Source organism: Lacticaseibacillus yichunensis (genome assembly GCF_003946405.1).
Classification (GTDB): Bacteria; Bacillota; Bacilli; order Lactobacillales; family Lactobacillaceae; genus Lacticaseibacillus; species Lacticaseibacillus yichunensis.
This window is the reverse complement of the sequence record NZ_RHOG01000013.1, coordinates 1-57,212: the sequence shown is the minus strand read 5'-3', so window position 1 is coordinate 57,212 and position 57,212 is coordinate 1. Positions and strand designations below refer to the sequence as shown.

General features: G+C 56.4%; 49 protein-coding genes and 1 riboswitch. Of the genes, 7 read left to right on the top strand and 42 right to left on the bottom strand.

Annotation, left to right across the window (positions count from 1 at the left end; genetic code table 11):
* Positions 1-542: 542 nt before the first annotated feature.
* The 10 genes from EKM95_RS05685 to EKM95_RS05640 all read right to left on the bottom strand — a co-directional run bounded on the left by EKM95_RS05685 (position 543) and on the right by EKM95_RS05640 (position 12,582).
* Positions 543-1,349 carry a DUF2399 domain-containing protein gene (locus EKM95_RS05685; RefSeq protein WP_125696880.1) on the bottom strand — a complete coding sequence of 269 codons (807 nt, stop codon included), beginning with the start codon at positions 1,347-1,349 and terminating at the stop codon, positions 543-545.
* Positions 1,342-4,470 (bottom strand): SbcC/MukB-like Walker B domain-containing protein, encoded by a 3,129-nt coding sequence (locus EKM95_RS11790; protein ID WP_225423188.1) that lies wholly within the window; start codon positions 4,468-4,470, stop codon positions 1,342-1,344. Before EKM95_RS11790 ends, EKM95_RS05685 begins: the two co-directional genes overlap by 8 nt.
* Positions 4,463-5,476 (bottom strand): hypothetical protein, encoded by a 1,014-nt coding sequence (locus tag EKM95_RS05675; protein WP_125696879.1) that lies wholly within the window; start codon positions 5,474-5,476, stop codon positions 4,463-4,465. Before EKM95_RS05675 ends, EKM95_RS11790 begins: the two co-directional genes overlap by 8 nt.
* 4 nt (positions 5,477-5,480) lie before the next feature.
* The gene (locus EKM95_RS05670) at positions 5,481-7,052 is read right to left on the bottom strand and encodes a hypothetical protein (protein ID WP_125696878.1); all 1,572 of its coding nucleotides are present in this window, start codon (positions 7,050-7,052) and stop codon (positions 5,481-5,483) included.
* A gap of 614 nt (positions 7,053-7,666) precedes the next feature.
* The gene (locus EKM95_RS05665) at positions 7,667-9,109 is read right to left on the bottom strand and encodes a S41 family peptidase (RefSeq protein ID WP_125696877.1); all 1,443 of its coding nucleotides are present in this window, start codon (positions 9,107-9,109) and stop codon (positions 7,667-7,669) included.
* A complete protein-coding gene (locus tag EKM95_RS05660) occupies positions 9,109-9,345 on the bottom strand; it encodes a YozE family protein (RefSeq protein WP_125696876.1) in 237 nt (78 codons plus the stop codon). Before EKM95_RS05660 ends, EKM95_RS05665 begins: the two co-directional genes overlap by 1 nt.
* Positions 9,345-9,863 (bottom strand): peptide-methionine (S)-S-oxide reductase MsrA, encoded by a 519-nt coding sequence (gene msrA / locus EKM95_RS05655; RefSeq protein WP_125696875.1) that lies wholly within the window; start codon positions 9,861-9,863, stop codon positions 9,345-9,347. The genes EKM95_RS05660 and msrA overlap by 1 nt, the downstream gene beginning before the upstream one ends.
* A gap of 102 nt (positions 9,864-9,965) precedes the next feature.
* Positions 9,966-10,667 (bottom strand): YpmS family protein, encoded by a 702-nt coding sequence (locus tag EKM95_RS05650; RefSeq protein WP_125696874.1) that lies wholly within the window; start codon positions 10,665-10,667, stop codon positions 9,966-9,968.
* 8 nt (positions 10,668-10,675) lie between these two features.
* A complete protein-coding gene (locus EKM95_RS05645; protein ID WP_225423187.1) occupies positions 10,676-11,524 on the bottom strand; it encodes an SGNH/GDSL hydrolase family protein in 849 nt (282 codons plus the stop codon).
* A 215-nt stretch (positions 11,525-11,739) separates the two neighbouring features.
* Complete coding sequence (locus EKM95_RS05640; RefSeq protein ID WP_125696873.1) at positions 11,740-12,582, bottom strand: DegV family protein; 843 nt, start codon at positions 12,580-12,582, stop codon at positions 11,740-11,742.
* 253 nt (positions 12,583-12,835) lie between these two features.
* On the opposite strand from EKM95_RS05640, the gene trhA reads away from it, so the two are divergent.
* Complete coding sequence (trhA, locus tag EKM95_RS05635) at positions 12,836-13,474, top strand: PAQR family membrane homeostasis protein TrhA (protein WP_125696883.1); 639 nt, start codon at positions 12,836-12,838, stop codon at positions 13,472-13,474.
* Between the two features lie 225 nt (positions 13,475-13,699).
* Here trhA and EKM95_RS05630 read toward each other — a convergent pair whose 3' ends face one another.
* The 5 genes from EKM95_RS05630 to EKM95_RS05610 all read right to left on the bottom strand — a co-directional run bounded on the left by EKM95_RS05630 (position 13,700) and on the right by EKM95_RS05610 (position 19,702).
* Positions 13,700-14,191 (bottom strand): dihydrofolate reductase, encoded by a 492-nt coding sequence (locus tag EKM95_RS05630; protein ID WP_125696872.1) that lies wholly within the window; start codon positions 14,189-14,191, stop codon positions 13,700-13,702.
* Positions 14,192-14,252: 61 nt separating this feature from the next.
* Positions 14,253-15,206 (bottom strand): thymidylate synthase, encoded by a 954-nt coding sequence (locus EKM95_RS05625; protein ID WP_125696871.1) that lies wholly within the window; start codon positions 15,204-15,206, stop codon positions 14,253-14,255.
* A gap of 18 nt (positions 15,207-15,224) precedes the next feature.
* Entirely contained in the window at positions 15,225-17,117 is a 1,893-nt protein-coding gene (locus EKM95_RS05620) for an ABC-F family ATP-binding cassette domain-containing protein (RefSeq protein ID WP_125696870.1), read from the bottom strand.
* Between the two features lie 878 nt (positions 17,118-17,995).
* Entirely contained in the window at positions 17,996-18,457 is a 462-nt protein-coding gene (locus tag EKM95_RS05615) for a hypothetical protein (RefSeq protein WP_125696869.1), read from the bottom strand.
* Positions 18,458-18,523: 66 nt separating this feature from the next.
* Entirely contained in the window at positions 18,524-19,702 is a 1,179-nt protein-coding gene (locus EKM95_RS05610; RefSeq protein WP_125696868.1) for a CCA tRNA nucleotidyltransferase, read from the bottom strand.
* A 99-nt stretch (positions 19,703-19,801) separates the two neighbouring features.
* On the opposite strand from EKM95_RS05610, the gene EKM95_RS05605 reads away from it, so the two are divergent.
* Positions 19,802-20,680 carry a YitT family protein gene (locus EKM95_RS05605; protein WP_125696867.1) on the top strand — a complete coding sequence of 293 codons (879 nt, stop codon included), beginning with the start codon at positions 19,802-19,804 and terminating at the stop codon, positions 20,678-20,680.
* A 221-nt stretch (positions 20,681-20,901) separates the two neighbouring features.
* Here EKM95_RS05605 and EKM95_RS05600 read toward each other — a convergent pair whose 3' ends face one another.
* The 8 genes from EKM95_RS05600 to EKM95_RS05565 form a co-directional block, all read right to left on the bottom strand.
* Positions 20,902-22,170: a tetratricopeptide repeat protein gene (locus EKM95_RS05600; RefSeq protein WP_125696866.1), complete on the bottom strand. Its 1,269-nt coding sequence runs from the start codon at positions 22,168-22,170 to the stop codon at positions 20,902-20,904.
* Positions 22,171-22,688: 518 nt separating this feature from the next.
* A complete protein-coding gene (locus EKM95_RS05595) occupies positions 22,689-22,964 on the bottom strand; it encodes an HU family DNA-binding protein (RefSeq protein WP_125696865.1) in 276 nt (91 codons plus the stop codon).
* Positions 22,965-23,193: 229 nt separating this feature from the next.
* Positions 23,194-24,504: a ribosome biogenesis GTPase Der gene (der, locus tag EKM95_RS05590; protein ID WP_125696864.1), complete on the bottom strand. Its 1,311-nt coding sequence runs from the start codon at positions 24,502-24,504 to the stop codon at positions 23,194-23,196.
* A 170-nt stretch (positions 24,505-24,674) separates the two neighbouring features.
* On the bottom strand, positions 24,675-25,982 hold the full coding sequence (rpsA, locus tag EKM95_RS05585) for a 30S ribosomal protein S1 (RefSeq protein ID WP_125696863.1): 1,308 nt from the start codon (positions 25,980-25,982) through the stop codon (positions 24,675-24,677).
* A 72-nt stretch (positions 25,983-26,054) separates the two neighbouring features.
* Positions 26,055-26,735, bottom strand: a complete 681-nt coding sequence (gene cmk, locus EKM95_RS05580; RefSeq protein ID WP_125696862.1) for a (d)CMP kinase — start codon at positions 26,733-26,735, stop codon at positions 26,055-26,057.
* A gap of 242 nt (positions 26,736-26,977) precedes the next feature.
* Positions 26,978-27,568, bottom strand: a complete 591-nt coding sequence (locus EKM95_RS05575; protein WP_125696861.1) for a LysM peptidoglycan-binding domain-containing protein — start codon at positions 27,566-27,568, stop codon at positions 26,978-26,980.
* A 55-nt stretch (positions 27,569-27,623) separates the two neighbouring features.
* On the bottom strand, positions 27,624-29,042 hold the full coding sequence (locus EKM95_RS05570) for a RecQ family ATP-dependent DNA helicase (protein WP_125696860.1): 1,419 nt from the start codon (positions 29,040-29,042) through the stop codon (positions 27,624-27,626).
* Positions 29,029-30,021 carry a helix-turn-helix domain-containing protein gene (locus EKM95_RS05565; protein WP_125696859.1) on the bottom strand — a complete coding sequence of 331 codons (993 nt, stop codon included), beginning with the start codon at positions 30,019-30,021 and terminating at the stop codon, positions 29,029-29,031. Before EKM95_RS05565 ends, EKM95_RS05570 begins: the two co-directional genes overlap by 14 nt.
* Before the next feature lie 28 nt (positions 30,022-30,049).
* On the opposite strand from EKM95_RS05565, the gene EKM95_RS05560 reads away from it, so the two are divergent.
* Positions 30,050-30,292, top strand: a complete 243-nt coding sequence (locus EKM95_RS05560; protein WP_125696858.1) for a ferredoxin — start codon at positions 30,050-30,052, stop codon at positions 30,290-30,292.
* 96 nt (positions 30,293-30,388) lie between these two features.
* Here EKM95_RS05560 and EKM95_RS05555 read toward each other — a convergent pair whose 3' ends face one another.
* The 11 genes from EKM95_RS05555 to EKM95_RS05505 form a co-directional block, all read right to left on the bottom strand.
* Positions 30,389-30,970, bottom strand: coding sequence for an ECF transporter S component (locus tag EKM95_RS05555; RefSeq protein WP_125696857.1), 582 nt, complete (start codon positions 30,968-30,970; stop codon positions 30,389-30,391).
* A 91-nt stretch (positions 30,971-31,061) separates the two neighbouring features.
* Positions 31,062-31,183, bottom strand: a riboswitch (FMN riboswitch).
* Positions 31,184-31,242: 59 nt separating this feature from the next.
* Positions 31,243-31,974: a pseudouridine synthase gene (locus EKM95_RS05550; protein WP_125696856.1), complete on the bottom strand. Its 732-nt coding sequence runs from the start codon at positions 31,972-31,974 to the stop codon at positions 31,243-31,245.
* Complete coding sequence (scpB, locus tag EKM95_RS05545) at positions 31,964-32,599, bottom strand: SMC-Scp complex subunit ScpB (protein WP_125696855.1); 636 nt, start codon at positions 32,597-32,599, stop codon at positions 31,964-31,966. Before scpB ends, EKM95_RS05550 begins: the two co-directional genes overlap by 11 nt.
* Positions 32,599-33,324: a segregation and condensation protein A gene (locus tag EKM95_RS05540; protein WP_125696854.1), complete on the bottom strand. Its 726-nt coding sequence runs from the start codon at positions 33,322-33,324 to the stop codon at positions 32,599-32,601. The genes scpB and EKM95_RS05540 overlap by 1 nt, the downstream gene beginning before the upstream one ends.
* Positions 33,299-33,691, bottom strand: coding sequence for an N-acetyltransferase (locus EKM95_RS05535; protein WP_125696853.1), 393 nt, complete (start codon positions 33,689-33,691; stop codon positions 33,299-33,301). The genes EKM95_RS05540 and EKM95_RS05535 overlap by 26 nt, the downstream gene beginning before the upstream one ends.
* A 492-nt stretch (positions 33,692-34,183) precedes the next feature.
* Entirely contained in the window at positions 34,184-35,065 is an 882-nt protein-coding gene (xerD, locus tag EKM95_RS05530; RefSeq protein WP_125696852.1) for a site-specific tyrosine recombinase XerD, read from the bottom strand.
* Between the two features lie 13 nt (positions 35,066-35,078).
* Complete coding sequence (locus tag EKM95_RS05525; RefSeq protein WP_125696851.1) at positions 35,079-35,945, bottom strand: CvfB family protein; 867 nt, start codon at positions 35,943-35,945, stop codon at positions 35,079-35,081.
* A gap of 11 nt (positions 35,946-35,956) precedes the next feature.
* Positions 35,957-36,424 carry a DUF441 domain-containing protein gene (locus tag EKM95_RS05520; protein WP_125696850.1) on the bottom strand — a complete coding sequence of 156 codons (468 nt, stop codon included), beginning with the start codon at positions 36,422-36,424 and terminating at the stop codon, positions 35,957-35,959.
* 330 nt (positions 36,425-36,754) lie between these two features.
* Positions 36,755-38,521, bottom strand: coding sequence for a pyruvate kinase (gene pyk / locus EKM95_RS05515; protein ID WP_125696849.1), 1,767 nt, complete (start codon positions 38,519-38,521; stop codon positions 36,755-36,757).
* Between the two features lie 79 nt (positions 38,522-38,600).
* Positions 38,601-39,560, bottom strand: coding sequence for a 6-phosphofructokinase (pfkA, locus tag EKM95_RS05510; protein ID WP_125696882.1), 960 nt, complete (start codon positions 39,558-39,560; stop codon positions 38,601-38,603).
* An 88-nt stretch (positions 39,561-39,648) separates the two neighbouring features.
* A complete protein-coding gene (locus EKM95_RS05505; RefSeq protein ID WP_125696848.1) occupies positions 39,649-42,975 on the bottom strand; it encodes a DNA polymerase III subunit alpha in 3,327 nt (1,108 codons plus the stop codon).
* Between the two features lie 97 nt (positions 42,976-43,072).
* Here EKM95_RS05505 and EKM95_RS05500 point away from each other — a divergent pair, with 97 nt between their 5' ends.
* Positions 43,073-43,270, top strand: coding sequence for a YjzD family protein (locus EKM95_RS05500; RefSeq protein WP_125696847.1), 198 nt, complete (start codon positions 43,073-43,075; stop codon positions 43,268-43,270).
* Positions 43,271-43,425: 155 nt separating this feature from the next.
* Here the strand turns inward: EKM95_RS05500 and EKM95_RS05495 are convergent, their stop codons facing one another.
* The 5 genes from EKM95_RS05495 to clpB form a co-directional block, all read right to left on the bottom strand.
* On the bottom strand, positions 43,426-44,283 hold the full coding sequence (locus EKM95_RS05495) for a hypothetical protein (protein ID WP_125696846.1): 858 nt from the start codon (positions 44,281-44,283) through the stop codon (positions 43,426-43,428).
* A gap of 79 nt (positions 44,284-44,362) precedes the next feature.
* Positions 44,363-45,928 carry a bifunctional metallophosphatase/5'-nucleotidase gene (locus tag EKM95_RS05490; RefSeq protein ID WP_125696845.1) on the bottom strand — a complete coding sequence of 522 codons (1,566 nt, stop codon included), beginning with the start codon at positions 45,926-45,928 and terminating at the stop codon, positions 44,363-44,365.
* 1 nt (position 45,929) lies between these two features.
* Positions 45,930-46,472 carry a DUF1836 domain-containing protein gene (locus EKM95_RS05485; RefSeq protein ID WP_125696844.1) on the bottom strand — a complete coding sequence of 181 codons (543 nt, stop codon included), beginning with the start codon at positions 46,470-46,472 and terminating at the stop codon, positions 45,930-45,932.
* Between the two features lie 555 nt (positions 46,473-47,027).
* Positions 47,028-47,222: a 50S ribosomal protein L32 gene (rpmF, locus tag EKM95_RS05480; RefSeq protein ID WP_125696843.1), complete on the bottom strand. Its 195-nt coding sequence runs from the start codon at positions 47,220-47,222 to the stop codon at positions 47,028-47,030.
* Positions 47,223-47,379: 157 nt separating this feature from the next.
* The gene (gene clpB, locus EKM95_RS05475; RefSeq protein ID WP_125696842.1) at positions 47,380-49,983 is read right to left on the bottom strand and encodes an ATP-dependent chaperone ClpB; all 2,604 of its coding nucleotides are present in this window, start codon (positions 49,981-49,983) and stop codon (positions 47,380-47,382) included.
* A gap of 371 nt (positions 49,984-50,354) precedes the next feature.
* Here clpB and glpK point away from each other — a divergent pair, with 371 nt between their 5' ends.
* Genes glpK through EKM95_RS05460 form a run of 3 tightly spaced genes read left to right on the top strand, consistent with a single transcriptional unit; the run spans position 50,355 to position 54,460 of the window.
* Complete coding sequence (gene glpK, locus EKM95_RS05470) at positions 50,355-51,869, top strand: glycerol kinase GlpK (protein ID WP_125696841.1); 1,515 nt, start codon at positions 50,355-50,357, stop codon at positions 51,867-51,869.
* A gap of 25 nt (positions 51,870-51,894) precedes the next feature.
* Positions 51,895-53,721, top strand: a complete 1,827-nt coding sequence (gene glpO, locus EKM95_RS05465; RefSeq protein ID WP_125696840.1) for a type 1 glycerol-3-phosphate oxidase — start codon at positions 51,895-51,897, stop codon at positions 53,719-53,721.
* A gap of 34 nt (positions 53,722-53,755) precedes the next feature.
* On the top strand, positions 53,756-54,460 hold the full coding sequence (locus EKM95_RS05460) for an MIP/aquaporin family protein (RefSeq protein ID WP_125696881.1): 705 nt from the start codon (positions 53,756-53,758) through the stop codon (positions 54,458-54,460).
* A gap of 138 nt (positions 54,461-54,598) precedes the next feature.
* On the opposite strand, the gene EKM95_RS05455 is transcribed toward EKM95_RS05460, so the two are convergent.
* From EKM95_RS05455 to rnz, 3 genes are read right to left on the bottom strand one after another with little or no spacing between them, the layout of a single operon-like run.
* On the bottom strand, positions 54,599-54,949 hold the full coding sequence (locus tag EKM95_RS05455) for a lipopolysaccharide assembly protein LapA domain-containing protein (protein ID WP_125696839.1): 351 nt from the start codon (positions 54,947-54,949) through the stop codon (positions 54,599-54,601).
* 11 nt (positions 54,950-54,960) lie between these two features.
* Entirely contained in the window at positions 54,961-55,749 is a 789-nt protein-coding gene (locus EKM95_RS05450; RefSeq protein WP_125696838.1) for an SDR family NAD(P)-dependent oxidoreductase, read from the bottom strand.
* The gene (gene rnz / locus EKM95_RS05445; RefSeq protein WP_125696837.1) at positions 55,746-56,690 is read right to left on the bottom strand and encodes a ribonuclease Z; all 945 of its coding nucleotides are present in this window, start codon (positions 56,688-56,690) and stop codon (positions 55,746-55,748) included. Before rnz ends, EKM95_RS05450 begins: the two co-directional genes overlap by 4 nt.
* Positions 56,691-57,212: the final 522 nt, after the last annotated feature.

The window sequence follows — 57,212 nt, the reverse complement described above, 5'->3', positions numbered from 1 at the left end:
GGGAGGTAAAAACCTGAACGAACACCGTCGTTGTGCACTTTAGCAAAACGGCGGTCCAAAAAAATGTCCGCACGCCCATCTCCGAGATTGCGGCTCTTGATGTGATGGGCCGATTTAGACAAGTTTGTGATCTCTGAGATTGCGTTTTCTTGAGGCAGTGAGGACCACGGGACCGCGGATGCTGCCTATCTGGATTAAAAGTGACAAATTTTCGCGCATGAGTCTAAAGAAGAAAACGGTCAGAATTTTGCGATCCCTGAGACTGCCCATTTGCTTCATCCGGGGCAGGTCTTCGATATTTCCGATCTCAGAGACCGCGGCTTCCGGGATTCCGTCTGAACAACCTCCACATCAGTGTGACGCCATCACAATTTCCCGCACGCCCCAACTTGGGCGTGACCCCATCACATTACTTTTCCACGCATTCCATGGGCAATCGACACGCGCATACCCCGGGGACGCCGATTATCATCTTTCAACAAAGAATCTCAATATCCGCATACCGAGAGTACGCAACAATTGAGCTGACTCATCTGCCCCATTCACTCCTTCAGCCAGTCCCCAATCAGTACCTCATACTCACTCAGCAACTGTTCCTGCTCCACAAATTTTCCGCTAAACCGAATCGTCGCCAGCTCCGTTTGCAAAGTCGAATCGCTGATGCGTCGGTCCCCGGTCCGCCCGGCATCTACCCGGCCGCGATCCGTGATCCACTGCAGGACCCGCTGCGGCGTCTGCAGGCTGAGAAAATCGGGCGCCGCATCACGCGGCAACGCGCCCAGCAAGGTGTCGGCGATGCGAATGCCTTCGCTGTCTAAGTCGCCGAGATACGCCAAACGCAAGCCCCGCGCGACCAATTGTTGCATCAGGCCCACATACGCCTTTTGAAAATCATTCCCGCCCTGATCGATCAGCGGCCAGGTGGGGTGCAGCGTGTGCAACAACACAAACACCCCATTATTTTCCACGACCACGGCCTTGGTCGTCGCCAGCGGATAATTCGCCATTGCCGCGATCTGCCAAGGATTGAGCGTCAACGGCTGGGGCAGTTCAGTCTGGAAAATATTCGCTGCCGTGAAAGCCATGCCGATCAGTTTCGCCGACAGTTCGTTGAGTTGGCCATCCGCAAAATAATGCGCGAGCACCCACTGATAATAGTGGAAAACGGCCGGCGCCTCTTTTGCGTCGTTCAGCGAATGCGCAGTCAGGCCGGCATCGACCGCCTGCTGACCCCGCGGCGGAAGCGGCTCGCCGGCACTGATCTTGGCAAAAAGCGCGTCCAACCCGGCTGCTTCGGGCGGGACTGGATGGCCTGTTGCGGCTTCATACGCCGCCCGATAATCAGTCATCCTGACGCCCCTTCCATGTTGCGACCTTCAGCAGTTGATTGGGATGGAACTCGTTTTTGCGCTTATGGGGCGATGACAACACCTCATAGGCCACGTTGGTCACACCGTCTGCGAGAATCTTGTTTTGTCCGCCGGTTGGCATCGTGGCGATGAAGTTGAAACCAAACCGCGCGATCGTTTTCGTGAAAACACGCGCCGTTTCCGGATCCAGCTTGTCGGCGAATTCGTCAAACATCACGAGATGCGGGGCATCAGGTTTGCTGGCGCGGGCCAGGCGAATCTTCGGCACCAAAAGCAGTGGCAAGACCATCGCCTGCGCCTTTTCCGCGCCGGAGCCGCCCGATTGCACGAAGGCATCATCCACGAGCTCCGGCGTGTCGCTGTCTTTGCGGAAGATCTCGACCTGAAACCGCGACCAGTAGCGTGTGTCCAGCAATTCGTTGGCTTTGGCAAAATAGGCCGCCTCATCGCCGCTACCAATCGTCGTGTCGTGCACCAAGTTGTCGATCAGCGTCCGTACGAATTTTCGCAGTTGCGGCAAGTCGGCATTTTCGGCGCCTTGAACTTCCTTGATTGCCTCGCTGGCCGAGCCGAGCTGGGGAACAAGCGAGATCATCAGGCGAATGCCGTCTGCGGTCTGCACTTCCTCCAACATCTGGTTATAAGTTTGAACATCTTCATATTGATGATTGACGCTTGTGATAGCCGCATTCAAATAATTTTCAAAGGCCATTTCATTGCCGGTGGTCAGTTGCGCCAGCGCCTCATCGATGCCGGCCAAGTCGTCCGTCAAAAGCTGAATCGTTTTCACCAGGTCGATCGGCATGGTGATCAGAACGCCCTGGTACACCACGGTCTCTCGATGAAGGCGCGTCGCCAGGTCCTGATACCCGCGCAACTCAAACAGCGTGTCGAGCGCGGTCTCCTCGTCATGGCCTTGCTTATTCGTACCATCGATGGCGGTACGAATTTTCAGCGGCAGGTCCTGACTGCGATTGGTGTCGATGCGCTTCTTGAACCGGTGCGCGACCTCAAGCAAGCCCGGAATATCCGCGATCGCCAGGTCCGCCGGGGAAAAATCGGCCAGCACCTTGATAGCCGCATTGAGCGTTTCGGTCAAGGCCGTCAGCGCGTCTTTGGCCTCGGCCAGCGCTTTTGTCTGAAAATCGAGTTCGCTTTGCGCGCGGGTGCGCCGATTCTGAAAATCAGCTTGTTGGGCCTGCGTCTGATCGAGCGCTTGTTGTGCCGCGGCAAACTGGCCGGGCAAGGTTTCATCCAGGACCAGCGCGGCCAATTCCGCCTCGGCTACCTCAAGTTGAGTCTGGATGTCCTTCTCTGTTTCGGCGGGTGGATTCTTGGTCAACGTTTCCAGGCTGGACTGTTTGGCGGTCAGCTGATTGGCCAGTTGCGTGTCTTGGCGCGTCAGGGCGGCGAGTTGATCCAGCAACGCGTGCAAGTCTTGCGCCTGGGTATCCAACATCGTCAGCCGGTTCGAGTCAGCAAGCATCGCTTTGAGATCGGGATGTTGATCATGCAGCGTCCTTTGCGCCTCGATGATGGTTGCCGCGTCCTGGTTCATTTCGGCCACGCCGCGTTCGTGGATCTCGTTGTTGTCTTGATGCAGCCCGTCCTTGGCGCGACTGGCAAACCCGACGGCGCGCTTGTCGATCGCCAGCCCCATCGCCCCTTGCATCCCCTGGACCAGGCCAACGTCTTTGGTGGTTTGAGAAAGAGTCTGCTCGAGGTGTTGCGCGTCACTCACCGCCAGCCGATAGCGTGCCAGATAGGCGGAAAACGCCGTCGCCAATGCCGCGCGATCTGTTTGCGCCAACGCATCGGTCAGGTCGTGTTGGCCAGCCGAGGCCGCGTGGAGCTTGGCAGTCAATTCGGCAAGCGGACCTGCCTCGATGGTCTGGCGCTGGGTGGCCATTTCGGCGCGTTGGGCCTTCAGCTCGTCAATTGCCTGATTCAGCTCGCTGATCTGCGCCTGCCGTGTTTCCAGTTCGGTCAAAGATTGGCGCAGGCGCGCGATCAATTGCTGTTTTTCGTGACGCGAGCGGGCGATCTGCTTCTGCGCGGCGAGTGCGTCACGCAGGGCCTCCACCTGGGATTTTTGCTGCGCGACTTGCGCGTTGACCAATTCAAGCTGCGTGGTCAACGCCTCGATCTCCGCCTGGGCATGACCCATGGCGCTTGTCGCTTGGTCGCGCTGATTGATGGCCTTCGCATAATTGCTGAGGGTCGGTGACTTGAGCGCGTTCAGGTTGCCCCAAAACAGATCCTCGCGCATTTTCACCAGGCGCTGCTTGGCGTCGGCCATCCGCGCGCGCATCGCATGCATCTGGTTGAGATCGCGATGGCTTTCAGCAAGCGGGCGAATAATCTGGTCAAAATCGATCGGCTCTTGGGCCTCGCGCAACGCATTTGGAATCGGGGCAAACCGGGCATTGCCACCCGTCAAGATCGGCGACGCCAGCAAGCGGTACGCGTTTGCCAGCCGGCCCAGCGCCTCGCCGGACTCAAAGCCATAGACCTCGCGCGCCGAAAAACTGCGGTAGGCCTCCCAGTCCTTGAAGACCTTCAACTCATCGCCAAACGCCATGTTCTCGATTGCAAATGCATCGCGGTCCAGGCCCCGACCGGCTGTATCGGTCGTCACCAGGGTCAGCGGCGCGTTTGGATCATCCTGAATCAAGATGAACCACCACGTCTGACCGCGGCGCCCGTCCGCCTGCCGGTGCGCGCCGATGCCCAGCGTCACCACGCGCTGGCTGGACCGCAGCCGCATGTACGCGTACCCGGTGCGAATCTGCTGGGCGCCTTTGCCCCAGCCCAGCAGCATCGAGTTGAACGTCCGCTTATCGCGCGCCGTACTGTGCGGGGTGTCGCTACGGCCCACGCTGTCAGTGTCTTTCGCCGAATTAAAAGACGGCGTGGCGATCGAGCCATCCACCAGCACGGGGAAAAAGGCGTTCGCAAGTGTCGTCTTCCCGACCGCGTTTTCACCCAGCAGCGTGACGTTACCGGTCTCCGAAGCGGCAAAATCCAGCTTCACGTATTGGCCAAAGTCGCGCAGGTGAAAATCCCAAGGGTGCAAAAAATCAGTTGCCGTTTCAGTCATCGAAGTCCTCCTGCTCGTCTAAGACCAATTTCAACCGGCCGGCTAAAGGGGTCGCCAGCCAAAAATCGTCGCGTTGATAGGCAAACGCGTTCTCCGTTAGTGCCTGGCGCACCAGAATCGCGGCGACCTCAGCATGCGGATACAGCTGCTTGCCGATCGACCGAATCCGCCCATTCAGCGCCGCATCGGGTAGCCCCTGCCCCAGCGTCTGCGCCACCTTCGCCGCAATAAAATAAGGCCGCGAGCGCAATGGCGTCCGGCTCGCGTCTAAGAGCAGCGCGTAATCATCGCCGATCTCCAGGTAAAATCGATCCAGCTGACGCCACTGCGCTTCGATCTGAATTTTATTGGCGAGCAGCGTCTGCCACAACTCGGGCTGAGCGGCAGCCGCCAGATATGTGTGCTTCAGCAAAAACAGATTCACGCGCTGACTCGCCGTGACTGGGGCCGGCTCCTCTTGCGCCTGCAAAAACAGCACCAGGTTTTGGGCCTCGGCCAGAAAGTCGGGCGAGACATCCCAGTATTCCTCGATCTCCGTTTCTGCCTCGCCCGCATCCATTTCCGGGCGATCCGGCACAAACAATGGAAACCGCGTGACAAACAGATCATCGATGCATTTTCTGACCTCGCGCGCCGTGTGTTCGGGCAGCTGGCTCTGCACGGTGGTGACGATGGCAAGACAGTCCACCACGCCATCGCCGGTGACATCCTGCATCTCAAGCGAATTGACCACCGCCTTGAGCGTCGCCAGTAGGACCTGCACCTCAAATTGCGAAAGCCGCCCCGGCCCCGTCAAAAGCAGGAGGTCGTCTTGAAAGTTCAGTGGCGTCGTCCCGATCAGATCGCGCAGAAAATAATTGATGCGCCGCTGGGTCTCGGGGCGCTTGTAGGCCTCGCGCGCATTTTTGGCCGCCGCGGTCTCATGGTCGGCGGGCGTGCTGGTAAACATCTCCTGATCAAAGAGTTGGTTGATGATCGTTTTTTCCGTGTTCCGTAAGCCAGGCATGTGCTCACCCCTTTTCAAATGTGAACTGGAAGCCATGTGGCAACTCGACGGCAAAGGCTTCGCCGGCCACTTGAAGCTGGACCGGGCCGCTTTCGGTAAGTTGCGTCGCCTCGGTCAGCTGGCGGCCATCCACCGCAAACGCGAGCGGGTCCGCATAATTCGTCGCGCTGTATAAAAAGACGGTCTGGTCCCGTGCCCACTTGGTCTGGAAAAACACTGGCCGGTTGACTTCACCGTGCGCATCATCGACCATCACGAGCCGCCGGAATTCCGCCTGGCCCGCTTCGATGCCCGATGCAAGATCTTCATCATCGACCAATTGCGGGTTGTCCGCCTCGGTGTAGGTCTTCACCTCGGCGTCTTGAAGCGCACGCCGAACTGCCGGCATCGCCCCTGCCTCCAGCAGATCCGTGCGCAGGGCCGTCGCCATTTCCGCCGTGGCGGCCGCCTGTTCACTCGGTGGCAAGATCGCGATTGCGTTTTTCTGGTCCTCAGTCAAACGATCCAGCGGCAGATGACGGGGCAGCTGTTCTGGCATCACGAGGTGGGCACTTTTCGCCAGCAGCGCGTCGATCGAAGTGGTCAGGGTCTTGATATCGACGGTCTGACGCTGGACGTGGTCGTATTCGGCCGTCAGCAATTTGATCATTTCCCACAGGGTATTGAACAACAAGTAGATCGAATCCATGCTGCTTTGAATGGCCGTCGTGGTGCCTTCAAAACTCTGGGCCATGCCCTGCAGCTGGCGGCGAATCGCAGATTCCAGCTCACGGCGCGCAACGAGTTTTGCCTCGTCGTCACTGGTCGCGTCGTGCACATCGATGCTGCCAAGGCCTTTTGAACTGATTGCCAAGGCCGCCACCAGCGCCTCGTCGCGCCCCATGCGCACAATTGCTGGGGCCAACTGTTGCAATTTTTGATAAGCCGGCACCGCCTGTTCGTGGAGCATGGCCTGCAGGTGTTTGGCGACGTCGCCCGCATGATTGAAGGACAGGTCCGTCGCGATCTCGCGCAGGTCGATGTCGAGCTTGCGCATCCCGTTCATCACGTCATGATAGGCCTCCATCATGGTGCCAAACCGGGTGTAAAACGCCTCGATGCTGGTCTCCCACTGCACGCGATCGCGCATCAAATGCACATCAGCCACGAACTCGTCGATGCGCTTGGTCGACGCAACGACGGTGGTTTCCGCATCGATGACTCGCTGCATCGCGGTCAAAAAGGCGATGCCGGCGCTGGTGATGCGGTAGACCGCGGTTTGACTGATACGAAACCGCCCATTGGCCAGCCGTTTGCGAATCATCCGCGAGGTCGATTCCACCAGCTGGACCTCATCGATCAAGACGGTCAGAATGCCGCGCAAGCCGTCAAGCGAGATCACTTCTTCGTCTGGCTGGCGATACTCGTTGTTGTAGGTGCGCAGCAAATACCGCAACGTGATGGCTTCCTCTGCGCTGGCGCCGTCGTGATACAGAATCGCCAAGACCTGCCAGCCGGCCAGCGGATGTTTGGAGCTGCGGCCAAGCGCCATGGCGTTGACCAGGGCGTAGAGTTGATCTGAAAGTGCATGCGCCAATGTGGATTCCTCCTGTTTGTTTCTATGTAGTATCATACGCAATCTGCGCGGAGATTGCAGGATGAACGGCAAATTGTTTGCGACTATTCGGGCTCAAAAAGGTTTGCGGAAGATGGCGGGCTGTCCCCGACCAGAAATTAGCTGGAACGCTCCCAAGCAACTTTGAGCCCGCTTAGACCGCGGTCTCAAAGCTTGCTTTCGGTGTAAGCGGCACGCCGCTAACACCGACGAGGGGGCTTGCTCTTGGCGTTAGGCATTTATGCCTTACGCCAAGACAGGCGAAGCGAGCCATTTCTGGTCGGGGCCAGCCCTCAGTTTGATTCTTTGATGAGATAATCGATCATTTGGCTACCCAACGCCTCAATTCCTGTTTGCCGATATACACCTGCACTTTCCATACTATCTCAAAGATGTCTCCAGATTATGGCATAACAATCGCTGCGGTCCTCTTCCAACACAATCAAATCAATTATCCGCGCACCCAGCGTAGCGCCCGGCCTTTCGCTTCCCAACAAAAAAGATCCGGCCGCAGCCAGATCTTCTTGAGAACAATTTTTAAATTTAGCTTCCAGTCAAATCGCATTGCCGAACGTCCGACTTTTTGCAACCTTCCGCTATTCTTTTCCTGCCATTTCGACGGCGGCCTTCATCATAGGGTCGTCGGTTTGGAATTTGGCGGAGAGGCGGCCCATCAGTTGGGTGATGGTCTTTTGATCCGCGAGGCCGGTCTGGGTCAGGCCTTCCGCTTTCTGGAAGGCTTTGACCACTGATTCGGTGGTTGGGCCGTAGAAGCCGTTAGTGGTGCCTTTGAAGTAGCCGAGCGCGGTGAGGATCTGCTGCATGTTGCGCACGTCCGAGCTTTCGTCTTCTGGTTTCAGCGAGGTCGCGCTGATCGCGTTGATGGTGGCGTAGGCCGGGTACGCCACTTTCTTGGTCGGGGTCAGGCCTTTTTTGTTGATCCAGTTGCCATCCGGCGTCAGCCATTTGGCAATGGTCAACTTGATCTCAGCGGATTTGCTGAGTGAGGCGACATTTTGCACGAGGCCCTTGCCGTAGCTTTGCTGGCCGATCAGCGGGACGCCGGCGGATTCGTTGAGGGCCGCCGACAGAATCTCGGAGGCCGAGGCGGAGTTGCCATCGATCAAAACAGCGAGTGGTTCGGTGACTTTGAAGCCGCCATCCAGTTTTTCACTGGCCTTATCGATCTCTGGGTCCCCTTCGCGCTGCTGAATCTGGACGATGGTCTTGCCGTCCTTCAGGCACATCGAGGCAATCGACAGGGCCGCCGTCAGTTCACCGCCCGGATTGCCGCGCAGGTCGATGACAAAGGATGTCGCGCCTTCCTTGCGCAGCTTCTTCACGGCCTCCTCAAATTGGTTGGCGGTCGGTTCGGAGAAGGTGGCGATGGTGATGACGCCGACTTTTTTGTTCTCGGGACTGAGCGCAGAGGCCACGGTGTCGGTGGTGATCTTCGCACGCGTCATTTCGATGGTCATGAGCTTGTTGTGGCGCTTAATGGTCACCTTGACTTTGGTGCCGACCTTGCCGCGAATTTTCGCCACGGCTTCGCTGGACGACTTGCCCACGACCGAAGTGCCATCGACAGCCATCAGCTGGTCACCGACTTGCAGATCCGCTTTCTTCGCGGGGGTGTCCGGCATGATGCTTTCGATCAAAAGCTGCTTGCCGGTGTCCTGAATCGTCGCACCGATGCCGCCAAAGGTTGCGGACAGGGTCGAATCGAGGTCGGCCTTGTCGTCTGTGACTAGCAGCTCGGACCATGGATCATTGAGACTGCTGAGCATGCCGGAGATCGCGCCATTTGCCAGGGTCGAGCCTTTGACATTTTTATAATAGCTGGCCTGAATGGTCGCGTAGGTGGTGACGACCGACTGGAGCTCTTTTGGCACGCCGGTCACGACAGTCGCGGCCTGCTGCTGGGTGACTGGGGCAACGGCGTACCCGATGACGCCACCGGCTGCGAGGCCACCTGCCAGGCCGACGCCAAGGAGCCACGCCGGAATCTGGATACTACGATGTTTTTTCTTATCAGCCATCAGCGGCCTCCTAATTCATGTTCGTCTGAGAGATAGTCGTGCCAAACGGAGTCAAAAATATCCATGCTCGGCAGGTAATTGCCGTTGTACTCCAAATATGAGGAAAGCTCCTCGAAATCCGTCGCCTGCTTGGGAAAGGCCTGGTCCAAAAAGGCGTTCTGGGCAAAATTCGCGACTTCCCCATGGTCATTGGGATTGCGTTTGGTCATCAGGTATTGATAAAAAGTCTGGCGCATTAGTTCTCCTTCCAGTTCGCATCGATGAACGACTGGCGCTGGGCATGCTCTGCCGCATAGCGCCGCGGATTGTGACGGTAGAATTCCTGGTGATAGTCCTCAGCCGGATAAAATGGTTTGGCGTCCTCGATCGTGGTGACGATCGGGTCGGTGAAACGGCCACTTGCGACCAAGGCTTCTTTGGACGCCTCGGCAATGGCACGCTGAGCCGAATTTTGCACAAAGATCACCGGGCGATAGTTGTCGCCGCGGTCTTGGAACTGGCCCATCGCATCGGTGGGGTCAGTTTGCTCCCAGTAGACTTCGACCAGTTGCGCGTAGCTGATAACGGCCGGGTCAAAGGTGATCTTGACCGCTTCGGTGTGGCCGGTGGTGTGACTTTTCACTTGTTCATAGGTCGGATCGGCCACATGCCCGCCTGTGTATCCGGACAACACATTGAGGATGCCTGGCTGGCTCTCGAAGGGCTCGACCATGCACCAGAAGCAACCACCGGCAAAAATCGCAGTTTCAGACATTTTTCTCTCTCCTCAGTATGGACATGTGGGGGCGCGTGACGACCGGGCTTGGGCCTCATCGGTGACCGGCCACATTGGCGAGCGCGAAGACCCGAGACCCGGTTACTTTTTCGCCGGCAGGTACACGGCAAATTCGATCGCGTCATGCGTCAGATCCAGCTTGTTGGCTTTGATCTTCATGCCACTGGCCATTTCGAATTTACTCAATTCTAGCACGACCGTTTCCTTCTTGTTATTCAGGCTGACCCATTTCGGCAATTTATACGTGCGGCCGACATAACCCAGCACGTATTCCACCGGCACAGACAGCGAACCGACATTGAGCTGGCGGGCCTTGAGCTCGACGTCCCCGTTGGCTTTGACCAGCGGATCGAACAGCAGGGAGAATTTCACGGTCGCCCCGAAAAATTTGAAGTTACCGGCCAAAACGGCGTGGTCCCCCACCGTCAATGTATATTTGATCGTGCTGGATTTCAGATAATCCTTCAGATAGTAGCTGATGATCGAGTTGACTTGGCGTTTGGTCAGGTCAACGGTGAAGGCCGGCTCACTTTCAGTCGCCGTTTTCGCCGTGGTGGTCTGGCTGGTCGGCGTTTCATATGGCGCGGCGACCCGCACGGTGAACCAGATCGCGCTTCCCAGAATCAGGCCGATCAGCACGAGCGCCAGCCATTTCCACCAGCCCCCCGGACGCCGGGTCGGTTTGCCAGCGCCGGTGCCCGCGGGCTGCGTAGCGTTTTGCTTCTTAGCTTGCTTTGCGGCCTGCGATTTATTTTGCTTGCGCGTTTGACGTGTTTCTTCCATTGTCACTGTTACTCCCATTCCTTTGCGGTGTCCTGCATCACGGTCCACAGCTGCTTGGTCATGGCCGCATAGCCCGCGTTATTCGGGTGAAAATGATCTTGGTCAAAGATCAGCGGGTTGGCATCATCGTCGCCTTCCGCGGCTTTTTCCAGACTCGACTTGGCGGACTTGGTGGTGTCTTGGGTGCCGCCATCGGACAGGACGCTATCGATGTCGACATAATGAATTTTCTTGAAGCCATCGATCGTCTGCTGGGTCGATTTATTCCATGACTTCACGCTGTCTTCCATCGCGGTGATCTGCGGAAAATAGACATAAAACGGATTGTAGATTCCGAATACATAGATCGGTGCAGCGGCGTTCAAGCTGCGCAGTTCCGTGAGCAGCTTCGCCAGCCGTTTTTGAAACGCGGTGTTGCCGGTCGCGATATCCTTGCTGGTAATATCAAAAAAATGATTCTGCAACACATGCATTAGGTCGTTGCCACCCACCGTGACGGTGATGATGTTGGCCTTTTTCATATCAGCGCGGAGCTTTTTTTGCTCGACCACGCGCTTCATGATCTGACTGGAGGTGTCGCCGCTGTGGCCGTAATTGGTGGTGCTCACGTCGTAATCGCCGGCGCTGGCCAGGTCGGCCTTCAGCAAGGCCACATACCCGCCGGATCCGGTCGCATCCCCGACCCCGTATGTCAGAGAGTCGCCGACCGCGGCCACCCGCATTTCTTTGACGCTGCCAACTTGGCCGTGCAGTGTTTCCGTTTTCGCCCCGGGCCAGGTCAACTGTAGCGCGACCGCCGCGACCAATGCGGCAACGACAAGCACCGCGACTTCTTTCAGTGGTTTTCGCCAGTTCAAGATGGCAGACTTCCTTCCTATTAATATATCTACTTAGTGTAACGCAACTGGCGGGTCGGTGGGCAGGCTGCAAGCGAGATTTATCCCTTTTGTGCGAAAAATTGGCAGAAGCGGCCGGCCATGCGTGTGCCACTGAGGCCGCGCCGTGGCCGGATTTTTCGCATAAAAATAGTCCGGAACAAAATTGTCTCTTGTCCCAGACTATTTTTCGCGGATCAGCCCACGTAATACATGATCGCAAAGGCGCCATCGCCGGTATGGGTGGCGATCACTGGATCCGTTGGCCGAAGCATTGTTTCGACATACGGCACTGCCGCGCGGAGCTTGGCCGCGATCTCCTCGGCCATTGACTTCCCGCCAGCATAGGAAACGCCGATTGCCTTCACATCGGTCATTGTCTTGAGCTTGTCGGCAACGCTATCGACGAACTTCACCAGCGTTTTGGTCCCGCGGCCCTTTTGCAAGGCGTTGAGCTCCCCGTCTGCGACCTGTAGGATGACCTTGATGTTGAGCAGTGAGGACAACATCCCCGACACGCGGCTGATGCGGCCGCCCTTGACCAGGTTGTCGAGGGTCGACACGCCAAGGACCAGCGTGGTGTGATCGCGAATGGTGGCCATCGCCTTGAGGATGTCCGGCATCGTCTTGCCATCTTTGATCAAGCGGGCAGCGGCCAACACCTGAAAGGCCAGCGCGCGGTCCGTGAACGTGGAATCGATCACGGTGACATTGCCCTTGCAGATCTCAGCTGCCTGGCGTGCGGAATTGACCGTGCCCGAAATGGCTTCGAGCATGTGAACGGACAGCACTTCACTGCCGTCTTCGGTCAGCTTATCGTAAACATCAAGGAAGGTGCCGATCGGTGGTTGCGAGGTCTTCGGCAAGGCAGAAGCCGCCGCCATTTTGTCCATGAACTCATCGCGCGTGATGGTCTCCCCATCCACGTAAACGGTGCTGTCGATCATGATGGTCAGCGGCACCACGGTAATGTCCCAGGTCTCGATCTCCTCTGGCGTCAATTGAATGGACGAATCGGTCACAAGTTTGATTTTAGCCATACAGTACCACGCTTTCTTTCCGGTTAAATAGCTTAACAACAGTATAGCAAAATCGGTTCTCTTTGTCAGTATCAAATGATGTCGTTTTAAAAACCAGATGTAATTCTTGTGAAGCTAGCTGACGTTTCCACGTTGTAATAACATGACAGCTTAATATAGTTTTAAAGACTAGATGCAATTGTCTGCGTGTCATCTTCGTGGTATCATGAACTTGCAAAACAGAAACACGGTCAATGGAGGCAGGAAGATGCAGATGAAGCTGAAATCGCATTCGCAATATTACACATTCAATGATCAGATGATGTCAGCCACGACGCACGCGACGGCGCTGGGCATGTCGATCGTCGGCACCGTCGCGCTGGTCGCAAAGGCTGGCAGTGATCCGCTTCGCATCATCAGTTTTCTGGGCTTTGGCCTGGCGCTGATCACGCTGTACGCCGCCTCGACCGCCTTTCACGGGTTCTACTTCACCAAGGCGCGCCACATCCTGCAGGTGATGGACCACAGCGGCGTTTTCATCCTGATTGCCGGGTCCTATCTCCCCTATTGTTTAGTCGCGATCGGCGGGGGCCTTGGCATTGGCCTCTTGATCGCGATCTGGGCGTTGTGCCTGGCTGGCATCCTTTACAAATGCTTTTTCCTCGGTAAATTAAAAGGCTTTGAGACTGCGATCTATGTGATTCTTGGCTGGATGTGCTTGATCGGCATGCAGCCGCTGTGGGCGCACATGGGGCCATGGGGCTTTTGGCTGCTGGTCGCAGGCGGCGTCGCTTATACAGTCGGCGCGGTCGTTTACTCGCAGCGCCAAATTCCTTACATCCATGTGATCTGGCACCTGTTCGTCATGATCGGCTCGGCGTGCATGTACGCGTCGATCTACCTATTTGTTTGAGGGTGGTGCACGGATCAGGGCCACGATAAATTATCTGAATTCAAAATGGCCAGCGACGATTTTGTTGCTGGCCGTTTTTATGCTTGATGTGTGCGATGCGGTGGCATCAGGCTTTCGCTCGCCTCGATCACGACAGCTGTGCCCCCTGCGTTTACCAACTATTTTCCACCAAAAAAGCGGCCCCCAAAATACGGAGGCCGCTTCATTCGCATCCAGCAATATCGATCAGTGTTTCCGATTCCACCGTTCAAAATCGTGTGCCAAGGCAGGATCCGCGTTGGCGACATGGCGGCTGGAATTCAGCTCAAACTGCGCCCAGTCCAGCGGCGGCATGCGCACATCCCCCGTGAAGGTCCCGGCGATGCGGGTCACTAGCAGCGTGTCGACATCGTCTTTGAAAAGCGTGAAGATCTGCGCGCCACCGACGATCATCAAATTCAGCTCCGGGTGCGTGCTGGCATAGACCAGAACATCCGCGCGCGAGTGAAGCACCACCGCGCCTGGCGCCGAATAGTCGGCGTCACGCGTCAGGATGATATTGGTGCGCTCAGGCAGTGGCCGCTTGGGCAGGCCTTCATACGTGCGCCGGCCCATCACGACCAACTGCCCCTTTGTCACCTGATGGAAAAATTCGAGGTCGTCCTTTAAATGCCATGGCAAGTGGCCATCTTCGCCGATCAAACCGGTGTGGTCCTGTGCCCAAACAAATGCGATCATTGCGATTCCCCCTTTTTCGTTCAGTATACCGCGCGGCTTGGAAAAATTGTGTGCAGACGACTCACACCGCGACTGGCGCCTTGATCGCAGGATACGGATCGTAGCCAACGACCTTGATATCCGCCATCGTAAAATCCTCGAGGCGCGTGATTGCCGGGTTCAGCTGCAAGGTCGGCGCTTGGCGCGGGGTGCGGCTGAGCTGTTCTTCGATCTGCGCGACATGATTTTTATAAATATGCGCGTCGCCAAATGTGTGCACGAACACGCCCGGCTTGAGACCGCAGACTTGCGCGACCAAACTCAACAGCAACGCATACGACGCGATGTTGAATGGCACGCCCAAAAACATGTCCGCCGAGCGCTGGTACAGCTGGAGCGAAAGCCTCCCGTCATTGACGTAAAACTGATACAGCGTGTGGCACGGCGGCAGGGCCATTGTCGGCACATCTTCCGGATTCCACGCCGACACGATCAGGCGCCGCGAATGCGGATTTACTTTGATCTGCTCGACCACGTCCCCGAGCTGGTCGATGGTCTCGCCGGTGCTGGTGCGCCAGGCCCGCCACTGACTGCCATAAACATTGCCGAGGTCGCCGAATTTGGCCGCGAACGCATCATCGGTCAAGATCAGGTCGTCGAATTTGGCTTTTTGCGCCTGGTAGGCCTCGTTGAACGCCGGGTCGCTCAGGTGGCGGCGGCCAAAATCGGTCATGTCTGGCCCATCGTAACTGTTATCCGTCACCCATTTTTTAAACGCCCATTCATCCCAGATGTGGTTCTTGTGTTGCAGCAAAAAGCGGATGTTGGTGTCGCCATACAAAAACCAAAGGAGCTCACTTTTGATCAGGCCAAACGCGACTTTTTTCGTCGTCAAAAGCGGAAAGCCTTCGCTCAGATCAAAACGCAGCTGCGCGCCGAATTGGCTCAGCGTGCCGGTGCCGGTGCGGTCCTCTTTGAAGTCGCCGTGGTCAAGAATCTGGCGACACAGATCCAGATAAGGTTGTTCAAGCGCCATGGGGATCCCTCCTAAAAATCAGTTCTCGTATTCATCAAGTGCGGCGAAGCGGTCAAACATCGCATCGAGTGTCTCGTTAGCTGCATCGATCTGATGCTGCAGATCGCCGAGGCGGACATAATCGCTGCCCGGCACCCCGGCCATTTCCTGTTTGAGCGCCGTGATCTGATCATCCAGCGCATCCATTTTTTCCTGCAGCTCATCGTGCTCGATCTTCTCGGCATAGGTCAGCTTCGTCTTCACTTTCGGCGCGGCAGGCGCGCTCGGGGCAGGCTTGGCCTTGGCCGGCGCGGCAATGGTCGCCGCCGCTTCCGCCTGTTTTTCCAGATAAGTGGAAAATTCGCCAACGTAGCGGTCGATCTGGCCGTTGCCCTCAAAGATCAGGAGGCGGTCCGCTGTCTTGTCGAGAAAATAGCGGTCATGGGACACGGTGATGACGGTGCCCGGAAATTGATCGAGATAATCTTCCAGCACGGTCAAGGTGGCCACATCCAGGTCGTTGGTCGGCTCATCTAAAAGCAGGACGTTGGGCTTGTGCATCAAGATATTGAGCAAAAACAGCCGGCGTTTTTCCCCACCGGAAAGATTGCCGATCAGCTCACCATGCATGCTGCGTGGAAACAGGAACTGTTCCAGCAGCTGAACCACCGCGATGCGCTCCCCGCTGGCCGTCACGAGCTCCGAGCCCGCGTCTTGCAGGTAATTGATCACCCGCTTATCGTTGGGCAACTCCTGAGCGAGCTGCGTGTAGTAACCGAGCTGGACGGTTTCGCCGATGCTGAGGGTGCCGCCATCCAGGGGCAGCTTGCCGGCGATGACGTTGAGCATGCTGGATTTGCCGGCGCCATTGATACCGGTGATGCCGATGCGCTGGCCGGGCTGAACCAACCAGGAAAAATCACGGAGCAACACATGGTCGCCGAGATCCAGATCCGCATGGGCAAACTCGATCACTTTTTTGCCAAGTCGGGTGCCAGCCACCTGCATCGAAACGGTGCCCAGTGCGCTGGGGCGCTCTTTGATGTCATCGGAGAGCTGCTCGAACCGGGCAATGCGGGCATTTTGCTTGGTCGAGCGAGCCTGGGCGCCGGCGTGCATCCAGGCCAACTCTTGTTGATACAGCTGAGCCTGTTTGTGCGCAGCGGCGTCATCGCGGGCATCCTGGTCCGCTTTTTTCTCGACATAGGCCTCATAGTTGCCCGTGTACCGGAAAAGCCGGCCGCGGTCGAGCTCCCAGATATTGTTGGTGACGTGGTCCAGAAAATAGCGGTCATGGGTCACGATCATCAGCGCGCCCTTGTACTTGGCGAGGTACTGCTCCAGCCAGGCGATGGAGTCGAAGTCCAAATGGTTGGTCGGCTCATCCAGCAGCAGCAGGTCCGGCGCTTCGATCAAGACTTGCGCAAGGCCCACGCGCTTCTGTTGGCCACCGGAGAGCGAGCCAATGGTTTGGGTGAGGTCGGTGATGTGCAGCTGGGTCAAGATCGTCTTGATGTCGACTTCCACCTGCCAGGCGTCCAGTTGCGTCATTTGGGCATCGGCTTTGCTGAAGGCATCCTGTCGCGCGGCGTCGGTCGGTGCAGCGGTATAGGCTGCCAGCGCTTGTTCATAGCGGCGAATCGCCGCAAAAACAGGCGCAGTCCCGCCATACACCGCGTCCATGATCTGCTGGTCCGGCGCCAAGGCTGGGTGCTGGGCCAGATAGGCGATGCGGTAATTTTTTGGCGTGGTCACGGACCCGCTGTCGAATGGGTCGACGCCGGACAGGCCGTTGAGCAAGGTCGTTTTGCCTGTGCCGTTAACGCCGATGAGGCCGATGCGTTCGCCTTCCTCGATCAAAAAGTCTAGGTCACTGAATAATTTTTTTGCGCCATAGGATTTGCTGACGCCAGTCGCGGTCAATGTCTGCATAATGCCCTCGTTTCCTGATACTGGTTCTAGTGTACCATGAAATCAAGTGGCGCAACCGGGGGTTCAACTGGGTGGATTGGAGAAAACGCCCGGGTGGGCTCCGGCCAGAAATCGGCTGGAACGCTCCCAAACGACTTTGAGCCCGCGGAAATGCGCGGTCTCAAAGCTCGTTTTCGGTGTAAGCGGCCGAGCCGCTAACACCGACGAGAGAGGGGGTGCTCTTGGCGTTAGGCATTTATGCCTTACGCCAAGACATGCGAAGCGAGCCGCTTCTGGCCGGAGCCCCCCTCACATCCAGCCTTCAACAACCCTAACTCCTCGCACGTGAAGCTTCGAGTTATCTGACTCTACCCAGCAGATCAGTCTGTTAGCAGTCATCACTTCAAGCCCCAGTCACTCCGCTTTTTCACCTTCACAAATTTTCGACGATTGTTGAAGCATCCGAGCCTTCTCTAGCACCTTCTCCCAGAGCACCACCTTCATTTAGGGTGTCCCTTCCTTCCTACAAAAAATGATCAGTCCGGAGAGCCCCCCCGGACCCGAACTGACCATTTTGTACTCACACGGAAAAACGAACGGCTGAGAAAATAAAGCCCCCAGGACGCCGGTCTCGACGATACGCGGCTGGGATGCTGCAGACATCACAGGCGGTCGAAGCCGGCGCCGCTCGCATCGCTGCGGGCTGGTAAATTACCTGAGAGCATTTTACCACGTCGTTATTTTTCTGACTACTATTTTTAACCAGAACGACCGTTTCATTTTTCCACTGTGGGAACGGGTGTCTTTATAATAGAAGAAACACGTCGAATGCGGGGGAAAACGCCGTTGTTTTTACACAGAAAAGCGCCACCTACCTTGAAGGTAAATGGCGTCTGGTATTAGATCTCTGGGTAATCATCATCGACGGTGCGCTCGGCATCGATCACGATGTACAGGTGGCCGTTGTGCTGGGACACTTTGCTGCTTTGATAGGCATTGTCGAGGCCACTTGGGTCTTTTTGCTTGAATGGGAAGTAGATCTGAATCTGCTTGGTCTCCTCTTCATCGAAGATCAGATCCATTTTCTCGATGTCCTGATACTTCGTGGCGCGGCCGAACATGCCCAGCTCCAGGGAACCTGTGTTGATGTCGGTCGATTTGACGTGGTCGGCTTCCGGCAGAATCTCAACTTTGAAACTCTTACATGGATGGATCTCTTGAATGTTGCCGCCGTTGATGCGGCCGTAGCTCGTCGTCACCCGGCTGATCCAGATGTCGGCCAACTCCTTGTGCGAGATCGTCCACTCGTCGCCATTGCGAAAATGGAAAACTAATTGCTGGAACACGTGCTCTTCAGCCATTGTCCTCATCCTTTCTGAATGTGCTTACATTGCTATCTTACCACACTCAGAAGGGCTTTCGGACATCTACGCAAACGCTGCGTGTAAAAGAATAGTCGCCTCGTTTTCGAGGCGCCCGGCCACGACTTGTTCCGTCAGGTGCCGCAACGTTTTGCCCAAAAGCGGGCCCGGGGTCATGCCTGCCTTGATCAGGTCTTGGCCACTGATCGCCAGGTCCTTGGCGCTGTGAATCGGCAGGGCCTGGTAGCGCGCCAGCAGCCCGTCCGCATCAAAATCGGGGTGGCGGTACGGCTGCACCACCGCGGCGGTCGCAACGGCTTCGGGGCCGGCGTCAAAGAGTTGAAGCGGACTGGCATCCGGCAGTGCCCCCACTAATGCGCTGGCATGCTGGACGTGGTTGATCAGCGCATTGGCCTGTTTCAGGTCGCGCAAGAGTTTGCCCGCATCGACTTGCAGGCAGGTCGCCAGCAAAGTCCACGCGCTTTCGGCATCCGGCAGCTGGGCTTCCGGCAGGCCCGCAAAATGACGCAGGTCTGCCGCCTCGTTCGCCAGGTTCGGCACGTACTTGAACAGGCCGGTCTCAAGAAATGTCGTTACCCCGGCTTTGCGCGCGATGCCCAGCAAGAGACGGGTGAACTCGCTGGCGATGCGCTCGATGGAGATTTTTTCCAAGAGCGGCGCATTTTCGGCGATGGCCGCTTCGGTCTGCGCCTCGATGGCAAAATCGAGTTGGCTTTCAAAGCGCACGGCGCGCATCATGCGCAAGGCGTCTTCATGGAAGCGGTCATGGGCGTTGCCGACTGCGACCAAGCGCCGCGCCTGAAGATCTTCCAGCCCGCCAAAAAGGTCGACCACGGTGCCGTCTTGTTTGACCGCCAGCGCATTGACCGTAAAGTCGCGGCGCTTGAGGTCCTCTTCCAGCGAGCGCACAAAGGTCACGTGATCCGGCCGGCGAAAATCCTGGTACGTCGATTCGGTGCGGAACGTGGTCACCTCGTAGCCGGTTCCATGATCGAGGACCATCACCGTGCCATGTTGAATGCCAGTATCCACTGTTTTGCGGAAAATCTGCTTGATCTCCTCGGGATACGCCGAGCTGGCAATGTCGACATCGTGAATCGGCAAGCCGAGTAGCGCATCGCGGACGCTTCCGCCGACAAAATAGGCCTCAAACCCCGCGGCCTCGATCTGCCGCAACAGAGGCAGCGCGTTGTAAAAATCAGGATGTCTCAGATCGATCTGCATACTTCTTCCCCGCTTTCTGGTCTATCATAGCAAATCCAGCCCATTTGTTCCAAGAATGCCGGCAATTCTGGTATGATGAAGGGAATTGGAGGTGGGTGCATGCGCTGGATCAAAAAACAGGAAGCGCTGGATCTTTTATTGATCGCGCTGGGTTGTGCGCTGTATGGATTTGGGTTGGTGACGGTCAATATCGCTAATCACCTGGCGGAAGGCGGCATTACAGGGATCACGCTGATCATCCGCTATTGGTTGCACATCGATCCGGCGTATTCGACCATCGTCTTGAATATTCCATTGATCTTGGTCGGCTACCGCTTCCTCGGGAAAAAGGCGCTTGCGTATACCATCTACGGCACGGTCATGTTGTCCTTTTGGCTTTGGCTTTGGCAGCGCGTCCCAGTCGCCCTCAACATTCATCACGACCTGTTCATCGCCGCGATCTTGGCCGGGCTGTTCGGCGGCATCGGCAGCGGCCTCATTTACCGCCGCGGCGGCACCACCGGCGGCTCGGATGTGATCGCCCGCATTTTGGAAAAACAGACCGGCATTCCGATGGGCCGCTCGCTCCTATTTTTCGACGTGGTGGTCTTAACAGCCAGCTTGTCCTACCTCAACTTGGAATTGATGATGTACACATTGGTCGCCTCTTACGTGTTTTCCCGCATCGTGGACTTTGTGCAGGAAGGGACCTACGCGGCAAAGGGCGTGCTGGTCGTGTCGGATCAGGCGCAGCCCATTGCCTCTGCGATCATGGCCGAGCTTGAACGCGGCGTCACCTTCTTGAATGCGGAAGGCGGCTTTGCCCATGACCCAAAGCACGTTGTTTACGCGGTGGTCGCGCAAACTGAGATCGCGGCGGTCAAACGGATCATCGACCGGTTCGATGACCAGGCGTTCGTCACCATCATCGACGTGCACGAGGCGCTGGGCGAAGGCTTCACGTATAAACGCAAACCACGCAAACTTTTTCATTTATAAAATAGACGCAAAAACGACCCGACGCTACCGCGCACGGATCGTTTTTTGATTCAGGGTGCGCAGGCGAGCGTTTAGGGGTGGGCAGGTAGTTCGGCCCGGGCGGTTGATGGCGCACTTGGCCATCGGGCGACCGGGACGACTACATGTGCCACCCCTGCTCGGCGAAGCCCAACTCGGTTCGGTGAAAAATGGCTGTCATTTGGTTCGGCGAAAAATGGCTGTCAGTCGGCTTCGTCGTTGAGCTCATCCAACCGGGCCTGCATGTCATCATCATCCGGCACCAGCGCGAGGTAACGCGTCAAAGCGGCCTTGAGTTCGGCGGTGGCTCCAGTCGATTGGAAGAAATCGATCAGGTCGTGCAAGAAGTCCGGCTGATCTTGGAATGGTCGAAACGCCAGGAGATAATTCTCGCGCGCCTTTTCCACCTGATCGAGGCGATCATAGCTCTTCGCCAGGTTCCAATAGATCTGCGGGTCGATGTCGCCGCTGTTGTCGATTGCCGACAAGAAATCAATGTTGGCCTGATCCTCGCCGGTCTGAAGAAGCAGATTGCTCCAGGCCAGCATGATCGTCTGGTCCTCGGGATCGATCTGGCGGGCATGTTGCAAATAGCGTTTCGCAAGGTCCGTATCCGCCGCACGCAAGGCCAGCTGCGCCCCAAGGAGGTAGAGTTGCGGATTGGTATCATCCACCGCCACCCCATTTTGCACAACGGTCAACGCCGCGTCTTCACGTTGATCCTGCCGCAACGCCTGGGCCAGCGGCAGATAGGCATTAGCATAACTGCTGTCGGCGTCGATCACATCCTGCAGAATTTTCGCCGCCTTCCCATATTCTTGAAGCTGAAGATACAGGCTCCCCAGGGAAAATCGGTCGTCAATGGTCAGCGCACCTTCCGCGACAGCCTCATATGCGTCGATGGCCTCCTCGTATTGGCCGAGATTCGCCAGCGTCGACGCTTGGCGCGCGAGAATGTCGACGCCGGCGATCGTTTCCTCGCCTTCACTGATCAGCTGAGAATAAGCCGCATTCGCCTGTTCATCTTTCCCCCAGGCAAAATACAACTCGCCCAGCGCAAACGTGATGATCGGCTCATCGGGTGCCAAACGCGCCGCCGTCAGGAGTTTCTGTTCACTGACCTCATAAAGCCCCTGGGTCTGATAGACATCGGCAGCCGCGATCAACGACTGCACATAGGCGTCGCTGTCGGGCGAGATCTCGCTCAGGTATTTCAGCGCCTTATCCGCGTCGCCATTAGATGTGGCGATATCCGCCAGCGAGGTACGGATGTCGTCTTCGTCCGGGTATTTGCCGAGCAGCTCTTCATAGAGTCGCTGCGCCTGGCCGGTGAAGCCAAGCGCATAGAGTTCGCCGGCTAGATTATATTTTGTCTCATCATCGTCATGTGCCAAGACTTGTTGAAAATCGTCACGCGCCTTGGCCATGTCGCCGCTTTCGAGCGCGTCAAGCATTTGTTCTGAATAACTCATCGTCTGCACCTCCGCTCAAACTAGTTTACCCGTCTCTTGCGGCGCTGTCGACAATTGTGTTCTGCAACGACGCTGTCTAGGTAAGATGTCACGCCCGGGTGGGCTCCGGCCAGAAATCGGCTGGCGACCGAAGTAGAGCGGACAAGTGACTTTAAGCCCGCAAAGGTCGCGGTCTTAAAGCTCACTTTCGTTGTAAGCGGCACAGCCGCTAACAACGACGAGGGGGCTGAGCCGTTTCTGGCCGGAGCCCACCCTACATCCAGCACTACAGTTTTCGTCAGTCAGTACTGCCTGATTACAAATGGGTAACGACAGCGAGAAATAATCCTAGGTCAACACCAACGAATCGCATTGTATCCAGGCTCTAACATAGCTCCAGCCGTCTTCAGACGCAAAGTATCTCTTATCTAAGCGATTTGTCTACACGCCCCCGACTCGCTTGCTTTTTTTTCGAGCAAATAAAAACCGGGTCCCCGTGAGGACTCGGTCTAAGTAAACCTATCATTGCTTCAAGGAGACTACTTCACAGCGTCCTTGAGTGCCTTGCCAGGCTTGAATGCAGGTACTTTGGATGCTGGGATCTCGATCTCAGCACCGGTTTGCGGGTTGCGGCCTTTGCGGGCTGCGCGTTCGCGGACTTCGAAGTTGCCGAAGCCGATCAGTTGTACCTTATCGCCCTTAGCCAAGGAAGCCTGGATGGAACCGAATACTGCATCGACTGCAGCGGTTGCGTCCTTCTTGGTCAAGCCCGTCGTGGTAGCAACGTTTTCGATCAATTCTGCTTTGTTTGCCATAGTCATTTCACCTCCGTTGATTTAGATGGCGGACCATCTAAATATACCCACCCTGAGTTTCTCAAGAATGAGGAAACAATGATAAAGCGGTATCACCATTTCATCGTTAAAGATAGCACAGAAAGCCCGTTGTAGCAAGGATTTTTCGTATTTAGAAAAGTATTTTTGTTATTGATTGAAAATATTCCTTTGAAAGCGACGATTTTGAGACAAATGCCTCAAAGCCCCGTCACTTGCGACTTCGCGCGATCAAGTGGATCGGTGTGCCGGAGAAATCGAAGGTTTGGCGCAACTGATTTATGAGAAAACGCTCATACGAGAAGTGCAACATGTCCGGATCGTTGACGAAAACCACAAATGTCGGCGGTTTGACCGCCACTTGGGTCATGTAATAGATTCTGAGACGCTTCCCATTGACCGTCGGCGTTGGGGTCACGGTCAGGGCATCCATCAGCACGTCGTTGAGCACAGAGCTTTGAATCCGGCGATTTTGATTTTCAGAAACCGTTGCGATCATCGCCGGTAAGTTGCGCAGGCGCTGCTTTGTGAGCGCTGACACGAAGATGATCGGCGCGTAATCCAGGTACTGGAATTCGTCCCGAATGTGCGCCTCAAACTCCTGCATCGTGTGATTATCTTTGTCCTTAATGGTGTCCCATTTATTGACGACGATAATGATGCCGCGACCAGCCTCATGGGCGTACCCCGCGACCTTTTTATCCTGCTCGCGGATGCCTTCCTCGGCGTTCAAGATCACCAGGACAACGTCGGAGCGGTCGATCGCACGTAGCGCACGCATGACGGCATACTTTTCAGTATTTTCATAGACCTTGCCGCGTTTGCGAATGCCCGCGGTGTCGATCATCGCAAAATCCTGCCCGTTGTCCGTGAACTTGGTGTCGATCGCGTCGCGGGTGGTGCCTTCGATGTTGGATACGATCACGCGCTCTTCACCGAGAATCGCGTTGACAAGAGAGGATTTGCCGACATTGGGCCGACCAATCAAGGAGAACTTGATGCGGTCATCCTCATCGCCTGTGCCTTCTGCCGGGAATGCGGCAAACACGGCGTCGAGCAGGTCCCCCAGCCCGATGCCATGTGCTCCGGACAGTGGATAGGGTTCACCAAAGCCAAGGGAATAAAAATCATAAATGTCCTGGCGGCGCTCCGGGTTGTCGACTTTATTGACGGCAAGTACGACCGGTTTATCGGCGCGGTAAAGAATCTGAGCCACCTTCTCATCGGCATCGGTGACGCCACCTTCGATGCTGGTCAAAAAGACGATCACGTCTGCTTCTTCGATGGCGATCTCTGCCTGTTGGGTGATCTGGGAAAGTAGGGGTTCATCGCCCATGTCGATCCCGCCTGTATCGATCACGGCGAAATCTTTGCCAAGCCACTGGGCGCGGCCATAGATCCGGTCACGCGTCACGCCAGGGGCATCCTCCACGATGGAGACACGTTCACCGAGGATGCGGTTAAAGATCGTCGATTTGCCGACATTGGGCCGGCCGACGATTGCAAGTGTTGGTAATGCCATAGGGTTCACTTCCTTTGAGTTGGTTCCGAGGGCGTCGGGCAAAACACGAGGACTAGGCAAGTCGGTTTGCGCTTGCCTGTTGCCCGTAGTCCCGACCGTTACCCTCAAAAAAACCGGGCGCAAACCGTTTTTGGTTTGTCCCGGTCTTTGTTGTACGGTCTCAGCGAAAATTAGTCTTCGTCGTTACCTTTTGCAGCGTCTTTCAGCTGTTGGCCGATCAAATCGCCCAAGGTAAAGCCAGAGTCATCCTGCTGGTATTCAGCTGGGATGGCGGTGTGCTCTTCACGACGACCGCCACGACGGCCGCGGCTTTCGCCACCACGGTTGCTACTGCGGTTGCCACCGCGGTTGTTGCTGTTGTTGTTTTCGTGGCTCTCAGAACCAGCAGGTGCTTCGGTCAAAGCCTTAATGGAAAGGGCAAGACGATGCTGGGTCGGGTCAACGGAAAGGACTTTAACGTCGATCTCCTGGCCTTCTGCCAAAACATCTTGCGGCTTTTCAATGTGCTCGTGAGAGATCTGGGAAATGTGGACCAAACCTTCAACACCAGGGAAGACTTCAACGAATGCGCCAAAGCTGGTCAGGCGCTTAACGGTCCCTTTAAGGACGCTGCCTTCTGGGGCTTCGCTTTCGATGTTGTCCCAAGGCTGTGGCAAGGTCGCCTTGATGGACAGGGAGATGCGGTCGCGGTCTTCGTCAACGGCGAGGACTTTCACCTTCACATCCTGGCCGACTTTGAGCACGTCGCTCGGCTTGTCAACGTGGTCAAATGCGATCTCAGAAACATGGACCAAACCATCCACGCCGCCAAGGTCAACAAATGCACCGAAGTTGGTCAAACGAGCAACTTTACCTTCGATCACATCGCCTGGCTGAATTTTTTCAAAGATCTCTTTGCGGGCTTCCTTCTTGGAGGCTTCAACGATCGCACGGTGGGAAAGAATCAGGCGGTTTTCAGCCGGATCGATCTCGACGATCTTCAGTTCAAGGTCTTGACCCTTGTAAGAAGCAAGGTCTTCGACGAAGTGATCCTCGACCATGGAAGCCGGGATGAAGCCGCGAACGCCGGCATTGACAACAAGGCCGCCCTTCACAACACTGGTGACCGGTGCGGTGATGGTCTCACCAGCATCGAATTTCGCCTGGATGTCTTTCCAGACCTTTTGCGCTTCGAGGCGCTTCTTGGAAAGCAGGTACTGGCCGTTTTCCTTGTCTTTGCCGATCGTGGAGATGACGACAAGATCAAGCTTGTCACCGACTTTAGCAACCGAGTTGATATCTTCGATTGGCTGAGTAGATAATTCTTTCAGAGGAACGACACCCTCAACACCGGTGCCCTCGATACCTACTACCAGTTGCTTGTCTTCAACTGCCAAGACCTCAGCCTTGACCGTATCGCCGACGTGGACAGTCTCAACGCTATTCAGCGCATCTGCCATCGTCTCCGCGTTCTCGTTCGTTACGTTGTTTTCACTCATGCCAAAAAATCCTCCTATACGACTGTCATACAAAGCATATTGTACCTGAGTCAGGACAAAATTACCAATACTTTATCTGCCAGTTTCATTTGCGCCGCGACGAGTTTTCACCAGCGCCAAAATTTCAGCCACTTCTTCGTCGATGGTCATGTTGCTTGAGTCGATCTCAACGGCGTCCGCCGCTTTGCGCAATGGCGACACCGCGCGACTGGAATCTTTGCGGTCACGCTCCGCGATCTCTTTTTCAAGATCGGCCACCGAGGTCATGATGCCCTTTTCAACATTTTCCTTGTGCCGGCGCTGGGCGCGCGTGGCAACAGACGCGACCATGAACACTTTCACCTCGGCATCTGGCAAAACAGTGGTGCCAATGTCGCGGCCATCCATCACGATGTCATTGTTGGCGGCGATCTCACGCTGGCGCGCCACCATGTTTTCACGGACTTGCGGCAAGGCGGACACTTGCGAGACATTATTCGTCGCGTCGGGTTCCCGAATGGCCAGGGTCACGTCCTCCCCGTCCATAAAGACCAGTTGACCCTCTGCGCTTGGCTTGAACGTGATGGTCAGGTCCTTGAGCTGGGCCATGATCGCAGCCTCATCGCCCAGTGGCAACTTTTGGCGCAAGGCCATCACGGTCGCGGTGCGATACATGGCGCCTGTATCACAGTAGATGAACCCTAATTTTGTTGCGACCAATTTGGCGATCGTACTTTTCCCGGAGCCGGCCGGGCCATCAATGGCGATCTGCATGAAATACGTCTCCTTTTTGCCAGTGCGAGGACTGGCGGTTGCGTTCTAGTTTCTGGATAGTTTCCCACTGTCTCTGCAGTGTCGTGGGCCAAATGTCCGGGCCGAGCAGCTAAGGCCTCAAGCCCCTGGCCCGAGTTCGGACCTGGTTGTTGAGACACTTTCCTGTCGGACCCAAACCAGACATTTGACCCACTTCTTTTTTCCCCAAAAAAATTGAGCCGTCACCGACTCAATCTGTGAGATCATTGGGCTTTGACTTTCACTTGCTGATTTGGCGTGAGCCCATTTGCCTCAACACCCGGGTTCGCCGCGTAAAATTCTGCCAGCGTCATGCCATGGTTGAGCGCGATGCGGTAAGGATTTTCGCCCGCCTTGACCGTGTACGTCGTCATCCCAGAAGTGCTGGAACTGGCATTTGAGGACGAACTGCTTGCGACCGAGGAGCTGCTTGACTTCGCCACCGAACTGCTGGATGCCTGGCTACTTGACGCTTTGCTACTCGACGACTTGGAAACGGTGCTGCTGCTCGAGCTGGCTTGTTTACTGCTCGATGATGATTTCTTCGAACTGTCGACCACGATCTTTTCGCCGGCATAGTTGCCACCGGAGTTGACCGAATTTGTCTTGAGCACCTGGTAGGTCACCGGAACGATGACCACCAGCGCCAAAAGTACCCATAGGATGACCCATAATAGGCGATTGCCGTGTTTTTTCCGGCGCGATGCCACGCGGGAAAGATTGCCAGCGTCGTCTTGGTCGTCATCGAATTGCTTGGCCCATGGCTGCTCCTCTGCCTGCTTCGGCTTGGTCGGCTTATCTGGGGTATTGTGCATGTGACGATCCTCCTCACTAAACTCATCTTATTGTAGCATAGCCGGCCTGGTAATATTAGTTGGCAAAAGTAAATATCTGCTTAAACACCGCTTGCCAGGCTTGCGGCGCTTGCGACTTGACCGCGGTCGCCGGTGCGAGTTGCGCGATCACGGCCGGCGTTAATTCGCCGCAGCACAGATCGGTATGAGTGGGCACCAGGTCATCAAAGTGCGCGACCAGCGCGGCCCGCTTGCAGCCGGGCGCGTTGACGAAGCCCACCATGGCCTGCAAGCTGGCCTGTTTTTCGGCTAGCCGGGCGGTCAGCTTCGCCAGGGTCTCGGCTTCTGAAAAACCGGATTGGATATAGGCCTCGATCAGGTCGATCTGCGGGTCGTTCATCTTGGTGTAAAGCTCCGGATGGGCGAAAATTGTCTTGATCATTTTGGCATCGGGCAACGTCGACGCAAATTGGCTGGCGCGTGCCATGTCGGCCGGGGCGAGCAGCAACAAGGCCGCACTTTGCGCCCCATCGCGCCCCGCCCGGCCGATGCCTTGGGTGAAGGCCTCGAGCGATTCGGGCAGATAGGTATAGCACACCAGCCGCACATCCGGTTTGTCGATGCCCATGCCAAACGCGCTGGTGGCGCAGATCACATCGACTTGATCGACCATGAACTGCCGGGCGACAAGTTCGCGAGCCGAAGCGGTCATGCCGGCGTGATAAAAGGCGGCATATTGGCCTTTTTCCTGAAGCTGGGCGGCGACTTCTTCGGCCTGCTGGCGGCGGTCAAAGTACAAGATCTTCGGTCCCTGCACGGCCTGGGTCACCGCGAGTAAGTCAGTGTGTTTAGACTGCGCATCGGCCACCTGCATCACGCCCATAAAAATATTGGGCCGGTCGACCGAGGCGATGAAAGCAAACGGCTGCCGAAGCCCGAGCCCATTGACGATATCCTGTTGCACGCGGTTGGGGGCAGTCGCGGTCAGGGCCAACACACTGCGCGGTTTCAACGCATGAATCACGTTGCCCAGCTGCAAGTAGGCCGGCCGAAAATCGGGGCCCCACTGCGAGATACAATGCGCCTCATCGACCACAAATAAGCTGATCGTCAGTTGCCGCAACAGTGCCTGGACATCGCCGCGCAACAGCATCTCCGGGGAAATGAACAAAAACCGGTAATCCGCCAGATGCATTTTCACAAAGCGGGCTTCATCCGGACTGAGATCACTGCCCAGCGCCACCACCCGCCGCTCACCGCGGGCCTGCAGCCGCGCCACTTGATCTGCCATCAGCGCCAGCAGTGGCTCCACCACGACGACGAGCCCCGGCTGCAGGCGCCCCGGCAGTTGGTAACATAGTGTCTTGCCGCTGCCGGTGGGTAGAATGCCCAGTGCATCCTGGCCGCGCAACGTCGCCTCGATCAATTCCCGCTGGCCGGGGCGAAACGCGGAAAAGCCAAATTTTTGCTGGAGCATCGCATCAAGATCGATCATTTTCCGGCCACCTTCCTTGAAATTGCAAGATCTGAAATAACCGCACCTGGAAAAAGTCGCTGGCAGGCACCTGCGTCAATATCGTTTGATAATTCGTCTCGGCGGCATCGGGCACCTGATCGAATGCACCCTTCACCCCCGCGGGAAAGAGACCCTCAAGTGGCAGGGCTTGGCCCATGATGGCGGCGGTCAGGAGGTGCTCGTTCACGGTGCTCGGCCGCACGCGAAGCCGCTGGCCGATCGCCTCACGCGAGAAGCCCTGATCCAGCAAGTCGACGATCTGCGTTTGCGTTCGTGGAAAAATGGCTTGCCGTCCGCCCCAAAGCGCAGCTGTTTGGGGCCACTTCTGCGTATTTTCGTCGAGCAGGGTGACCAGCTGGGCCAGGGCCTGGGTCCGCCGCATCTGAGTGGCCAGGTCACCTTGGCCACTGCCGACAAACTCATGGCCGATGAAGCCAGCCGCAAGCACATCCCCTGCCGCTTGGGGAAGCGCCGCGAACAGCGACTGCAACTCATCGGCAAATGTGTGAGGCTGGATGCCTTGTTTGTACCAGCGGCGCACTTGTTGCTGAACGCCCCAATCACTCACCGCGGGCCGATAGTGATGAACCCCCGCCCCATTTTCCGAGACCGCCTGCACGGCCAGCGTCAGGCGTTGGTCAAAGGCAGTCAGGCCCATCCACGGACGATATGCGTCCGGCAACTGAATCGCCTGCGCCGCGCGCACTTGCGCGTTTTTATCTGTCAGAATCAGCCCGCTGTCTGTTTTCGCCAATACCCCAGCCCGAATCAATTGGGCGATCGCGGCTTGATAATCTGTGCGGGCCAACGTAGGATACAAAAGGAGCCATTGCAAGATGTGCGCGCGCATGCCGGCATACAGTACCGAAACGGTCCGTTTGCCGGTCAGCAACAAATAAACGCCCGTTTCCCGGCGCGGATCGTCACCAAATAATTGCAGTAAGAGCGCTGTGAGCATCGCGATCAGTCCTTTTGGAGGAATTCTTATGACAATAGTATACGCGAAAGTGGACCGAGAAATGTGCATCGCCTGCGGTTTATGTCAAATGCTGGCGCCGACACTTTTTTCCTATGACGCGGATGGCATCGCCAGTTACCAGCCCGATGGCAATACGGGCAGCGTGCCGCTTGATGCCGCCCAACAAGTTGCATTCAAGATTGCGTACCGCCGCTGCCCGACCCATGCGATCACACGCAGCGACCAGCCATTTTCCGCGGATCAGGGATGATGAGTTGGCGCGCCATTTGAAATTTTGACTCACACAAAAAGGCGGCTAGTCCGGCAACACATTGTTGTCGACTAACCGCCTGTTTAGTTGTCTAACTTACCGCGCCGGGTGCAGCGCCCGCTGTTTTTCCAGCCATGGCATCATCGCATGCGCCAAGGCGAAAAACAGGACGGAGATCACGGCGCCCTTGATGAGGTTGAATGGCACGACACCAATCAGAACATACTTGGTCGTGGACATCCCCAGCTGGAAATTCATCACGGCCAGATACATTGGCATGATGGCGACCCAGTTCAGGAAACTCATGATGACCGTCAGGCTGAAGGTCCCGCCGATCAGCCCACCGACTTGATGCCACATACTATTGCCCTTGCGCACCGCCAGCACCACCGGAATCATGAAGCCAACGCTGGCGATGAACGCCGCCAGGTCCCCCACCAAGTTGATGAGATTCGGCCCGGTGATGAGAAAATGTAGCAGGCTGCGGCAAAAGGCGACGCCGATGCCCGCCACCGGGCCGTAAATGAAGCCCCCAAGCAACACAGCCAGATCTGATGGATCCAGCTTGAGAAACGGAAACGCCGGAATGATCGGGAACGCGATGAACAGCTGTAGGACAAACCCCACGGCTGCCAGCAGCGCGATGCCGACTAAGCGGTGCAACTTTTGACCAGACATAGAAAAACCCTCCATGCGGCCGCTTCAGAGGAGCAAAAAGACCCACTCCAACAGGGGAGCGGGTCTTATTTTGAATGCGAGTTCAAAAAAGCCCCATCTTCTTTATCTAGACTATACTATCGGCCTCGGAATCACACCGAGTCAACCGCGCACTGCGCGGGTCGTGGGCTTTCACCACCGGTCGGGAATTTCACCCTGCCCCTGAAGACGAACCATATTTTATTTTATGAGCATTGCTCACTAAAAGATAGTAACCCAAGAAGCTGATGAAATCAACCCTTTTGTGCAAGTGCTTTCAGGTCCGCGATCTCTGCCGGCTTCAACGGTCGGTAATCCCCCGACTGAAGCCCCTGTAAGGTCAGCGCGCCGTATTGTTCCCGCGCCAATTTGATCACGGGAAAGCCGACCGCCTTGAACATATTTTTGACCTGGTGATTGATGCCCTGATGAATGGTCAGCTCAACGATCGCCGTCTGCTTCTTCTTATCGCTGGACAAAATGTTGTACTTGGCCGGCGCGAGGCGCTTACCATCCAGCGTCAGGCCCTGCTTCAGCGGCAAGAGGTCCAAGCGCGTCGGGATGCCCTGCACCTTGGCGACGTATTTCTTGTCGATGCCAAAGCTCGGGTGCATCAACATGTTGGCAAACTCACCGTCGTTGGTCATCAAGAGCAGGCCCGACGTATCGTAATCCAGCCGGCCAACCGGATACAACCGCACCGTTTCGTCTTCGAAAAAGTCGGTGACGACGCGGCGGTGTTTGGGATCGCTGACTGCCGTGATCACGCCCCGGGGTTTATAAAACAGTAAGTGCTTGAGTGGCTCTTTACCAAGCGGCACGCCATCGACCATCACTTCGTCTTTTGAGGTGACTTTCGTGCCAAGGGTCGTCACCACCTGGCCGTTGACTTGCACATGCCCGGTTTGGATCAGCACCTCCGCATGGCGCCGTGATGCGACGCCGGCTGCGGCGATCACCTTTTGCAATCGTTCTTCATTCACCATCGCTGGCCTCCGTTCCTTGATCCGTGTTGTCTTGATCTTCAGGTTCCTGTTCCGTGTTATCTAGATCGTCATTGAATGTGTCGTTGAAGTCCTTAAACAGGTCTACCTGCTGCGGGCCCTCGGGCGCCTGGTCGATCGGCGGCAGCGCGTCCAGATTTTTTAACCCGAAATAATCCAGGAAAAAATCGGAGGTGGCATACAAGATTGGCCGGCCCGGTGCGTCTTTGCGGCCGGCTTCTCGAACCAGCTGACGCGCAGCCAGCGTGGTCAACGCCCCACTACTTTGGACCCCGCGCACATCGTCGATCTCCAGACGCGTGATTGGTTGCTGATAAGCGATGATGGCCAGCACTTCAAGCGCCGCCTGCGAGAGGCCCTGCGCCGGCGGACCGGAAAAGTAACGCCGCAACGTGTCGGCGTAGGTGGGTTTTGTCACCAAAAAATACCGATCGTCAGAAACGCGCACCATGGTTCCGCGGCTATCATCGTGTTCCAGCGCGTCTTGGAAATCATCAAGCTGCTGGCGCATCGCCGCACTGGAGATGCCGAGCACCTGCGCGAAATCTTCCAGCGTCACGCCGGCCTCACCGGCAGTGTAAAGCACCGCTTCGATCACCCCGTGCATCAGCTCGCCTCCTTCAACGTCACAATGATCGGCTCAAATGGTGCGTCCTGCGCACAATCGATCTGATCGTTTTTCATCAATTCTAGAATGGCCAAAAAAGTGGTCACCACCCCATCGACTGTACGCTGGGCAACCAGCTTGGCAAAATCACACTGGACACATTCATGCAGCTGCTTGAGGACCTCGGCGATGCGATTTTGCACCGACAAAGGCTCCGCTTCAATATGCGCGATGGTCGTCGCGGTGGCAACCTGCTGGGCGACCACACGCTGCATGGCCGTGGTCAGGTCACGCAACTTGATTGCGCCGGGGGCCATGGAAACATGGACATCCGCGGTCGGCAAAGACGCCGGCTTAGCATACGATAAACTGCGCTGCGTCTCACGTTGCTGCAGATTTTTAGCCGCATTTTGATAGACCTGATACGTCAACAACTGGGCGACCAAGTCCGCACGCGGATCATCATACTCTTCAGCCGGCTGATCGACCTCTTCCGGCTGGGGCAACAGCATCCGACTTTTCAGCGCCATCAAGCTCGCCGCCAGCACAAAATAATCACCAGCCACATCCAGCCGCAATTGCTGCATCTGGTGCAGGTAATTGAGGTATTGACTGGTGATCTCTGCGATCGGGATATCGTATATATCGATCTCATTGGTTCTGATCAGGTGCCACAAAAGATCCAGCGGCCCCGAAAAGTCATTCAGCACCAGTGTCAGTGCCATGCAGATCCTCTTTTCTGTATTGCAAAAATGCGGAGATCAACGGCGTGTACTCCAATGAGCCCATCAACCGCTTATCGCGATAAAGGCCAGCCAGATCATCGAGCACCGCAAACTGCGTCGCCTGGTCGCGCACATTCGGCGACAATGACAGATGGCGCACGAGGACAAAATCATCCCCCGTCTCAACGCCGACAATCCCCACAAAGTCGGCGTTGTGCTGTTCACGATAAAGATAAAGGGCGTGCCCCTCGTCCTCCGTGTAGAGCTTGAGTTCACTGCGCAAATGGTCAATGTCCTTCAAGTCCGGCGCGAAGGAGAGAAATCCCATCGCGATCTTCTCATAATCATTCTTGTATTTCGTCAGCATAACAGCCTCCACATTAGCTTCACTCTCGAGCATACTGTACCATAAAATGGAACGCAGGGAAATTGGAAGGGTGCGTAGGCCCGCGGGATGGCAGAACAGCTAGGCTGGCTCAGGTGCTTGATGGCGCACTCAGCCATCGAGTGCATGAGCCACCTAGATGCTTCCGGCATGCGGGCCGAAGCCCAACTGGAAAGGGTGCGGAGCGGGGCGTTTTGGGGTGATCAGCTAGTTCGGCCTGGACGTTTGATGGCGCACTTAGCCATCAAGTGCCCAGGTCAACCGGATGACTCACCCCTGCCCCGCGAAGCCCAAATACGGTGCGTAGGCCCGCGGGATGGCGGGGCAACCACTATCTTTTTCCAGGTCTACCCCGTCCGCGCGTAACGCTTCCCCAAAAGCGCCCTATATAATAGAAGAAACACGTTAAAAAAGTAAAACGGTTCCATTCCCACAGCGGCGCGAAAGCTTACGCCCGCGTCGCTGCATTCGCACTCACCCGCGGGGATGCGTGTTGTGGTACACCTCGACCAGCTTCTTGTTGCTCAAATGCGTATAGATCTGCGTGGTCGAAATGTCGCTATGCCCCAAGAGTTCCTGCACCACGCGCAGATCCGCCCCATTTTCGAGCAGATGCGTCGCAAAACTGTGACGCAAGGTATGCGGTGTCACGTCTTTTTGAATATTCAACGCGGCGATATAGGCCTTCAGGTTTTTCCAGATGCCTTGGCGCGTCAGCTTGTGGCCGTGGAAGTTCACAAAGACCTCGTCCGGCGCCGTTTTTTTCGTCAGCGGGGGCCTTGCCACGTCGAGATACCGCTGAACCCACTCGACGGCTTGGGGACTGATCGGCACAATGCGCTGTTTATCGCCTTTCCCGGTGACCTGAAGCAGATTCAGCGCCAAGTGCATCTCGCCAAGCTGAAGGTCCACGACCTCAGACACGCGCAGGCCCGTCGCGTACATCAGCTCGAAGATCGCGCGGTCGCGCAAGCCCAGTGGCGTTGCGGTATCCGGCGCGGCCATCAACCGCTCGATCTCCGGCGTCGTCAAGGTGGCCGGCAAATGCTGCGCAGGCTTCGGCGAATCGATCAACGCCATCGGATCCTCAGTGATGCGAGATTCACGCATCAAATACCGATAGAATTTTCGCATCGCCGAGATCATTCGACTCATCGAACTGGCCGCCTTGAGCGTGGATTGCGCGGCCAAAAATTCTTCGATCACTTGCCGCTCTTCTGGCACTGTTTGAATCTGCTGTGTCTCAAGCCACGCGGAAAATTCGCGCAAGTCCTGCTGATAGCTGGTCTGTGTGGTTTTCGCCAGGCCCCGCTCAACGTCGAGATAATGCACGAAATCTGCGATCAGATCATCCATGCAGCCAGCCTCCTCACTCTTTTTTCGCTAGCAAGATCGTCTTGCCGTCTGCCTCAACAATCAGGCGGGCCTTGAGCAAGTGGCCCAATGCACGCTTGAACGCGCCCTTGCTGATGCCAAATGCCTTGCTGATCGCCTCTGGATCGGATTTATCCGTGTATGGAATCGACCCATCCTGGGTATGCTGCAAGACCGCCAGCACCATTTCGGCATCATCTGAGATCGCCTCGTAGGCACGCGGGCGAAGCGACAGGTTAAGTTCCCCATCCGGCCGCACCCCGATCACGCGCGCATGCAGCACTTGCCCAAGCCGCGGCTCCTCATCACGTTCATCGGGATGAATGAACCCAAGGTAAAAATCATCCGTGAGCACATGCGTCCCGGCGATCTTCAGGCGGTAAACAGTCGCGGTGACATTTTGATTATTCATCGCCGGCTTGGCCTGATTGGCGACCGCATTGATGATTGTTTCGTCCGCCAACTGACCCCACAGCCGATGCTTTTTGTCAATGGTCAAAGCGATCATTAGCCGATCCCCGCGCGCCGGCCACAGCCGCGCCAGCTCAGGCAATTGATCAAGCGACACCACGATATCCTTATCGCCGAGACCGACATCCACGAACACGCCCAGGTCGCGGCGCACCTCGACCACGGTCCCAAATGCATAATGATCTAGCCCGACCTTTGGTAAATGGGTCGTCAGGCGAGGCGTTTCGTGTTGATTTTCATACGCAAAGCCCTGAACGAGGCTACCCACTTCAGGCAAGATCTCGAATTCTTTTCGATCGATGGCAAGCGTGACGCCATCATATTGTGCGAAGACCTGCTTGTCATTGTGGTCCGAGACCTTCGCCGACACGATCTGTCCATTAAAGTCCATTGTTTCTCTCCTTATTTCACTGCGGCAGGCAGAATATTAAAGACCGTGAGAATCACATAGGTCATGCCACTGGCGATCACCGGCCCGGCGGCGATGCCCTTGAGCAGCACCACGCCAAGAATCGTCCCGAACACAAGCGCGACGGTCATCTCCGGGCTCGCCGCCAAGAGGCCAACACCTTTTGCCGACAAAACAGCCACGAGCACCCCCATGGCGATTGCGATCCAGCCAGCGGGCGACTTAAATGTTTTCAGCAATTCTTTGACACCGATCTCGCCGGTCGCGATCGGCACCATGATCGCCGCGGAGATCACGGTCACACCCCAGTTGATGCCTTGCGTCTGCAATAGCTTCATGAACGGATGCAGCGGCGGCAGTGCCTTGAGCACGATCACAAAGGCAACCCCGATGAGCAGCGCCTTATTTTTCGCAAAAGCGGCGATCGCCAGCACCCCAAGCAAAAACAACCAGCTTTCCATATCGTCCCTCCAGTTTTTAGTCATCTACCAGTGTACCTGCTCAGACGGCCAATGTCGAGCTAGTTAACATAAATTATTTGGCGATTTCCACCGAGTTGTTCGTGATGTGTAAACAGCCTGAGTGTCATTCGAATCCCACGCACCGCCACACCCTTTCAGTCGGGTTCCGGCTCGCATGGTGGGGTCATCTAACTGTCTTGTGCGCTCGGGGCGAAGTGCGCCCCAAGCACCGGAGCCAAGTTAGCTGGCCCACCATCCCGCGAGCCTGCACACCCTCCCAAAATAAAAACGCCTGGCTTTATTTCGCCAGGCGTTTCTGAAGAGCTGCTATTACAGGGTATTGGTTGCGCCCTTGTAGACGATACCACGACGGGAGTCAACGGTGATCACTTGACCATCGGTGATGAGCGTCGTTGCGTCGGTTGCGCCGACAACAACTGGGATTCCCATTGCGATGCCGACAACGGCTGCATGAGAGGTCAAGCCACCATTTTCAACGACCAGCGCAGCAGCCTTTTCGATTGCTGGCAGGTAGTCTTTGTCGGTGGTCTTAACGACCAGAATGTCGCCCTTTTGCATCTTGGAGGCAGCTTCCGTCGCGTTTGCGGCAACGACAGCCTTGCCGACCGTTGCTTCATCGCCAACACCGGAACCTTCGACCAGCTTAGAGCCGATCAATTGAACCTTCATGACGTTGGTGGTGCCGCTTTCGCCGACCGGCACGCCAGCGGTGATCAAGATCAGATCGCCTTCTTCAGCAAAGCCGAGCTCTTGGGCCTTCTTGGTCGCAAGGTCGAACATTGCATCGGTGCCCTCTGGCTTTTCCGTGATGACTGGGAAAACACCGCGGTTGATGGTCAAACTGCGCTGGGTCTTCTCGTCAAACGTGATCGCCAAGATGTTCGCGTAAGGGCGATACTTGGAGATCATGCGTGCGGTGTAGCCGGACTGGGTGGCTGCAACGATGGTCTTGACGCCAAGTTTTGCGGCGGTCAACGCAACTGCGCGGCCGACAGACTCGGTGACACTTTCCTTGCCGAAGTCCTTCAGTTCATATGGCTGGCCAATCTCGATCTGCTTGTCGATGTAGTCATCGATCGTCGCCATGGCGGCAACAGATTCAACAGGGTACTTCCCGTTAGCAGATTCGCCGGAGAGCATCGTCGCATCGGTACCATCGAAAACAGCGTTCGCAACGTCGTTAACTTCGGCACGGGTCGGGCGTGGGTTCTCCTGCATGGAATCGAGCATCTGGGTGGCCGTGATAACTGGCTTGCCAGCAGCGTTGCACTTGCGAATCAATTCCTTTTGAACGATCGGCACATGTTCAAATGGAATCTCGACACCCATGTCGCCACGGGCAACCATCAGCCCATCGGAGACTTTGAGAATGTCATCGAAGTTGTCGATGCCTTCCTGGGATTCGATCTTCGGGTAGATCTGAACGTTCAACGCGTCCTTTTCCTCGAGCAATTCGCGGATATCAAGGACGTCCTGAGGCTTACGGACAAAGGATGCGGCGATGAAGTTGATGCCGTTATCCAGGCCGAAGCGGATGTCATCGGAATCTTTTTCCGTGATCCCAGGCAGGTTGATGGAGACGCCAGGTGCGTTGACACCTTTACGGCTACCAAGAGAGCCATCGTTTTGAACGGTGGTGACCAATTCCTTGTTGGCTTCATCTTTTTCAGTGATCAGCATGTCGATCAGCCCATCATCGAACAGCACGTGGCCGCCGACATGGGTGTCGTCATACAGACCTGGGTATGTCACAGCAAGCTTTTCTTTGGTCCCTTTGAGATCAGCATCCATTGAGATGCGAACCACATCGCCAGTGGTGAATTCGATGTAGCCAGTCGGGGTGTCCTCAACCGTTGTCCGGATCTCGGCGCCCTTGGTGTCTAGCATGATGCCGACTGTTTTGCCGGTGATCTTTTCTGCTTCATGAACCATCGTCAACCGTTCGAGATGTTCCTCATGGGTCCCATGAGAGAAGTTGAACCGGAATACGTTAGCCCCTGCTTCGATCAATTTAACAATGATGTCCGTCGTGTTTGACGCCGGGCCAAGCGTGCTAACGATCTTGGTCTTTTTCATATAAGAAATCGCTCCTTTGACATTTTTTATAAACATGACTTTAACGTCAGATTTACCAGAAATTGATGGTGCCTGAAAATTAGTAAGCGAGATCGTCCGCAAGTTGGTGCAGGGACAATTCCGCGTGATGCTTGGCGTTGAACAGATCCGTCATCGGGTGGTTAACAAGCTTGTTGTCGAGCACACCAACGGCCAAGCCGCCCTTGCCAGCCATCAACAATTCGACCGCATAGGCGCCCATCTGGGAAGCCAAAACGCGATCACGCAAAGTTGGGCTGCCGCCGCGCTGAACATGGCCCAGCGTGGTCGCACGCAGCTGGAAGTCGCCATACTGGCCGAGTTCCTCAGCAAACTTCTCGGCGCTCATGACGCCTTCAGCGATCACAACGATGCCGTGCTTTTGGCCGCGTTGACGCTGCGAACGCAAGTGATCCGCAACCTTCTTCACGTCATAGTCGTGTTCTGGAATGATGATGTCGGACGCACCGCCAGCAACGCCGGCCCACAAGGCGATATCGCCTGCGCCGCGACCCATCACTTCAACAACGAATGTGCGTTCATGGGACTTCGCGGTGTCGCGCAGTTTGTCGATTGCATCCAGTGCGGTGGTCGCCGCCGTGTCAAAGCCGATCGTGAAGTCGGTGTAAGGGATATCGTTATCGATGGTCCCTGGCAGGCCGATCGCGTTGTAGCCGTGTTCGGTCAAGCGCAGTGCGCCATGATAGGAACCGTCGCCACCGATCACGACAAGCGCGTCGATGCCGAACTTGTTGAGCTGCTCGATGCCTTTGAGCTGAGTTGGCTCTTCGGCAAATTCAGGGTACCGTGCAGAATAAAGCATGGTCCCACCGACACCGATGACATCGCTGACGGAAGCTGCGTCCATCTGGAAAATGTCACCGGCCACCAAACCAGCAAAGCCATAGTTGATACCGTAGACTTCAAGCCCTTCATGCAAGGCTTTGCGTGCGACGGCGCGAACGGCTGCGTTCATGCCCGGAGCATCGCCACCACTAGTCAAGATCCCAATGCGTTTCATCATTTCACCTCATGAATATTCTTTTTAGGACCACGGGGCCCCAAACACAGAAATCATAACACTTTTCAGAAAAAAAGTCGCCTATTGTTCAAGATTTTACGTTTGTTGCGCTTTTTTGTTTGTTTGAGCGATACACCACGTTCTTTTCGCCCAATTGTGCACGTATTTGGCCCAACAAATCGTCGTCGACCTGCACCCAGTAGGTTCGCGCAAGCATCACGGATTCCTTGCTGGCGGCATTCACAGTGATCACAGGAATCGAGCCGCGATGGTCGCGCAGAACTTTCAGTAAGTCGCGCTGGGCTGCTTGCGTCACATTCCCTGGCAGCTGAAGAAACAACTGTCCCGCAGGCAGTGCCGCCACGGCCGCCTCACCGCTGACCACGCTGTCGGCGATCAGTTGCAAGTTGTCGTTGCGCATCTCGGTGCGGCCGCTGACCAGAATCACGCTATCCGGCGCCAGGTCGGCCACCCCTTGGAATTGATTTGGAAAAACTGTGACGGAAGTGGCCCCAGTCGCATCCTGCCCGTCGATGAAGGCCATCTCCTGCCCTTTTTTCGTGCGGATGCGCTTGATGCGGCGCACGACCAGCACGACCTCGACCTTGCTATCCTCGACCAGTTGCACGACCGGGGTGATGTGATGAAATCCACCCAGTTGCGCCACATAGCGGTCGACTGGATGGCCCGACAGATAGACGCCCAGCACGTCTGCCTGCCGCTCGATGCGCTCGCCTTCCGACCAATCCGCGATCGCGACCGGTTTTGGCTGAAGCACCGCAAACAGCGCAACGTCATTGCCGGCCAGACGCACCGAGTCGATCAATTCATCCAGCCCCGCCGCAAGCGCCGCGCGGTTGGATTCCAAGCTGTCAAAGGCGCCCGCCTCGATCAATGGCATCAGCATCTCTTGTTTTTGCCACTTCACGTCGAGCCGCTGCAGCAATTGCCGCAGGGAGGCGAAGGCCCCACTTTGCCGCGCACTGAGCACCGCCGAGGCAAAATCATTGCGCACCCCTTTGACATTGAGCAGGCCAAAGCGAATCGCCCCATCCGCTTGAAGTGTGAAAAACCGCTGGCTGGCATTGATATCCGGGCCAAGCACTGGCTGTTTTCGCCGCTTCAGCTCCTGCACATATAGCCGCAATTTCGGCGTGTTGTTGAAGGACGTATTCATCACCGCGGTGAAAAACGCTGTCGGGTAATGCACTTTGATAAACGCGAGCCAGCACGCCACCATGCTATAAGCAACGGCGTGACTGCGGTTGAACCCGTAGTCACCAAATTTATCGATGTAGTCGAACACGGTCTCGGCCGTCTGGGCGTCGTAGCCCTTGTTTTGCGAGCCGGCCACGAACTTGGCGCGCTGTGCATCCAGCGTTGCCTGCTCCTTATGGCTGACCGCCCGGCGCAGCGTGTCCGCTTCCGCCAGGGAAAATCCGGCCATGGCGCTGGCCACTTGCATGACCTGTTCCTGATAAACGAGGACGCCATATGTGCTGTGCAAGATCGGCTCGAGGGCCGCAACGGGGTACACAACAGGCTTGTCGCCGCGCTTGCGGGCAATGAACTCGTTGATATAATCCTTTGGCCCTGGGCGATACAAGGCGTTGACCGCCACGACATCCTCGAACTGGCTCACCTGCATCTGCTTCAGGACGGCCTGGATGCCGGCACTTTCGAACTGGAACACGCCATTGGTGTCCCCCCGGGCAAAAAGCGCGAGCGTTTGCGGATCATCCAGTGGAATCTGTTTCGGATCAAACGACTTACTGGTCAAACGCGCAACAAGCTTGCTGGCTTCCGCTAAAATACTAAGATTCCGCAGGCCAAGAAAGTCGATCTTCAGCAAGCCCAGTGCCTCGACATCATCCTTGGCCACCTGGGTCTGGGCGATGTTGTCACTGCCAGTCTGCAGGGCCACGGTGTCGGTCAGTGGCTCCTGCGCCAGCACGATGCCAGCCGCATGGGTCGAGTCGTGGCGCGGCAGGCCTTCCAGCGCCACGGCGATGTTGAACAGCCGTTGATTTTCCGGTCGATCCGTAATGAGATTACGCAACGGCAACGATTTTTTCACCGCGTCTGCTAATGTGATATGGAGGTCGCTGGGCACGGCCTTGCTCCAATTGCTGAGATCCCCCTGCGACAGCCCCATCACCCGGCCGACATCGCGTAACGCCTGCTTGGCTCCAAATGTGCCAAACGTGATGATCTGCGCCATGTGGTCATCCCCATAGCGGTCATGCACATATTGAATCAGCTCCGCGCGGCGGTCATCCGGAATGTCCAGATCGATATCCGGCATGTTTTTCCGATTCGGATTGAGGAACCGTTCAAACAGCAGGTCGTATTGCAGCGGGTCGACCTCGGTGATCGCCAGCGCGTAGCTGACCAGTGAGCCCGCCGCCGAGCCGCGCCCCGGCCCAGTCATGATGCCGACTTCATGCGCGTGGTGAATCACATCCCACACGACCAGAAAATAATCGGCAAAGCCCATTTGGTCGATCACGCCGAGTTCATATGCCAGGCGTTTCTGATAGGCTTGTGGCACAGCCTGGCCGGCAAAACGGTTGGCCAACCCCGTTTCTGCCAGCGTCGTCAAATAGGCTTTCGAGGGTTCCCCGTCAGGTGTTGCAAAATGCGGTAGCTGGGGCTGACGGAAGACGATCTCGGCGTCGATTTTGGCAACCAGCGCCGCCTGCGAGGCCAGTGCGCTGTCAAAGCCCGCATCCACGAAGGGCTTTGCTGCGACGTCGGGTTTCGGCAGCCAATCTGGGCCTGCATCCATCAGGGTCGGATCGTGCTGATTAAGCAACGTGTTGTCGTCGATCGCCTCGAGCACTTTTTTCAAAAACGCATCTTGCGGGTCCAGATACGCCACGTTGCCCAGTGCGATCAGCGGCATGTCATGGCTCTGGGCAAAAGCAGGAAGGGCTGTCGTCAGGTCGGCTGCCGTCACACCCAGGTAAAAGTCGGCTGGCTGGCGATCGGCGATGGCGGCCACTTTTGCCTCTGCCGGAACCTGCTGGGACTGCGCATCGTTTTGCGTCAGCAGGGCCGCGCCTGGAAGAATCGCTGCCAGGCCGGAAAATAGGGGCAGCTCCGGGATGGTCAGCGCGTGATCGGCCAACTTGATGGCGCTTGAGACTTTGAGCAGCTGATGATAGCCAGCCGTCGTTTCGGCGATCAGCAAACAATCCCCCGTCTCAAGCGCGACATGGAGGCCGAGCAAGGGTTTAATGCCGGCTTTCGTCGCCGCTTTGTAGAATTCGACGATGCCATACACGACATTGAGATCGGTCAGCGCGATCGCGTCATAGCCGCGCGCCTTGGCCGTCTGGACGAGTTGGGCCACCGTCAATGGACTTTTCAGTAAGCTATAGCTACTGATCACTTGTAATTGGGTAAACGTCATATTGCCACCTCACCTTCCATTATACCCGACTGCAAGCATGTCACGGTTGCAATCTTGCCCGAGCGTGTTAAGATAGCGAATGAAAAGGGGAGATAGTATGCGCTATATCGTGACACTTTTCTGGGGCATCCTGCTCGGGCAAGTCACTGGCTTTTTGGTCAGTGCCCTGGGCGGCAGCAGTTTCGACATGAAGAGCAGCTTTATTTTCAGCATCATCTTCGTGCTCATCCTGTTCCTTCTGCCACCAATCATGGAGCATTTCGCCCCGCAGCCGGCAAAGGAAAAAAAGGACTGAATGTCCACAGAATAACCGAAAATGGGTCAACGTCTGAGTTCTTAGACGTCGGCTTATTTTTTTGCGCAAAAGACGCCCCTCGCGTGGATGCAAAAAAAGCCCCCACTCCTTCGCAGCCAGGATTTGGCAGCGACAATGAGCGAGGGACTGACGCGTTATTTCGTTAAATAAATGTAAAGTTCTGTCGTTGAGTAGCCAACATCGAACTTCACGCCATTGCTGACGATGGTGTCGATCGTCGTTGAACTGCTGTTGGCATTCTTGGTCGCATCTTGGAACTTCTTGCCGACTTTGGTTGCATCCGCGCCGACCGCATTGGCCAAAACACCGAATTGCACGCCGAACGCCTCTTGGAGCTTCTTATCCTTCAACGCCTTGATCGGCACGATGTCGACCGCAGAAATCAACTGACCGTCCTGAACGTTGACGCGGACGGTACCACCCGTGGTCTTGAGGACCTGCTTGAGGCCATCGACACTGGTCGGCAACTGCTGATCTTTGGTGGCCGCAGTGGCCTTTGCCATCGCTGCCTTCAATTCCGTTTGTGTTTTGACCAAAGCCGCGCGCTGGGCCTCTGTCATTGCGGCCAGTTCCGCTTTGGTCGGCTGCTTCGCCGTGGCCGCGGATTTGAGCTGCGCCTGCACGGATTTCGGCAGCGCCGTTGCGACGATCGCCTGATTGAAGCTAGCGGCAACTTTGCTATACGTCCCCAGCGCCGTGGCCGCCTTCACGGTCACGGTCTTCGTGGTGTCGCCGGCGGTCAATTTGACCTCCTGGGCCTTCGTGGACGTCGGAATGCTGATCACATAACTGTCACTATTGATCTTTGTGGTGCCGCTGGTGGTGTCCGCCTGATACGACACCGTCTTGTTTCCGGACGCGCTGCCTTTGATCACCGCGACCATGCCATCTTGCTTATAAGTGGTCTTGCTGGTATCCAGCTTTTGGCCGCATCCCGCTAATAGAAATAGCAGGCCGGCTGTAGCCGCCAATAGAATTTTTTGTTTTTTCATCGAAATCTCTTCCTTTACAAGGTCTGAAGGAAAGAATAACCCGCCGCGGCCGCTTGTGCAACTAAAATGTGACTACGTGTCACATTTTGCCTGCCGCGCCCTGCACTTTGAAGTTGTGGTCTACGGTGGCCTCAAGCTTCGGATTCGCGCGCAGATAGTCCGCGATGAGCTCGGTCATATCCTTTTGATTTTCACGCACGATCTTGCTTTGGTCGAACATGGCAAAATTGCCGCCCCCGCCTGCGCGATACTGATTGACCGTGACGTCATAGAACGCAGTCGGCGCAACGGGCGCCCCGTGATAGCGCAAGCCGGCGACGCGGCGCCCCACTGGCTGGCGGATATCCAAAGTGTACTCGATACCCTGATACATGTCGTAATTGTACTGCTGCGGTTTTGGCAGGAGGAACCGCTCCGTGACCGCCAACTCGCCGTGATCATCAAGGGAAAAATAGTCCGCGCATTGCTCAAGTGCGGCCTTGAGATCTGCCCCACTGAGCCGCATCACCGCCAGCGTATTGGGATAAATATAATTGGTGACCACATCGCGCATCGAGATCTGCTGGCCAAACCCGCGGCCATCGTCATTGAACAGTGCGGTTCCGGCAATGTCCGTGCCCGTCGCCGCCATTTCGACCCGGTTGATGAATTCGATATACGGATGTTCCACCACGCGCGCCTGAAACGGATCGGTGATCGTCATGTCGCCTTTGACCACCTGGCCCACCGGTGCATCGAGCCAATCTTCGACCTGCGGGGCAACAGGCGCCACGGCGGCCAAAACTTGAGGCGCCGGGACTTGATGGCCCGTTTTCACCAATTCAGCGTGCTGATCAGTCACGTGCCAGTGAAAGCCCTCCTGCTCAAGCGTCAGCGTGATCTTGCCGACGTCCTCGCCGCGGTAGCCGGGCTGCGTGGTGGCCACGCCATTCACGAGGCCGGCCAATTCGCGGTGTTGATGCCCAGTGACCAGCGCATCCACGCCTGGCAATTGACTGAGTTCGTAGCCGACATTTTCACCGGTCAACGCCTCAGTCGGCTCGCCCGTCTCAAGGTCACGCTCGAACCCGCCATGATACGCGATCACCACCACATCCGCCAGTTTGCGCAGGCGTGGCAGCCACTTCTTTGCAGTCTGCAGCGCATCGACAAACGTCAGGCCTTCGATGTTGGCCGGACCTTCCCAGTGCGGAATGTAAGACGTGGTCAGCCCCAGCACCGCCACCTTAGCCCCGCCGCGTTCAAAGATCTGATAGGGCTTGCCAAATGCCGGCTTTTTTCCGCGCAAAATGTTTGCGCATAAAATGGGATAGTTCAGCGTTGCGATCGCGTCTTGAAGATTGGCCGCACCGTAATTGAACTCGTGATTGCCGATGATGCCGGCATCATAGCCCACCGCATCATAGGCGGCAGTCAACAGGTGCGGATCAGGCTGAACCTTTGCGGCAAAATACGCAAGCGGGGACCCCTGGAGCCAGTCGCCATTTTCGATCGTCAGGGTCGGCCCGTCCGCGTGGCGCCTGAGATCATCCAGCACCGTTTTGGCCTTGGCCAGCGAAAATGGTTGGTCCTCGCCACGCTTGCTGTAGGTCGTCGGCAACACATAGCCGTGCGTATCGCTGGTGGACAAGATCGTTAGTTGCATGTTAATCCTTCTTCTCTTGGGGCTGAACCGCTTGCGTCATGGATTCCACGAGCAATTTTTCCAAGACCGCGTTGATCGCCAAGCTGACCATCGCCGATTGAATGTTGACGGTGTCCTCCTTGTTGACCTTCGCGATCGTGACATCGCTGGTGAAGTCGGAATTCACCTGCTGGACGGCGCCGATAAAGGCCAGAATGAACGCATCATATGCCTGGGACCGCTCGCGCTCGATCAGCTGATAGCGAATGCCCGCCGCGATCGTGTCCAGCGAAAAAACAGGCTTGAGCATTGCAATCACCAGCACGTTGGCCAGCTGGTCGCGGTTGTACTTCTTCTTGATTGGCGGCTGGATCACGCCTTTTTTCACATAATTGTTGACCATGGTCGGGGTCAGGTCATCCAATCCGAGGGGATGAATGATCTCGTTGACGTACTGCACGATCTGATCCATGTACAGATCAAATTGTGGCAAGTCCGTCCAGCGCGGCAGATTTGCCTGCTGCAGACGCTTTAGATATAACGTGAAGATCTCTTCTTCAGCCATTTGTTTTCCTCCTCACCGCATCTTGCGCGGGTCTCTTGTCTTGATTATACCATGACATCTGGTGTGCGAGACTATGTGAGCTGATTTTTGGTGCACATCGAAGTTGCCTTGTTCGAATACAAACAATTAAGTGACAGTTCTAGTTCAATTTGATGAAGAACACGGGGGACTCCGGCCAGAAATGGCTGGAACGCTCCCAAGCAACTTTTTGCCCGCAAAATTCGCGGTCATAAAGCTTGCTTTGGGTGTAAGCGGCACAGCCGCTAACACCGACGAGGGGGCTGAGCGATTGCTGGCCGGAGTCCTCCTTAGATCAAGTGATCTATCAATAAAGGCGGATATCAATCAATGCCTTCTTAGACTTTCACTACAACCTCATTGAGCCATTGACCACTTTTCTCTTAACCAGATTCGCTGTTCACTTTATAATTATCAGCACATCGCTGACCGTTTACACGACCAATTAATGGAATGACCTCACTCACGATTCACAGCCCTGTCAGCCCCCAAAACCCCACAAAAAAACCGCACCCCCGGAAGGATGCGGTCTAGTTGTTACGCGTTGTCGCTGTCGGTTGTTGCTGGCTTAACGACTTGGGCGCCTTTGTAGAAGCCCTTTGGCGAAACATGATGAGATGCGCGGTATTCACCGGTCGTCGCGTCGAATTGCAGGTTAGGCACATTCAACTTGATATGGCCGCGGCGCATACGCTTCTTGGTCTTGGATGTTCTGCGTGCTGGAACTGCCATGAGGAAAACCCCTTTTGCTTTAGATTTCTTTACTACTATACCGGACCCGGCCAAAATTGCAAGCGGCCGGACACCCGATGGCGGTCATTTGACCACCACAGCATGACTTATCTTACTAAAAAACAGGCGTCAAGGCAATACCTTAACAGCATTTTTCTCAGACAGCAGGCGCGGCGGCCGTGCTGGTAAAGGTCAAACCACCATCTTTGACCCCGATCTCGACCGTACTTTGCGGCAAGATCTCCCCTGCGATCAACTTTTTCGCAAGCGGCGTTTCAACCGCCGTTGTGATCAGCCGTTGCAGTGGCCGCGCGCCATACGCCGGTTCGTAGCCCTTGTCGGCGAGCCACTCTTGAGCGGCTGGGGTGACGTCGAGCGTGACCTCTTGATCCGCCAGTCGGTCGCTCAGGGACGCGAGATCCTTCACCGCAATTTTTTCCACATCCGCAAGCGAAAGTGGATTGAACATGATGATGTCATCGATGCGATTCAAAAATTCCGGCTTGAAGTGGCTGCGGACCTGACTCATTACCGTTGCCTTAGCCGCATCAGTGATTGCGCCATCCTGGGCCATGCTGTCGAGCAAACTTTCGGAGCCGAGATTCGATGTCATGATGATGATCGTATTTTTAAAATCGACCGTGCGTCCCTGACTGTCCGTCAACCGGCCGTCATCGAGCACCTGAAGCAAAATGTTGAAGACATCCGGATGCGCCTTTTCGATCTCATCGAGCAAAACAATCGTGTACGGATTGCGGCGAACGGCCTCGGTGAGCTGACCGCCTTCCTCGTAGCCGACATAACCAGGCGCCGCACCAACCAAGCGGGACACTGAGATCTTGTCCATGTATTCCGACATGTCGATGCGGACCATGTGCTTCTCGGAGTCAAACAGCGCCTCGGCCAAGGTCTTGGCGAGCTCCGTCTTCCCGACCCCGGTTGGCCCAAGGAAGAGAAAACTGCCCAGTGGCCGACTCGGATTCTGCAGGCCGGCCCGCGAGCGCAGCACCGCATCCGACACAGCCTGGACCGCCTCATCCTGGCCGATCACCCGCTGATGCAGGTTATCCGCCAAATGCAATAACTTGGCGCGGTCGCCTTCTACCAGCTTGGTAACCGGAATGCCAGTCTGCCGAGAGATCACCGCGGCGATCTCATTTTCCGTGACAGACTCTTGCACCAGCCAGCTGTCTGGCCGGTCCGTCTGTTCCATCGTCTCCAGTTCTTTTTCGAGTTGCGGAATCGTGCCATGCTGCAAGCGGGCCGCCGCCTCAAGGTCATAGCGCGCCTGGGCATCCTCCAGCTCATGCTTGGCCTTGTCGATCTCGGCCTTCTTCTCGTTGAGCTGGTTGATGTCCTTCTTTTCCGCGTCCCACTGCGCCTTGAGCTTGTTGACCTGCTCCTTGGTGTCCGCGAGCTCGGCCTGCGTCTGGGTTAGACGCTTTTGGCTGGCCGGATCGGTCTCCTTTTTCAGCGCCTGCTCCTCGATCTCGAGTTGCATCTGCCGCCGCTCCGCCACATCCAGATCCGTCGGCCGCGAATTCATTTCAACGTTGATATTCGCGCTGGCCTCGTCGATCAGGTCGATCGCCTTGTCTGGCAAAAAACGGTCCGTGATGTAGCGATTGGCCAACGTTGCCGCCGCCACCAGCGCAGAGTCATGGATGCGCACCCCGTGGAAGATCTCGAAGCGCTCCTTGAGGCCACGCAAAATGGAGATCGTATCCTCGACGGTTGGCTCCTGTACCAGCACGCGCTGGAACCGCCGCTCAAGCGCCTTGTCTTTTTCGATGTTCTCGCGGTATTCATCCAGCGTGGTCGCACCGATCAGATGCAGTTCCCCACGCGCCAGCATCGGCTTGAGCAGGTTACCCGCATCCATCGCACCCTCGGCTTTGCCGGCGCCGACGATCGTGTGGATCTCATCGATAAACAGCAAGATCTGGCCTTCGCTTTTCTTCACTTCATTTAAAACAGCCTTCAGTCGTTCCTCAAAATCGCCGCGGTATTTCGCCCCCGCCAGCAGACTGCCCATGTCCAGCGAGATGATCGTCTTGTCCTTGAGGTTGTCCGGCACGTCGCCTTTGACAATGCGCTGCGCCAACCCTTCGACGATCGCAGTTTTGCCGACACCGGGTTCGCCGATCAGAACCGGATTATTTTTCGTCTTGCGGGACAAAATGCGAATCACATCCCGAATCTCGTCGTCACGGCCGATGATTGGATCCATTTTGCCGGAGCGCGCCTCTTTGACCAGGTCGGTGCCGTATTTTTCCAGGCTCTTGTAAGTATTCTCGGCGTTTTTGGACGTCACCTTTTGGCCGCCACGCATTTTCTCGATCTGCGCGCGAAAGGCCTTTTGCGTCAAGCCATTAGCGGCCAGATACTGGGTGATCGGGTTGTATTGCTGGTCAAAAAGCGCCAGCAAAATGGCTTCGCTGGCGATGAATTCATCCCCGAAGCTCTTTTTGATCTTATCCGCGTCCTGGAACAGCTGAAATAGGTTCTGGCTCATGTTTTGACCATAACTGCTGGCGCCTTCCACGACGGATTCGTCATCGATCGCCTTGTCGATGACCGCGTTCAGGCCATCCAGGTCGATGCCGGCTTCTTGAAAAAGCTGTGCGCCGAGGTCGCCAGTCTGGACCATGCTTTTGATCAGTTCAGGAATATCAATATCTTGGTGGTGCCGCACTTGTGCGATCTTTTGTGCCGCCGCCAGTGCTTCAGTCACGGCTTGTGTGAGATTGTCCGGATTCATCAGGGTTCCTCCTTTACGATTGGGCCTGCCTTCAGTGTACCGCATTGCCCTCGTCATCATAAATAGTCTAGCAGGATGCAATTGGTCAGTAAAGGTCAAATATGGACAAACTACCCTGTTTGCACAAAAATCAGCCTTAGGGCGGAGCGGGTTCTACCGGCTTTCTCTCATCTTCTCACCGATCTTTAACCGCTAAACCTATATTCGGAAAAAGTAATCCAGAACGACGGCACGCCATCCCTAGTTTGTGCGTGACTGGCTTGTGAACAAGATAATAATTAGAACGCAAGCATATTTCTTGCGAGGGTCCATTTAAGCGCTTACACTTAGACTTGTATTCGAATACTAATATAAACAAAGGAGCACTAGCTATGAGCGAGAACACTTCCTATATCATGGCGATCGACGAAGGCACCACTTCGACCCGCGCCCTGATCGTCGACCATGAGGGTAAAACCGTCGCTGATGCGCAGCGCGAATTTCCCCAATATTTCCCTCAGCCTGGCTGGGTGGAGCATAACGCAAACGAGATCTGGAACGCGGTCCTTTCAACCATCGCCAACGCCTTCATCGGCTCTGGCATTCAGCCAAAACAGATCGTCGGCATCGGCATCACCAATCAGCGTGAAACTACGGTGATCTGGGACAAAGAGACCGGCCTGCCGATCTACAACGCGATCGTTTGGCAAAGTCGCCAGACCGGCGAGATCGCCGAACAGCTGCGCAAAGACGGCCACGGCGACATGATTCATGAGAAAACTGGCCTGTTGATCGATCCGTATTTCTCAGCGACTAAGATTCGCTGGATTCTCGACCGCGTGCCTGGCGCGCAGGAACGCGCGGAAAAAGGCGAGCTGCTGTTTGGGACCATCGACACCTGGCTTTCGTGGAAATTGTCTGGCGGCGCGATTCACGTCACCGACTACACCAACGCCAGCCGGACGATGCTGTATAACATCCACACGCTGGAATGGGATGACGAGATTCTCTCTCTGTTGAACATTCCAAAGAAGATGCTGCCGGAAGTCCGGGGCAATTCCGAAGTTTACGGCGAGACCCTGCCCTATCATTTCTACGGCAGCAGTGTCCCGATCGCCGGAATGGCCGGGGACCAGCAGGCCGCCTTGTTCGGCCAGCTCGCCTTGCAGCCCGGCATGGTAAAAAACACGTACGGCACCGGCTCCTTCATTGTGATGAATACCGGCGAGACGCCGACCATGTCCGCCAACAACCTGCTGACGACGATCGGCTACAGCATCAACGGCAAGGTCACCTACGCCCTTGAAGGCTCCGTCTTTGTGGCCGGCAGTGCCATTCAGTGGCTCCGCGATTCCATGGGCCTGGTTCACACCTCACCAGAATCCGAAGACGCGGCGAAGGCCTCGACCAGCCATGATGAAGTCTATGTGGTGCCCGCCTTCACCGGTCTCGGCGCGCCATACTGGGATCCAGATGCACGAGGCGCCGTCTTTGGCCTGACCCGTGGGACCACCCGCGACGATTTCATCAAGGCGACCCTGCAGGCGCTGGCCTACCAGACCCGCGACGTTGTGGATACCATGGAAAAAGACACCGGCATCGCGATTCCGGCCCTGCGTGTCGATGGCGGCGCGGCCAACAACGATTACCTGATGCAATTCCAGGCGGATCTGTTGAACACCCCGATCGACCGGGCAGCGAACCTCGAGACCACCGCAATGGGCGCGTCCTTCTTGGCGGGGCTTGCTGTTGGCTACTGGCAAGACACCGATGAATTGCAGCATATTTTCAAGGTCGGCAAGACGTTCACCCCGCAAATGTCAGAGGAGCGGCGCAACGATCTGTACGCCGGCTGGCAAGAAGCCGTTGCGGCAACGCGCTCATTCAAACACCGCCCGCAAGCCTGACCACCTCGCAGAATAGGAGGAAGATATGACATTTTCAAAGAAAACACGGCAAGACACAGTTGATGCGCTGAAAACAACGGATCTGGATCTCTTGATCGTCGGCGGTGGCATCACCGGTGCCGGTGTCGCGATTCAGGCCGCAGCCAGTGGTCTGAAAACTGGGCTGATCGAGATGCAGGACTTTGCGGAAGGCACCTCCTCGCGCTCGACCAAACTGGTCCATGGCGGCATTCGCTACCTGAAGACCTTCGACGTGGGCGTCGTTTCGGATACCGTCAAGGAGCGCGCGGTGGTGCAAGGCATCGCCCCGCATATTCCGCGGCCATTTCCGATGCTGATGCCGATCTATGACGAACCTGGGGCAACCTTTGACCTTTTTTCCGTCAAGATCGCGATGAACCTGTACGATGAGCTGGCCGGGGTCACGGGCTCGCAATACGCCAACTACACCGTCTCGAAAAGCGAAGTGTTGCAGCGCGAGCCTGACTTGAAGCAGGACAAGCTGCAAGGCGGCGGCGTCTACCTCGACTATGTCAATAATGACGCGCGCCTAGTCATTGAAAACATCAAGGAGGCCGCGGAGCTCGGTGGGCTCATCGCCAGTCACGTGAAGGCGACCAGCATCTTGCATGATGACAGTGGCAAGGCGATCGGGCTGCGTGCACAGGACCTGCTGGACGACGAAGCCTTCGACATTCATGCCAAGTTGATCATCAACACCACCGGCCCATGGGTGGATCAGCTCCGTGCCGAAGACGATGATCTCGATCATGCCCCGCGGCTGCGGCCGACCAAGGGCGTGCACCTGGTGATCGACGAAGCCAAGCTCAAGGTCCCGCAACCGACGTATTTTGACTCGGGCCATGATGACGGCCGGATGATTTTCGTGGTGCCGCGTGAAGGCAAGACCTACTTTGGCACGACCGACACCGATTTCCACGGCGATTATCAACATCCAACCGTTGACCAGGCTGACGTCGATTACCTGCTGTTCGCACTGAACAACCGGTACCCAGAGGCCAATGTCACACTGGCGGATATCGAGGCCAGCTGGGTCGGCTTGCGTCCCCTGATCGCGGCAAACGGCTCCTCAGACTACAATGGCGGCGGCGCAAATACCGGCCGCGTGTCCGATGAGAGCTTCGCGTCGTTGATTCAGGTCGTCGATGATTATAATGCGAAAAACGCCACCCGCCGAGACGTTGAACAAGCCATCTCGGATCTGCAGACCGCCCATGCCGAGGAAAGTCTTGCCCCATCGCAAGTCTCCCGTGGGTCCAGTCTCACCACCGAAAAAGATGGCATGCTGACGCTGGCCGGTGGGAAGATCACCGACTATCGGAAAATGGCGGCAGGGGCGCTGGCCTTGGTGCGCCGTCTGCTCCAGCAACAATATGGGCAAGAAGTCAAAGAGGTCGATTCGACCAAACTCCAAGTTTCCGGTGGCCATTTTGACCCAACCAACGTCGATGAATCGATCGGCTTCTTCAGCCGCATTGCCCAAGACGCTGGCATTCCGGCAGCGGATGCACTGGATCTGGCAAACCGCTTTGGCTCAAACACCGGCCGCGTGATCACGTATGCGGAAGATGGCGCCGCCGCGGGGCTTTCGCTCAAGGAAACAGCCAGCCTGCGCTATTCCGTCAACGAGGAAATGACGTTGACGCCGGTGGATTACCTGCTGCGCCGGACCAACGCGATTCTGTTCCATGCCGATCAGTTAGCCCAACTGACCGACCCCGTCGTCGCCGAAATGGCCCGCCTGCTTGATTGGGATGACGCGGAGACGACCGCCCAAGCCGCCGCGCTGCACCAGGCGATCGACGAAAGTGCGCTGAAATCACTGAAATAGTTGAATTTATGGAGGAATTCTCATGACACAAACAATCATGACTCAAGCATTGGGTGAATTTATTGGCACGCTCATTTTAGTCTTGCTGGGTGATGGCGTTGTCGCTGGCGTGTCCCTGAATCAATCAAAGGCAAAAGGCGCCGGCTGGATCGCGATCACCCTAGGGTGGGGCTTGGCTGTGACCTTGGGTGTGTATGCGGCCGCCTTTCTTGGCCCGGCACATTTGAACCCGGCTGTTACACTGGGCTTTGCGGTCATTGGCCGGTTCCCATGGGCAGGCGTGCTGCCATTCATCATCGCGCAAGTCCTCGGGGCATTCGTCGGGGCGACCCTCGTGTGGCTCCACTACTACCCGCACTGGGCCGCAACGGACGACAAAGCCGCGATCTTGGGCACCTTTGCCACCGGCCCAGCGATTCGCCGGCCGTTCTGGAACTTCTTTAGTGAAACGCTTGGCACCGCGGTCCTGGTCTTCGTCCTGCTCGCCTTTGCAAAAGGCAAATGGACGGATGGCCTCAGCCCGATCGGTGTCGGCGTCCTGATCACCGCGATCGGCCTGTCTCTTGGTGGGACCACCGGTTACGCGATCAACCCGGCTCGAGACTTCGGCCCACGGTTAGCCCATGCCATTTGGCCGATCGCCAACAAGGGCGGCTCCGATTGGGGGTACTCCTGGGTCCCGATTGTCGGCCCACTGGTTGGCGGCGTGATCGGCGCTGGCCTGTTCGTCTTGATCTAACCTCGAGCTGCTGGGCCGGCTGATCGACAGGGGTCCGTCGACACAACTGACTCGGCAACGCGAACATGAATTTCTAGGTAAAAAAAGAATCGAGGCTGCGATTGCCTCGGTTCTTTTTTGATTCGCTCTAAGTCAAATCTACTTCGTTTCCGCAGCCGTTGCGTCAGCGACCTGCTTTTGCAGCGCAGTCACTTGCGCCTGCAGTTTTTCGGTGGCCGCTTTGACCGCCTTGTCCTGTTCAGCCTTCGCATTGGCGGCAACGGCTTCTGCCGCCTTCAGCGCTTTGCTGTTTTTCGCCATGCTCGTACTCGACACCAGGAACGTGATCAGGGCGCCGATCAAAACCGACACGATGATCACAACGATCAGTGGCCAGGAAAATTGGGCGCCGAAGAAATTCACGGCGACGGCCTGCCCGTTCAGGACGGCAAAAATGATCAATACCAGCGCCAGCACAAGGCCGACGATGAGACGTTGTTGATTTTTCATACACCCAGACCCTACTTTCGATTGAAGAGTGTGCCAGCGAGGAAGTCCCCAACATGCGGCGCCAGGTCATAGAACTTGGCGGCGGCCGCCATGATCAGCGGGGTGTTGATCTCGCGGACCGGCAACCCGAAGGAATAGACGATGCGCCGGGCCAATTTATCCGCATCGAGCACAATGAAGCTGACCTTCTGCAGATAATCATTGGCCTCCGCGACCTGGAAAAAGGCGGTGTTGACGGGACCCGGATTGACCGTGGTCACCCGCACCCCATGCGGCCGCAGCTCAAGACGCAATCCGTTGCTGTAGCCGACCACCGCAAACTTAGAGGCGGAATAGATTGCAGATTTCGGTGTCGCGATCTTGCCTGCCATCGAGGCGATGTTGATGATGTGGCCGTGGCCGCGCTCGACCATGCCCCGCCCAATCAAGCGCGTCATGTACATCGTGCCCAACACGTTGACCCGCATCATCTGTTCGACCGTGCTCATCTTCGTCTCAAGCGCATTTTCAAAATGGCCGAAGCCGGCCGCATTGACCAGCACATCAACGGGGCCGACATCGCGGGCAATGCGCGCCGCGACGGCTTCGACCGCCACCGGATCGGCGACATCGCAGACAAACGCGTAAGCCGGGCGGCCGGACAATGCAGTCGCGGTGGCTTGCGCTTCCTTCAGTGCGGCCATGCGCCGGGCCAAAAAGACGACCGTGGCCCCCTGTTTGGCGGCTTCAAGCCCGATCGCCTTGCCCAAGCCTGACGACCCGCCAGTCACGACGACGATTTGTTTTTCCAATCGTTTCATGGTTGCTTCACCCTCTTTTCAAATGGAATGGCAACTTCCTGCAGATCATGGACCACCCGGGTATTCTTGAACACACGCTGCGCCGAGCGCTGCAACTCCAGCGCGGCCTTGCCGATGTAACGCGCGGAAATGTGATTCAGCAAAAGCTCATGCGCGCCAGCCGCCTTCGCGATCTTGGCTGCCTGAATATTCGTGGAATGGTAGTACTGGCGAGCCAGGGGCGCCTCGTCCGGCCCAAACGTCGATTCATGGACCATCACCGTTGCGTCCTTAGCCAGCACCTCAGCCTCTTTCGTCTGCCGGGTGTCCCCGAAAATTGCAATCGTCCGACCCGGCTGCGCAGGCCCGATGAAATCGTGGCCATCCAGCGTCCGACCGTCCGGTAGCGTCACTGTCTCGCCTGCCTTGAGCTTCGCATAAAGCGGCCCCGCAGGCACTTTGGCGTCTTGGAGCTTGGCTACCAGCAACTCACCTGGATGCGGTTTTTCCTCGATGCGAAAACCCATGGATGGCACTCGATGCGCGAGTTCGCCGCAAGTCACCTTGAACGTCTGGTCATCGAGAATGATGCCAGGTCGGTCAAGCAGAACAAAATCCAGTCGATACGGCAGGCGCGTCTGGGTCACCGCCAAACTTGTTTTGACGAACCGCTCAATACCCGGCGGCCCGTAAATTGTCAGTGGCTCCTCGCCGCCCTGATTAGCCCGACTCGCCAAAAACCCTGGCAGGCCGAAAATGTGATCGCCGTGCAAATGGGTGATGAAGATCTTAGTCACTTTGCGCGGCCTGATCGCTGTCTTGAGGATCTGGTGCTGGGTGCCTTCGCCGCAATCAAACAGCCACACTTCATTGCGCTCATCAAGCAGGGTCAGCGCGAGACTCGAGACATTGCGGGCCTTGGACGGCGAACCCGCCCCAGTCCCTAAAAATAAAATTTCCATAGAGTTCTTCCTATTCTATCGTACAGTCTGTAGACAGTTTATCACAAAAACAGGGTGCGTAGTGCGGCGCTTAGGTCTGAGCAGTTAGTCTGGCATGGGTGCTTGATGGCGCTCTTGGCCATCGAGTGCCCATGCCAGCTAAATGCCTCAGACCTGCCGCACGAAGCACAACTATGGTGCGTAGGGGCGCGGGATGGTGGGACAGCTAACCTGGCTCGGGTGCTTGAGGCGCCCTTCGCCTCGAGTGTACGAGCCAGTTAGATGTGCCCGCCATGCCTTACACACTCTTATCCGTCTGCAGATTTTAGATTCAAAACACCACTGATCTTCAAAGACTGGAATGATTGCAAAATCACTCACCGCCAGCCGCATATCAGCTTGACAGTTCACCGCCCCGCCCCAAAAGACTCAAAAAAAAGGGGTCTAAAATTTTTGGTGTTGATTTTGACAACGCCGGAAGTTTTGGACCTTTTTTGAATAACAAAAAAGGCACCTGGTCTTCCCCGGTGCTATGCTTTAAGC

Bases quoted from the DNA above. Each gene is read 5' to 3' on its own strand.
- EKM95_RS05665 (WP_125696877.1), bottom strand. From the start codon at position 9,109: ATGGCTGATAAGAAAAAACATCGTAGTATCCAGATTCCGGCGTGGCTC.
- EKM95_RS05630 (WP_125696872.1), bottom strand. From the start codon at position 14,191: ATGATCGCATTTGTTTGGGCACAGGACCACACCGGTTTGATCGGCGAA.
- rnz (WP_125696837.1), bottom strand. From the start codon at position 56,690: ATGGAAATTTTATTTTTAGGGACTGGGGCGGGTTCGCCGTCCAAGGCC.
- msrA (WP_125696875.1), bottom strand. From the start codon at position 9,863: ATGTCTGAAACTGCGATTTTTGCCGGTGGTTGCTTCTGGTGCATGGTC.
- pfkA (WP_125696882.1), bottom strand. From the start codon at position 39,560: ATGAAACGCATTGGGATCTTGACTAGTGGTGGCGATGCTCCGGGCATG.
- rpmF (WP_125696843.1), bottom strand. From the start codon at position 47,222: ATGGCAGTTCCAGCACGCAGAACATCCAAGACCAAGAAGCGTATGCGC.
- xerD (WP_125696852.1), bottom strand. From the start codon at position 35,065: ATGGATGATCTGATCGCAGATTTCGTGCATTATCTCGACGTTGAGCGG.
- EKM95_RS05620 (WP_125696870.1), bottom strand. From the start codon at position 17,117: ATGCAGACATTGACCGCGACTGGCGTCAGCAAATCCTATGGCGCAAAA.
- EKM95_RS05535 (WP_125696853.1), bottom strand. From the start codon at position 33,691: ATGCTGACGAAATACAAGAATGATTATGAGAAGATCGCGATGGGATTT.
- EKM95_RS05600 (WP_125696866.1), bottom strand. From the start codon at position 22,170: ATGAGTTATTCAGAACAAATGCTTGACGCGCTCGAAAGCGGCGACATG.
- EKM95_RS05495 (WP_125696846.1), bottom strand. From the start codon at position 44,283: ATGAAAAAACAAAAAATTCTATTGGCGGCTACAGCCGGCCTGCTATTT.
- EKM95_RS05595 (WP_125696865.1), bottom strand. From the start codon at position 22,964: ATGGCAAACAAAGCAGAATTGATCGAAAACGTTGCTACCACGACGGGC.
- EKM95_RS05525 (WP_125696851.1), bottom strand. From the start codon at position 35,945: ATGGACTTTAATGGACAGATCGTGTCGGCGAAGGTCTCGGACCACAAT.
- cmk (WP_125696862.1), bottom strand. From the start codon at position 26,735: ATGCAGATCGCCATTGATGGCCCGGCCGGCTCCGGGAAAAGTACGATC.
- rpsA (WP_125696863.1), bottom strand. From the start codon at position 25,982: ATGAGTGAAAACAACGTAACGAACGAGAACGCGGAGACGATGGCAGAT.
- EKM95_RS05575 (WP_125696861.1), bottom strand. From the start codon at position 27,568: ATGCACAATACCCCAGATAAGCCGACCAAGCCGAAGCAGGCAGAGGAG.
- pyk (WP_125696849.1), bottom strand. From the start codon at position 38,521: ATGAAAAAGACCAAGATCGTTAGCACGCTTGGCCCGGCGTCAAACACG.
- clpB (WP_125696842.1), bottom strand. From the start codon at position 49,983: ATGAATCCGGACAATCTCACACAAGCCGTGACTGAAGCACTGGCGGCG.
- glpK (WP_125696841.1), top strand. From the start codon at position 50,355: ATGAGCGAGAACACTTCCTATATCATGGCGATCGACGAAGGCACCACT.
- glpO (WP_125696840.1), top strand. From the start codon at position 51,895: ATGACATTTTCAAAGAAAACACGGCAAGACACAGTTGATGCGCTGAAA.
- EKM95_RS05490 (WP_125696845.1), bottom strand. From the start codon at position 45,928: ATGCAACTAACGATCTTGTCCACCAGCGATACGCACGGCTATGTGTTG.
- EKM95_RS05485 (WP_125696844.1), bottom strand. From the start codon at position 46,472: ATGGCTGAAGAAGAGATCTTCACGTTATATCTAAAGCGTCTGCAGCAG.
- EKM95_RS05560 (WP_125696858.1), top strand. From the start codon at position 30,050: ATGACAATAGTATACGCGAAAGTGGACCGAGAAATGTGCATCGCCTGC.
- EKM95_RS05685 (WP_125696880.1), bottom strand. From the start codon at position 1,349: ATGACTGATTATCGGGCGGCGTATGAAGCCGCAACAGGCCATCCAGTC.
- EKM95_RS05555 (WP_125696857.1), bottom strand. From the start codon at position 30,970: ATGTCTGGTCAAAAGTTGCACCGCTTAGTCGGCATCGCGCTGCTGGCA.
- EKM95_RS05565 (WP_125696859.1), bottom strand. From the start codon at position 30,021: ATGCTCACAGCGCTCTTACTGCAATTATTTGGTGACGATCCGCGCCGG.
- trhA (WP_125696883.1), top strand. From the start codon at position 12,836: ATGAAGCTGAAATCGCATTCGCAATATTACACATTCAATGATCAGATG.
- EKM95_RS05540 (WP_125696854.1), bottom strand. From the start codon at position 33,324: ATGGCACTGACACTGGTGCTGAATGACTTTTCGGGGCCGCTGGATCTT.
- EKM95_RS05610 (WP_125696868.1), bottom strand. From the start codon at position 19,702: ATGCAGATCGATCTGAGACATCCTGATTTTTACAACGCGCTGCCTCTG.
- der (WP_125696864.1), bottom strand. From the start codon at position 24,504: ATGGCATTACCAACACTTGCAATCGTCGGCCGGCCCAATGTCGGCAAA.
- EKM95_RS05520 (WP_125696850.1), bottom strand. From the start codon at position 36,424: ATGGAAAGCTGGTTGTTTTTGCTTGGGGTGCTGGCGATCGCCGCTTTT.
- EKM95_RS05450 (WP_125696838.1), bottom strand. From the start codon at position 55,749: ATGAAACGATTGGAAAAACAAATCGTCGTCGTGACTGGCGGGTCGTCA.
- EKM95_RS05500 (WP_125696847.1), top strand. From the start codon at position 43,073: ATGCGCTATATCGTGACACTTTTCTGGGGCATCCTGCTCGGGCAAGTC.
- EKM95_RS05650 (WP_125696874.1), bottom strand. From the start codon at position 10,667: ATGGAAGAAACACGTCAAACGCGCAAGCAAAATAAATCGCAGGCCGCA.
- EKM95_RS05615 (WP_125696869.1), bottom strand. From the start codon at position 18,457: ATGGCTGAAGAGCACGTGTTCCAGCAATTAGTTTTCCATTTTCGCAAT.
- EKM95_RS05505 (WP_125696848.1), bottom strand. From the start codon at position 42,975: ATGACGTTTACCCAATTACAAGTGATCAGTAGCTATAGCTTACTGAAA.
- EKM95_RS05550 (WP_125696856.1), bottom strand. From the start codon at position 31,974: ATGGTGAATGAAGAACGATTGCAAAAGGTGATCGCCGCAGCCGGCGTC.
- EKM95_RS11790 (WP_225423188.1), bottom strand. From the start codon at position 4,470: ATGACTGAAACGGCAACTGATTTTTTGCACCCTTGGGATTTTCACCTG.
- scpB (WP_125696855.1), bottom strand. From the start codon at position 32,599: ATGCACGGGGTGATCGAAGCGGTGCTTTACACTGCCGGTGAGGCCGGC.
- EKM95_RS05455 (WP_125696839.1), bottom strand. From the start codon at position 54,949: ATGAAAAATCAACAACGTCTCATCGTCGGCCTTGTGCTGGCGCTGGTA.
- EKM95_RS05625 (WP_125696871.1), bottom strand. From the start codon at position 15,206: ATGGCGCTTGAACAACCTTATCTGGATCTGTGTCGCCAGATTCTTGAC.
- EKM95_RS05570 (WP_125696860.1), bottom strand. From the start codon at position 29,042: ATGATCGATCTTGATGCGATGCTCCAGCAAAAATTTGGCTTTTCCGCG.
- EKM95_RS05660 (WP_125696876.1), bottom strand. From the start codon at position 9,345: ATGCGCCAGACTTTTTATCAATACCTGATGACCAAACGCAATCCCAAT.
- EKM95_RS05605 (WP_125696867.1), top strand. From the start codon at position 19,802: ATGCGCTGGATCAAAAAACAGGAAGCGCTGGATCTTTTATTGATCGCG.
- EKM95_RS05640 (WP_125696873.1), bottom strand. From the start codon at position 12,582: ATGGCTAAAATCAAACTTGTGACCGATTCGTCCATTCAATTGACGCCA.
- EKM95_RS05675 (WP_125696879.1), bottom strand. From the start codon at position 5,476: ATGCCTGGCTTACGGAACACGGAAAAAACGATCATCAACCAACTCTTT.